We start from the raw sequence: 57,671 nt of genomic DNA, 5'->3' as shown, positions 1-57,671 counted from the left end.
GATTTTATATCAGTTCAAACAACTTGTTTACCCTTACTAAATATTCAGGTATTGATCCTGAGTCTAGTTATGGTGGTTATGAGAACTTAGGATTGGATATGTATGATGTTTATCCTAAAACCAAGACTTTCACTTTTGGTATGAAAATAGGTTTTTAAGGAGAATTAATTTACATGAATTAAGAATCGGTAAATAATTCTTAATGAAAGCTTAATAAGAAAAATGAACAGGATGAAACGAGCATGATTAAAGTAATTATTTTGATCATGTGGCTTACATCTGGCAAATGAATGAAAATTATAAGCAGATGAAAATTAAAATATTTGGACTTCTTGCCATTATTGGAATGTTCGCTTCGTGCACAGATTTAAGTGATGAGGTATATAGTGAACTATTGGCAGAAGAATATCCTGAGAATGAAATTCAGGCACAGTTAATCACAAATAATGCATACTCCCAATTACAATCACATATAGATGGTGGTTGGTGGTTTGCTCAGGAAATCACTTCAGATTTAATTGTTGCACCTACACGTGGTTCCGATTGGGATGATGGTGGAAAGTGGAGAGCACTTCATACTCACAGCTGGGATAATAACCATGAATATGTAAATAATATGTGGCGTAATTTCTATAACGGAGTTACCGAATGTAATAAGGCAATTGAATATTTAGGAGATGCAGAAACATCAAAGAATGCAGTTGCTCAAATGAAAGTACTTCGTGCATATTATTACTATTTGTTGATAGACAATTATGGCGATGTACCATATGTAACAAGTTTTGCTGATGCTCCTGAAACTCCTGAAAAAGTAAGTAGAGCAACAGTGTTTAATAATATTATTGCTGATATCGAGAGCGTTATTGATGATTTGGAAGGATCTTCAACAAGTTCTGTAAATCAATACACAGCTTATGCATTATTAGCAAAATTGTATTTAAATGCGGAAGTATTTACAGGTACCCCAATGTGGGAAGAGTGTGAAAACTATTGTGATTTAATTATTGCTGGTCCATATAGTTTGGAGTCAAATAGATTGGGTGCATTTGTAACAGAGAACCAAAATTCTCCTGAAAATATCTTTACTGTACCTTACGATGAAGATAATTACCAAGGATTTATTCTGCACAGAAGAACTTTGCATTACACAAATACTGCAACTTTTAATGCAAGAACAACATTCTGGAATGGGTTCTGTGCGCAGGAAAGATTGGTAGACTTCTTTGAAGACAATGATACTCGTAAAGCAGGATTATTGTTAGGGCAGCAGTTTTCTTCATCAGGCGAGCAATTGTTTGATACAGATGCTGGAAATGCTCCTGTAGTATTCACAAAAGAAGTTCCTGCTCTTAGAATGGATGCTTCATTTACATCAGCTCAAATCAGATTTTCTGGAGCAAGAATGGTTAAGTTTGAAATTAAAAGCGGCGTAAAAGATAACTTAAGTAATGATTTACCAATTTTCCGTTTGGCTGATTTCAAGTTAATGAAAGCAGAATGTCAGTTAAGAAAAACAAGAGGTAATCTGGCAATTGCAAAAACTGAAATTAATGATATTAGAACTGCTGCAGGTGCTACAGCTTGGGATGACGCTGATATTACACTAGATAATCTATTGGATGAAAGAGGTAGAGAAATGTGGTGTGAGGCACATCGTCGTCAGGATTTGATCCGCTTTGGAAAATTTACAGAGTCTTGGTGGGAGAAATCAACTGACACTGAAGCAAATCATTTGTTTCCAATACCTCAATGGGCAATTGATAGTAACCCTAACTTGAATTAATCAAATGTTGTATTAGAAGCAATTTTGTCCTAAAAAATAGTAGATCATGAAGAAAAATATATATCTAATCATAAGCATTCTGACAATCTTATTTTCAGCATGTGATAAGGATATTGATAATCCTGAAGTAATTGAGTTTTATGAACCAGATTACACGGCTCTTTGGTTAGTGGGGAGCTCTGTTCCTGCGGGTTGGGATATTGGAAACCCAACTCCAATGATTGTTGATTCGAAAGACCCATTTGTTTTTATCTGGGAAGGTGAATTGAAACCTGGAGAGTTTAAAATTCCAACAAAAGTAGGTGACTGGGGATGTGACTTTTTTATGCCTGTCGAAAATCATCAGGATATTAATAGTAATGCTGTTGAATTGGTAGTAGGAGGAAATCCTGATAAAAAATGGGAAATTACTGCTGAAACAACGGGTAATTATCAAATTCGTTTAAATACAAAACCACCTATTTCTATTCATATTGAAAAACTGAATTAGGAGTTAAGAAATTTCACCGAATTAGCCTTAGGTGAGATAAATTAGAAATTTAGTTCGGGATGTTCGTCTTTTTGAGGCGAACATCCTAAATTTATATTCCGGTGAGATATAATCATCTGGATTTTTTTCAATTTTATTAATGTATCATTCTGTTATGAATTTTAGATCAATTCAAAGTTTGTTAATTGGTTGCTTGATGATTTTTGCATCATGTACCAATGGGAAAATGACAACCAAGGTATCATCACCAGATGGTAAAATTGGTGTTGAAGTGAGTATGGTAGAAGGTCAGGCTACTTACCAGGTTTCGTTTAATGGTAAGCCCATAATTGAACCTTCATCAATGGGATTTGACTTGAAGAACATGCCAGCCATTGAAAAAGGTTGGAAAATTGTAGATTCTGAAAGTTCATCTAGCGATTCAAGCTGGGAAATGCAATGGGGGGAGAAACGAGTTGTAATTGATCAGTTTAATCAATTAAAACTAAGTTTGGAGGAACAACAAGCTCCAAACAGAAAAATGAATATCATTTTCAAAGTGTATAACGATGGTTTAGGATTTCGTTATGAATTCCCTGAACAAGACGCGATGAATGAGGTATTGATTACAGAGGAAAATACTCAATTTAATTTGGCTGGAGACCATAAAACATGGTGGATTCCTGGTGATTGGGATATTTACGAGCATTTGTACCATACCACAATGTTCTCGGAAATTGATGCTACAAAATTGAGAAATCATGCAAGTTTAGCGCAAACATCTATTCCAAATAATGCGGTGAACACACCGGTTACAATGAAAACGGATGAAGGCATTTATCTAAGTTTCCACGAAGCAAATTTGACAGATTACTCTGGAATGACCCTAAAAGTAAACAAGAAAGACATGATGTGGGAATCCTGCTTGGTTGGTTCATTGAATAATGATTACAAAGTAAAGCGTAGTGTACCATTTAATACACCTTGGAGAACCATTCAAATTGCTGATAAAGCGGGGGATTTAATTGAATCAGATTTGATTGTAAATTTGAATGAACCAAATAAAATTGGTAAGGTAGACTACTTTAAGCCAATGAAGTATGTAGGTATCTGGTGGGATATGCACTTGGGAACCAGAACATGGGACTATGGTGCTACTCAAGATATGAATTCAGCAACAGGTTTAAAACCGCATGGTCGTCATGGTGCTACTACAGAGTATGCAAAAGAATTAATTGATTTTGCATCAGAAAATAATTTAGGTGGTATTTTGGTTGAAGGTTGGAATACCGGATGGGAACATTGGATTGGTTTTGAAGATCGTGAAGGTGTTTTTGATTTCGTAACTCCTTATCCTGATTACGATTTAGCTGAAGTTGTTCGTTATGGAAAATCAAAAGGTGTTGAGCTAATCATGCATCATGAAACATCGGCTGCACCACGTACTTACGACCAGCAGATGGATTCAGCATATCATTTAATGAACTCATTGGGAATTCATTCAGTGAAAACTGGTTATGTGGGTAAATTAATTCCTAAAGGAGAATTCCATCACGGACAATGGATGGTGAACCACTACAGAAGAGCTTTGGTTAAAGGAGCAGAGAACAAGATTGCTATTAATGCTCACGAACCAATTAAAGCGACAGGATTACGTCGTACTTACCCGAATGCAATTGCAAGAGAAGGGCTTCGTGGACAAGAGTTTAATGCGTGGTCTTCTGATGGAGGAAATCCTGCAGAACATTTGCCGATCGTTGCATTTACACGTATGTTATCTGGTCCTATTGATTACACTCCGGGTATTTTCAATATCAAATTGGAACCATATAAGAAGAATAACCAGGTAAACACAACCTTGGCTCATCAATTGGCATTGTACGTTGTAATCAATAGTCCAATTCAGATGGTGCCTGACTTGATTGAGAGTTATAAAGGAAACGATGCTTTTCAATTTATCCGTGATGTTGCTGTAAATTGGGAACAAACAAAAGTATTGAATGGTGAGATTGGTGACTTTGTTACCATTGCTCGTCAAGATCGTGAATCAAATAACTGGTTTTTAGGTGCAATTACCGACGAAAATGCTCGTGATATGAAAGTAGCACTAGACTTCTTGCCAGCAGGTAAGAAATACATGGCTACTCTATACCTAGATGGAGATAATGCACATTGGGATAAAAATCCTACTGAATACAAGATTGAAAAAATGGAAGTAGATAACAATTCTGAATTAAATCTAAAATTAGCTGCAGGTGGTGGAGCTGCAGTTAGTTTGATTGAAATGAAGTAGTTGATACTTTAACAATATTTTAAGTGGCATTCTTCTAGAAGGATGCCACTTTTTTTGTAGTTTCACTACATCAATTTTAAAATTGAGATCCTTAATTCACAAATACTAGTAACATGCTAAAAATCAGATTAAGAATTGGTGTATTATTCACCGTTCTTATGAGCATTGTTGGAAGTGCTCATGCAAAAGAGGATGTTCGTTTATTGCGATATCCTGATATTAATAACAATTTAATCGCATTTGTATATGCTGGCGATATTTGGACAGTTGATTCAAATGGAGGCGATGCAAAACGTTTAACTTCTCATATGGGAATGGAATTGTTCCCAAAAATTTCTCCGGATGGTAAGTGGATTGCCTTTTCGGGTGAATATTCTGGAAGTCGTCAGGTATATGTAATGCCTGCAACGGGTGGAACTCCAAAACAATTGACTTACTACAACTCTGTGGGATTAATGCCTCCTCGTGGTGGGTTCGATAATGTTGTTCTAGACTGGACGCCTGATAGTAAATCCATCTTAGTTCGTATGAATCGTACTGCTTTTGGTGAAAGAAATGGTAAATACTTTAAAGTAGGTATAGATGGTGGAATGGAAGAGGAGCTTCAAATCCCGGAAGGTGGATTTGGTGTATTCTCACCTGATGCTACTAAAATGTGTTTTGCTCCAATTAGTAGAGAATTCCGTACTTGGAAGAGATATAAAGGAGGACGTGCAGCTGATCTTTGGATTTATGATTTAGAGAATGATCAATCGGAAAGAATTACGAAATTCGTTGGTTCCGATCAAATTCCTTCATGGTACAAGAATTCCATCTATTTTGCTTCTGATCGTGATTTAAAATTGAACATTTATAAGTATGATGTAGAGAGCAAAAACTTGACTCAAATGACACATCACAAAAACTTTGATGTGATGTGGCCATCGGGTGAGAATGGACAAATTGCTTATGAAAATGGAGGACATATTTACAAGTTAAATCTGGAAACTGGAAAAGAGGAACGAGTAATTGTAAATATCAATTTTGACAATCCAAACACATTGCCATTCTATAAAAATGTGAAAGGTTTTATTGAGAATTGGGCTGTTTCTCCTTCAGGAAAGCGTGCTTTGTTTGATGCTCGTGGTGATATTTTCTCTGTTCCAGCTAAAAATGGATCAACCATTAATTTAACGCAAACACAAGGTGTTAGAGAAATGTCTCCAACATGGTCGCCAAACGGAAAATACATTTCTTATTATTCTGATGCTACTGGAGAATATGAAATCTATTTGCTGGAAAACAAGAAGGGAGCTAAGGCAAAACAAATTACCAAAGGGTCTTCTTCTTGGATGTATCAACCAAAATGGACTCCAGATAGCAAATACATGGTTTTCTTCGATCGCAGCTTAAAATTGAAGTTGGTGAATGTTGAAACAGGAGCTTTAAAAGTGATCGATCAAGCTGAAAGAAATGAAATTAGAGATTTTTCTGTTTCACCAGATTCTGATTGGATTACTTACGTTAAAGACAGCTCTAACGGACAAGGTGCAATTTGGGTTTACCAAGTTTCAACAGGTAAGAAACATGCTTTAACTAACGATACATTTGGTGATTCTTCTCCAGTATTCTCTAAAGATGGAAACTTCATGTATTTCCTATCGAATAGAGATTTTAACCTTGATTTTTCAAGCTTTGAGTTCAATTACCTGTATAATAATGCAACTCGCATTTATGCAATGGCTTTAAAAGCTGATGGCCCCAAATTATTCCCTCTAAAAAATGATGTAGAGGAATATAAGGAAGAGCTGAAAGAAGAACCTTCAAAGTCAAAGAAAAAAGCCAAAGGTGATGCTGCAAAAGACCAGAAACTGAAGGTGAAAATTGATTTGGATGGCATTAACAATCGCATCGTTGCATTCCCTGTATCATCAGGAAATTACAGCGGATTACAGGCTGTTGAAGACGGAATTTTATACAGAACCAATGGTAGCTTGCATCATTATATCATAAAGAAAGAAAGTGATGAGGTAATTTTAAAGTCTGTATCTTCTTATGAATTGACAGCAGATGGTAACAAGGTCATGTACCGTTCTGGTTCAACTTATGGAATTACAAATTTATCAAAAGGTCAAGCACCAAAGGCTGGAGCATTAGATCTTGATGATATGGAAATGAAGATTGATCCGGTTAAGGAGTGGAATCAAATCTATACCGATGGTTGGAGAATCTTTAGAGATTATTTCTATGTAGAAAACATCCATGGTGTTGATTGGGCTAAAATTAAAGCTGATTATGAACCAATGGTGAAAGATCTTGCTCACCGTGCAGATTTGGATTACATTCTAGGTGAAATTATTTCTGAGACCAATACTGGTCACGCTTATGTGAACTATGGCGATTTTGAGAAAGTAAAATCAGTGCAAACAGGATTGCTGGGAGCTAAATTAAAAGCTGATTTAAAGAACAACAGATACATCATCTCGAAAATCTATGATGGTGAAAACTGGAATCCATCTCGTCGTTCTCCATTAACAGAGCAAGGTGTGAATGTAAAAGAAGGGCAGTACCTGATTAGCATTAATGGGCATGATGTTACTACCAAGGTAAATCCTTACATGTATCTTGAGAATATGGTTGGTAAGAGAGTTGAGATTACAGTGAACTCTATTCCAAATGCAACAGGAGCTAAAACTTACACTATTAAGCCGATTGCTAGTGAATTGGAGTTAATTTACTTGGATTGGGTGAACGAACGTCGAGCAATGGTTGAAAAATTATCAGGAGGAAAAATTGGATACATTCATGTTCCAAACACTGCTGTAGAAGGAAATCGTGAATTGCACAGAGGTATGTATGCTTATCACGATAAAGAAGCATTAATTATTGATGATCGCTATAATGGTGGTGGATTTATTCCTGATCATATGGCAGATTTATTGGATCGAGATGTATTATCATACTGGCACTTGCGAGGATTGGAACCGTGGAAAACTCCTGGTGTGGCTCATGATGGACCTAAAGCAATGCTGATCAACCATTACTCTTCATCAGGTGGAGATGCATTCCCATATTTCTTCCGTAAAAAAGGATTGGGTAAACTAATTGGGACCCGCACCTGGGGAGGATTAGTAGGTATGTCAGGTAATGCAGGCCTTGTTGATGGCGGTTATATTGCAGTTCCTCGTTTTGGTATTTTCGATGAAAACCAAAATTGGATTATCGAAGGAGTGGGTGTTTATCCTGATTTCGAAGTTTACGATGAACCACATTTGGTTGCGAAAGGAATTGATCCTTGTGTTAAAAAAGCGGTAGAAGAGTTGTTAAAAGAACTAGAAAACCAGCCAGCTAAGAAAAAAGTTACTCCACCTGCTGATCCTAACCGATCGGAGTGGATTGAAGAAGATATTAAATAGTAAGTATATCGATAATTGTAAAAGGAGCATCATTTGATGCTCCTTTTTTTATAATCAAATTTAGGTTTTGATGTGTAATTTAGATTGTATCTATATTGCAGATTAGCAGCAACTAGATATTTATGAAAATTAATGCGACTTTATTTGAAGAAAAGTGAATGTTCTAGAAGCTTTTGCAGGGAATTTACATTTGAATTTATATTGTAAAAGTTAAACCATCGAATTGTTAAAAATTGCAAATGGAATTGTTAAATAACTATTTCTTTCGTTAATTTATAAAGGACTTACCCTTATGTTGGGTGTGTTAATTAAATCAAATCACCAAAACAGATATCAAATGATTAAAAATTTTATTGGTAAAGTTAGCCTTTGTGGGACTTTACTATTAGCCGGAACAGGAATGTTAACGGCACAAAATCAGATGGATTCCAAACTGCCAATGGATCCAAATGTAAGAACAGGAAAGTTAAAGAATGGATTAACTTATTACGTACGACACAATGAGGAACCTAAGGATCGTGCTAGTTTCTATATTGTTCAGAATGTAGGGGCAATTCTCGAAAATGACAACCAGAACGGATTGGCTCACTTCCTAGAACATATGGCTTTTAATGGAACCGAACATTTTCCAGGTAAAGGTGTGCTAAATTACCTTGAAAAATATGGTGTCGCATTTGGACGTAACATTAATGCTTACACCAATGTGGATGAAACGGTTTACAATTTGAGTAATATTCCTACCTCAAACGAAAACCTATTGGATTCAGCTTTATTGGTTTTACATGATTGGTCGAATTACCTAAGTCTTGAAGGTAAGGAAATTGACAGTGAACGCGGAGTGATTCACGAAGAGTGGAGAACCAGACGATCAGGTGGTATGAGAGCTTACTTAGAAAAGAGTAAAGTAATCTACAAAGGATCTAAGTATGCTGAACGCGATGTTATTGGTAGCTTGGATGTGATTGATAACTTTGATCATCAGGTTATTCGTGATTTTTATCATGACTGGTATCGTACAGACCTACAAGCTATCGTAATTGTAGGTGATATTGATGCAGAAAAATTTGAAAATAAGATTAAGGAAATGTTCGCTCATATTCCTGCAGTTGAAAACCCTAAAGAACGAATTTATTATGATGTTCCAGGTAATAAAGAACCAATTGTTGGTATTATTACAGACCCAGAGGTAAGCAGTTATTCATTTGAAGTTTTTTACAAGCATAAGGCAACTCCTTTTAACGAAAAGAACATGAAATACTATCGCAATTCTCTTATTGAGAATTTACACTCAAGTATTTTAGGAAATCGTCTAAATGAATTGCTTCAAAAAGGGAATGCTCCTTTTATTAATGCATGGGCTGCTTATTACAATAAAGCTCGTAAATTGGATGTTTATCACAACAGTGTAACTCTGAAAGAAGACAATTTACTTGGAGGAGCTGAAACATTCTTAAACGAGATTGAAAGAGCAAACAGACATGGTGTTGTTGCGACAGAATTAGAGAGAGCAAAAACTGAAATGTTGAGCAGTATTGAAAAGCAATACAAAGATCGTAATAAGCAACATAACGATAGATTGGTAAGAGGTTACCAAAGTCACTTTTTGGTAAATGAACCAGTTCCGGGAATTGAATTTGAATACGAAGCAATTAAGAAATTATTGCCAGGTATCTCAGCTGAAGAGGTAAATGCATTTACGAAAAAATGGATGACAAAAGAGAATGTCATTATCACATTTACAGCTCCTGAAAAAGAAAATGTTGAATTGCCAACAGAAAAGCAACTATTAGCTTTAATGGAGAAAGTAAAAAACGCAGAATTGAAACCATATGTAGATAAGGTAATTACTGAACCTTTAATTGCTGAAATGCCAAAAGCAGGAGCGGTAAAGAAAGAGGCAGAACTTAATGGTTTTGGTGCTACAGAATGGACTTTAGCCAATGGAGCAAAAGTAGTAGTGAAGAAGACTGATTTCAAAGAAAATGAAATTCGTTTACAAGCATTTAGTAAAGGTGGAAATTCATTATACGGTGTGGAAGATTTAGCTTCAGCTGAGATGGCGGGTGGATTTATTGCTAATTTCGGTTTAGGTAAGTTTGATCAGACTAGCTTGCAAAAATTATTAACAGGAAAATCTGTTCGCGTTTCACCTTATATTAGTGAATTGTCTGAAGGATTTAGTGGAAATTCATCTGTTAAGGATTTTGAAACCATGTTGCAATTGGTACACATGTATTTTGTTGCTCCACGTTTCGATGAAGAAGCATTTACTGCATTAAAAGGTAGATATATGGCTTATGTAGCCAATATGGGTGCTGATGTTAACAAGGCTTTTAGAGATTCTGTTTCGGTAACAACAACTGATCACAATCCAAGAACAATCTTATTCAACACAGACATGATTGCAAGCTTGGATCTTGGAACAATGAAGCGAGTTTATCAAGAGAGATTCGTGGATGCAAGTGATTTTACTTTTGTATTTGTAGGTAATATCGATGTTGAAAAAGCGAAGCCATTGATCGAAACATATTTGGGAAGTATCAAAGATATTGATCGTGAAGAAACTTGGAAAGATAATGGTGTAGATTATCCTAAAAAGGATACTCACAACCATTTCACAAGAGAGATGGAAACTCCAAAAACTACCATTCATATCGACTTGCATGGAGATATCAAATATTCAAGAGAGAATAAGCTTATGATGAGCTTTGTGTCTAGTCTATTAAATAAGAGATATCTTGAAGTGATTCGTGAAAAAGAAGGTGGATCATATGGTGTTGGAGTTAGAGGATATGTATCTAAATTCCCACGCGAAGAGTACAACTTAGTGATTCGCTTTGATACTGACCCAGCTAAGGCTGACAAGTTGAAAGGTATTGTTTACGATGAAATTCAAGGCTTATTTAAAAACGGAGTAAAAGAAGTTGATTTGGTTGAAACGAAGAAAAACTTCATTAAAGAATATCAGGAAAATCTTCGTAAGAACGGTTATTGGATTAATGCAATTAATCGTTACTATACTTATGGTGAAAGTGTTAAATCATTTGAAGATTATGAAAAAATGATTAATTCGATTACCAAAGAAAATGTAGAGAAATTTGCGAAGAAATACTTTGCCAAAACAGGAAAAGTAGAAGTTGTAATGTCTCCAAAAGAATAATTACAATTCTTACCAATAATACCAGAAGGAGCATCAGGTTTGATGCTCCTTTTTTTTATCTGATAAAAATCAGTCAAAAACATGTGAAATATAGAATACAACTAAAAAGCAAAAAACAGCTAAGCATAATCACTGTTAGGTCAAGAATTCTTACTATTTTAGATCAAATCAAAATCAATAATTATGATACTACAAATTTCTGATTGGTGGAGTGCCATGGATATCGTTGAAAAGATATACTGGGGTATCTCTGTACCATTTTCAGTTCTGTTTCTCATTCAAATGGTAATGACTTTTCTTGGAGGAGATGTAGACGATGTTGCGGCTGATGGAGATGCAGATGTTTCTGGAGATACGGGAATAGATTTTCAGTTTCTTACACTAAAGAATCTGATTGCATTCTTTACCATTTTTGGTTGGACAGGCTTAATCTGTTTACACATGGGATTTGGTCCTGGGTTGGCAACTTTTATAGCAACCATTGCTGGTTTAATCATGATGGTAATCATGGCTTCTATCATGTATTTTATGGGGAAACTAACCGAAGAAGGAACCTTGAATCTGAACAATGCAATAGGCAAAGTTGGTAATGTATACCTTACCATTCCTGGTAACCGAAAAGGCATGGGAAAAGTGCAGATTCAAGTACAAGGCCTACAAACTTTAGATGCCATTACCGATGCTGAAAACGACATTAAAACAGGTGCTGTTGTTGAAGTTGTCGAGATCCTTAACGATCAAATTCTTGTTGTATACCCAATAGGTTAATCAATTAATAATCATTAAAACCATTTAAATAACAAAATCATTATGGGAGAATATATTGTTCTTTTAATTACTGCTGCAGTAATATTCGTATTTGTCCTGATTGTATCCTTCTTTAAAAGGTACAAGCGTTGTCCATCCGACCGAGTTTTGGTTGTGTATGGTAAGGTAGGAAAAGGTAGTGGAGCCGAATCGCGCTCAGCCAAGTGTATTCATGGTGGTGCCGCTTTTGTATGGCCAATCATTCAAGATTATGCGTTTCTTGATCTTACACCAATTTCAATTGAAATTAACCTGACCAATGCCTTAAGTAAGCAGAACATTCGTGTTGACGTACCTTCGAGATTTACTGTTGGGGTATCTACCGAAGCTGGTGTAATGACCAATGCTGCTGAGCGTCTTCTGGGATTATCGCAGGCAGATGTGAGCAATTTGGCAAAGGATATCATCTTTGGTCAGTTGCGTTTGGTTGTCGCTACCATGGATATTGAGGAAATCAATAGCAACCGTGATAAGTTCCTTGCTGCGGTATCATCAAATGTTGAGGCGGAATTGAAAAAGATTGGTTTGAAACTGATCAACGTGAACGTTACGGATATCAACGATGAATCGGGTTATATCGATGCATTGGGTAAGGAAGCAGCTGCGAAAGCGATAAATGATGCGAAGAAGAGTGTAGCTGAGAAGAATCGTGATGGTTCTATTGGTGAGGCCAACGCAATGCAGGAACAACGTGTTCAGGTTGCTGCGGCAGATGCAACAGCTGTTGAAGGGGAGAATACGGCGAAAATTACTGTTGCCAATTCGGATGCTGATAGACGTGAAAAAGAAGCGGAAGCGGAACGTTTGGCTACGGCTGCAGAGAAAGTTGCTACAGCACGTGCATTAGAGGAAGCATATTCGGCAGAGCAGAAAGCAGAAGCTGCCCGTGCGGTTCGTGATAAAGCATCGCAGACTGCAGATATCGTTGTGCCTGCACAAATTGACAAGGAAAAGATTGAGATTGCTGCAGAAGCGATTGCAGAGCAAACCCGTCGTCATGCGAAAGGGGAAGCAGATGCTATTTACATGAAGATGGAAGCGGAAGCGAAAGGGATCTATGAGATTTTGAGTAAGCAAGCTGATGGTTTTGATAAGATTGTAAATGCTGCTGGTAGCGACGCTAAGGATGCTGTAATGTTAATGATTGCAGATAAGTTGCCAGAATTGGTATCTACGCAAGTTGAAGCTATCAAGAACATCAAGATTGATAAGGTTACCGTTTGGGAAAATGGCAATGGCAAGGATGGTAAAACATCTACTGCTAACTTTATGCAAGGCATGATGGGATCGATTCCTCCAATGGAAGAATTGTTCAAAATGGCTGGAATGGAGCTACCAACTTATCTTGGCAAAAAAGTAGAAGCAAATAATGAGACTGTAGACTTCGAAGATGTTTCTGAACAAGAAAACAAAGAAGAGGAATAAGCAGTTGATCGGATAGAAGTGAAAAGGAGCATCGTTTGGTGCTCCTTTTTTGTTTTTAATTAGAACGAGTTATTTAATTATCTCATTCTTGTTTGATTGTAGATCACTGTTATCATTTGATATTTCATTTGGAATAAAAAATAATAATAAACCTATGCTACCAATAATTAATATTCTTGCCATCATCTTTCGAACGAATATATCCTTTGTCTTGTGATACTCAATAAAGGATAGTAAGCAGCTAAGAAAACATGCTGACAACCCAATGTAAAATAAGGTTGTCGCATAAGGATAAGACATTAATTTAAAAAGTATTGAAATTAGTAGAATTGGTAAACCCATTCCACAGATTTTAACTGTAATTGAATTATTAACCTCTTCTTTTATAAATACTTTTCTGATTCTATAGGCAATTGGATCATTACTGCTTAAATAATACAAGAAATAATAAATAGCCAATAAATTAAGACTTATAGTTAGAATTATACCAGAATATGGTAGTTCAAATTGTTTTAAAAGTAATGCAACAATCGTAGCAATAATGGCAATTAGTTCTATTTTTTTCATTTGGAATTTTAAGAATTATGTGATTTAATTTCGGCTTCAAGTGTTGTTAGTTTTTCCTCAATAAAGGAGTAATCTTTTATTAATTTAAAGGTTACAATTGCTGCAGGAACAAAGAAGAATCCTAATATCATTTCGGCCATCGAGTAATCAATTAAACCTTGTAATGTTTCTTCGTCATCAAAGAATTTAGATACGATATTGGTTACAAAGTTGGCAAGAATCCAAAGTGTCCACCAAATCGTGATTAAGCTTGTCATATTAATAAATGAATAATCTTCCGAGAACTCAATTAGTTTCTTTTTAGAATCTTCATACATCTCCTTCATAATTTTATAGGGAATAAAAAGACTGGCAATAGGAACAATCCATCCCCAAATGGCCCAACTTTTTTGATAAGAAGGATGTTTAAATCTGGTATGATAATTCTTGTATCCTCTATAAAACCATATGGCAAATAGTATCGCAGATGTGATAAAGGCTAAATAATGAATTGCCATGATGCAGGTATGTCTAAAATCATTATCTTCTGCCATTTGAGTTGTTACTGTTTCACCATTTAGAGCTAATGTTAATAAGTTATACTGCATGTAATGCGATAACATGCCCAGTAATTGAGTTGAAAGAACCAGCCACATGATCCACATGACAGTATTCGCCAATTTTTTATTAGGAAGGATGTACTTGCTAATTTCAACTTCCTTTTTTATAATTTTTTCATCTTGAATAAAATCTGGACAGAAGTCTTCAAAAGAAGGTTTTGCTTCTGTTAATGAGCATAGAATACCTTGCTGTGAATCAAATTTACGATTGCTACATGATTTACAGGTTTCAATTTGTTTCATAGAAATTTTTATTAGGTTTTATATGGTGAAAGTAGCAATAATCATAAATCAAAACAATAAATAAAAAATGCAAATGTTGAATACAAAAACACCTCAACCTCCCAAAGGGAAGCCAAGGTGCTCAACTATTAACTAATGAAAAACTAGATGTGCTCAATAAAATTGAGCGGTGTTTGTTGTTGTTGTGTTTTAAATTTCGTCTGTTAGTAATAGTAAATAATGTGCTGCCGACCATGAAAAATGATTGGCATTTAATCCTTCACCCGTAATTGGATGATAGTTTTCACGGATAGGAGCATCCTGCAATAAGCCTTCTGCGTTGTTTAGTAATTTTTGAGTCAATGCATCGGCATCTTGCTTGTAGCCATAGTTTTTCAAGGCCTGTACTCCAAAATATGCCTGATCTAACCACACTGGTCCTCGCCAGTATCCTTTTAAAGGATTGAATTTGTGATGATCGGCAACCAGGGTAGGAAAGGGCACTTTGGTTGCGAATTTTGTACTATCTGTTAGTAAGTTTTTAACACCCTTTGCCTGCTCCTGGTTCGCGATATTTGTATACAAAGGAATCCATCCTTCAGGACCTTGCTGAACAGTCAATAATTTTCCTGTTTTAATGGCTCTATCGTAAAAGAATCCCTCTTTAGCATCGTAGAAATCTTTTGATATTCTTTCTTTTAATTCTTTGGCAGCCAGTTGGAATGATTTGGATTCATCGTCTTTGCCTAGTAGTTCAGCCAGTTCGGACAACTGCTCTTTTTCTGCATACAAGTAGGCATTCAAGTCAACTGATTCCTGATCCATAGACCATCCATGATCGTTATTCTTTAGCATTTTTGCATCATCGAAACGTACTGCATTGTCCATTCCGCTTTCCCATTTGGCAGCAATAATGGTTCCATCGGTCGATCCATACTCACACAATCCATTTTGGTCGTGATCGCGATATTGGTACCACCATTTGTGATATTTTACCAATTTAGGATACATTTCACGTACGAAATCCAAGTCGTTGGTACGTTTGTAAATTTCCAATACAGCCCAGGCTGCCAATGGAGCTTTGGTATCGCGCCAGTTGTTTTCTTTCGGATCGAAATACACACAATCAGCTACCATTCCCATCTCATCCTGATACTGGAACATCGATAAGATATTGCTCTTGGCCAATTCTGGATTAAAGCGAACCAATGCTACCGCTTGTTTCCAGCTATCCCACGACCAGAAACCGTAAAAACCCTGGTATGCAGCCGATGGAAATACACCATCGTGTTGCAAATCGCCCGCAGGAGAACGCCAGTTGGTCAGTAAAGTTTGTACACATTTTACAGCAAGCTGTTGGTTTACATCTTTATCTAATAATGGGTTCTTGCTATCCAAAGCTTTGCTTAAATATCCGTTCCAACGCGATTTGTTTTGTGAGAAAACATCTTGAGGATCTTTCAGCCATAGGCTTAGCAATTTTCCTTCTGCCATAGCTTCTTTCTCATTAAAGTAATGGGAGTGAAGCATGCTAATTTCACTTTTCTGACCAGCTTTTACCAATTGATTTTCGCTAAGATTCATTTGGTATGAAAGCTTGTTTTTGGCAACGCTTACTTCATTTGGCAGGTGAGTTTGCATTAAGAAGATTTCATCACTCTTTTTGTAATTTACCTGAACACCATTGGTGCTTTTTGCCAATTGTAATTCTTTCTCGAACAATTCTCCTTTCCAACCCACTTTAAGCTGCATCTCCTTATTGGAATTATTGCTTATGGCTGTTTGGATAAGAGAAGTTCTGTTACTGGCAAATACAAGTTGAATATCGATTGTAATGTCCTGCAATTGCAATTTCTGCTGCAACTTACCTGGTTTGTAATTCATTTCGGCCTTTGCTTTGCTCAAGTCAATTTCTTGATTTGTATTGGCATCGGTCAAAACCAATTGGCATAGGTTTTTACCCAACCATTGTCCCCACATTTTCATGCTCAAAGGTCCGGCAAAACCACCATAATAGGCAGTACTGTCCTGATGAGGCAAAGCATACCCATGCCAGGCTCCCATATCCGAGAATCCAAATGGTTTTAAAGCGTATTGTTTTGCAGGCACTCCTTGTATGTTGAGTACGTTGCTATATTTTTCTTGTAGATCTATTGCTGCATCCTCTTTCTTCTCTTGCTTTTTTTGAGCGCAGGAAGAGAACGAAAGTATTGCTGCAATTAAACTGATGTGTATGAATTTCATAGTACTTAAATAGCTTGCGCCCTTACAGGGCTTTGTTACTTAATTAATTCTTTTTCATAGGCCTTCGACCTATGCTAGTACTCTTTCCCCTTCAGGGAAATATATTTGTTTATTATTTCTGCTAAGCTTGGCCTGAAAGGCCTTTAGCAAAAGCAACGGGCAGAGCCCGTTGTATTGATGTATTTTGTTTTAAGCCCTGAAAGGGCGTAAGCTGTTATTTATTTCACTCTAGTCTTACTCAACTCATTCAAATCCTTTTCTCCATTAATCGGACGAAGGATAAAGCTGTATTGATAAGGCTGAGAAGGAATACAATATTCAGCATGAACAGGAGCACCCCACGAGTTGTCGCCACCAATACCCATTTGCTTGTAGTCAATTTGGAAACTGATTACATCTCCTTGTTTAATTGCATTACCGTGTTTGTTTGGTTTGTCCTTGCCACCATGATACAATTCCTTGTAATCGAAACCAAGAGCCGAACCTGATAGTAATGGTGCTCCAATTGCCATCAAACCTTTACCATCTTTATTGGTAAGTGCTATCCAGCGAAGATCGGTTTTGTTACCTGTTTCCTGAGGACGAACATATGGGTGATATTGCTCCCAAACTGTTCCTTTGTAATGATTAACCATCGCACCTGATTTTCTGTCCCACATACTTTCCTGTGGTCCACGGCCAAACCATTCGATGTTCGAAAACTCTTTTGGCAGCTGCATTTGCATTCCCAAACGTGGCATCATAGGTAGATCATTTGATTGAGGAACGAAAGTGTTTTCGATTTTAACATCGCCATTACCTGATACCAGATATTTCGTTTTGTAGCTGCTAGAGGCTGTTGGTAAATTGTATTTTACGATCACCTCGATTTGTTTTGGTGAAATTTGATTGGTTTCAATGGAAAGCAACTCACGTTTTTCCCCGGCTGTCTTCCAGACCTTACATCTGGCTGGGGTACCATTCCCTAAGTCATTATCGGTAACCGCACGCCAGAAGAAAGGTTCCAAATCTTTTTCAATCAATTCTGTTCCATCTATTTTATAAGAGTTTAAACTTCCGTTTGATTTCGAAATACGAAGTTTAAATCCTTTAGCATCGATCTTAATCTCATTCTGATCTTCGTTCAGTGTAAGTACAGACAATTGATTTGCTTCAATAGCTGTTACCTCCTTATGAATTGGCAGCTGGAATTGTTCCCATGCAATTCTGTGCCCTTTCGGAACCATTGGTTGTTCAACAGTGCTATGCGCTTCGAACAGCAAGAAATATTCCTTACCTGGCTTGGCCTTAATATCAGGCATTCCAACACTAAACCTTCTGCTTTGATGAGCAGACAAGCCTTTAGAGTCAACCGTTCCATTTGCAATTTCTGTGGCATCTTCTTTCAGAGTCCAAGTAATCTCAACATCATCCAAGTTGATAAAATCATATCGGTTGATCAGTTCAAACTGGTTTGCAGAATGATCTATTTTTTGAATTGCAATTGGTTGATATACTTTCTTAACTTCCCAAATGTGAGGATGAAGTTTTCTGTCAGCACTTACCAATCCGTTGGCACAGAAGTTAGAATCGTTTTGGACTTTGTAAACTCCCATGTCGCCACCATAGCCGAAAATGGTATCACCTTTTTCATTGGTTTTTCTGAAAGTCTGGTCTACCCAATCCCAAATGAATCCACCTTGTAACTGTCGGTGTTTGTAAATTAAATCCCAGTAATCTTTCAGGTTCCCAACGCTATTTCCCATGGCATGGGCATACTCACACTGGATTAAAGGTCTTTTCTGTACATATTCCACATATTTCACCATCTCCCACATGCGATCGTACATAGGGCAGAAGATATCAGTATTAAATTCTCTACCTGAATCTTCAGATTGCACAGGACGGCTTTTGTCTCTTTCTTTAATCCACTTGTAAGTGGCATGGAAGTTACGACCTCTTCCTGTTTCATTTCCTAAGGACCAAATGATAATGGATGCATGGTTTTTATCTCGTTCCACCATTGAAACGGTTCTGTCCATGAATGCCTTTTTCCAACGAGGCTTATCCGCTAAAGTTTTTTCTTTGTTGTATGGTTCACAACCGTGAGCCTCAATATTGGCTTCGTCAATCATGTACAATCCATATTCATCACATAGCTCGTACCAACGTTCACGATTTGGATAGTGAGAGTTACGAACAGAGTTGATATTGAATTGTTTCATCAACAGAATGTCCTGAATCATGGATTCTTCAGTAATTACTCTACCATTATCCATATCATGCTCATGGCGATTTACACCACGAACAATAATTGGCACACCATTTATCTGTAGTAATCCGTCTTTGATTTCACTTGTGCGGAATCCAATTTTTCTGCGAATTACCTCAATGGTTTTATTGCCTGATTTCAATTCAATCTGAAGCGTATAGAGATTCGGTGTTTCTGCAGTCCATTTGCGTACATTAGGAATTGTTTTTGAGAAAATAAAATCATTATCACCTTGTACTAACTTGCTGTTTGATTTCAAGCTGACAACTTCTTTTTTTCCATCTAAAACTTTTACCTGTACAGATCTGCTAGCACCTTTATTTGCAACTTGGTTTACTTTAACATTCAAAGAAAACTCCCCATCTGTATAGGTATCATCCAAGCTTGCCTGCACAAAGAAATCTCTGATGTGAGTTTTAGGTCTTGCATACAGATATACATCACGCTCAAAACCACTTACCTTCCAATAATCCTGGTCTTCAAGGTAACTTCCATCGCTAAAGCGATAAATTTCAACAGCCAATTGATTTTTGCCTGGCTTTACGTATTTGGTTAGGTTAAATTCTGCTGGAGTTTTACTTCCTTGAGTATATCCAACTTTCTCTCCATTAACCCATACATATGCAGCAGAGCGAACTCCACCAAAGTGAATATAGATTTCCTGGCCTTTCCAGTTTTTTGGAATGGTAAAGTTTCTCTTGTATGATCCTACCGGGTTGTAATCGTGTGGAATGTATGGTTCGTTGTTTGGAAAAGGATAGGAAACATCAGTGTAGATAGGCACTCCATATCCTTCCAGTTCCCAATGTGCAGGAACTTTAATATCATCCCATTTTGATACGTCGTAGTTGGTTTTGTAAAAATCTACCGGACGATCGGCAGGTTTTCTTACCCAATTAAATTTCCAAGTGCCATTTAAATTGATAAAATAGTTGGAATTGGATTTACTATTTTGAATGGCTTTGTTTTCTGTTCTGTAAGCAAAGAAAGATGCTCTTGCTTGCTCTTTGTTGATACCAACAACCTCTGGATTTTCCCAGTCGTTCTGTTTGCTGTTCTCTTGAGCGTAAATGCTCTGGTAGAAGAGAAGAAGCATTATCGTTAAAAGTGTTCTCATGATTAATGTCAAAAATCAAGTCAAAATTTAGAATTGCTAATTATTTAGTTTAAATGTTCGTGTTTTAGGTCGAAAAGAGAATCCGGCAAACAATCACCACAACCCTGCCGGATTACTCTTTTCTTCCTGTTTGGATCTTTACGATCCTTGTTTGTTGTTTGTGTATTTGGTAATTAATGTATTCCTGATTTCATTGTATACATCCAACACTTTTTGCATGTTTTCATGACACTTTTCAGTCAGGAATTCCTTTGCCTTTTTAGGGCTTTTATCGTATAGTTTTTTTGCTTGCTTGTCGTTTTCTTCAATCTGATTGAAAAAATCGGTTTGCAAAGGCTCTCTCATTGTAAACAGATCTTCAACCGCATCCTGCCATCTTAAATAAAGCAGGTTGTCAACAAAATCGATTGCCCAACGTGCCGATCTTGGATCATACTGATTCGGATCATATATCTTATAAGATTCGTGAATCTCTTGTGTGCCACAGTAAATCGGAATGTATGGTGATGTGTACTGATTATCCTGGAACACCCAGTAAATGCCACCAATAGGATCAGGTAACCATGATCTCAACTGACAAATCATACCATAATTTCCTTTCGAGACATTTCTACGATTTGTAATGTCCAACAGTTCACGCATTGCCTTGGTTGGGAAAGGAGTTGTTAATGGACTTTTAACCAATTTGCCATCCTTGCTTGGAACATACCAATCAGGATCTGAGGTTTTATCGTAAATGGTTCCCTCAAATGTGGAGCGTTGAAATTCCATGATATCCTGAACTGATATTTTATTTTCTGGTTTAACCGAGAATGGATACATGGAAATATCTTCTACATATTGGTGGTAAGCGTCTTGTCCTTTAAATGGATCGCTTAATTTTCTGTCTGGCCATTCTTTATAATTTGGAGCATATTTAGAGTAGAACAACCAAAACCTTCCGCTCGACCATTCACGAAGGGTAGGGCTGTATGCCTCTTGCCAAATAAATGGTTTACCCGATTTTGGATTGTACCAACCATGATCGATGGCAACTTGCTTGTAGTTTTTTGAAGCCATAAACCATTCTGGTTTGCTCAAATCGATTTCCTTAATGATACTCCAATTTGGAACAATGGCAATGTGATTATCCGGAACTCTTTGTGCTGCCCAGATTGCTCCTGATTTACCCGAGTTTGGTTCCCAGTCTTTACCTACAGCAACAATTTCCAATACCCAAACTTCGTTAGGATCGGCAATGCATAATGCTTCTGACTCAGGTCCACAGGATGGTAAGAAACCATATTCCTCCATCAATGAGGTAATCAACTTGATTGCTTCGCGAGCAGTTTTACATCTTTGCAATGCAAAAATCTGAGCTTGCTCAACAGTCATGATTTGCTTCCCGGATTCTCTGTCAACTTGCAACTCTTTTTTCTGACTCAAAGTACTTTCCGCAATGGCCAACTGAAACTCATTCATATGAGAATAAGCAGAATGAAAATAAGTATAGGTCTGTTGAACTTGTGGGATGTAACCTAGTATTTCTCCATACTCTTCCAACCCGCCATTAATTTCCTGCAAACCATAGTACACTGCAGCTTTTGATCCTGCAGGAAACTTTCTTCCATGAACCACTCTAATTCTGGTATCATTTCCACCATAGGTGTGCGATGTGATCACCGAACCATCAACAGTGGCTTTTTTACCAGCAACTATATCTGTACAAGCATGACTTTTGGGTAAAATCAGGCAAGCTAAGATTGTAAGCAAAACTAGTTTTTTCATGATTTCATATTTTTACCTCATCCTCTAACTCCTTCTCCTAAATGAGAAGGAGGATTATTACCGCAAATTTTTGAGGTCATCCCTCTTCTTAAGGAGAGGGACCGAGGGTGAGGTGTTAATTATTTATTATTAATTCTCAATTGGCATTTCCAACCACTCTTCCAAAGTCTTGATGATTTCAGATTTCATCTCAGCAGGAAAATGTCGGATTCTTGTTCCATGAGCACCTTCTGGGTTGACAAACTTTTTACACTTTGTGTTGTCTTTAAGGTCAACTGCTGTTGCCGACCATGTATCCCATTCTCCATAAATGAAAAGCATTTTCTCTGCATCCGTTTGTATCCATTTGTTCACTTTGATCATGGATTCTGGATTGAATTGTCTGATAGGTTCATTGGGAAATACATGATCGAATGTCAAATCATTCTCGTATTGAATGTATGGTTTGAATGGTTCTACCTCATAACTGTACATTCCAATTTCGGTAAGAGCTTGATGATAGAAAGCCAAACTTGGTTTTAAGCTAATCTCGTCGAAGAAATCCATACCAGAAACACGTACCAAATGCTTGAATAAAATCGAAGCTTCGGAGTCTGAAGAAGGGATATCTTCACACTTTGTTCCTCCCCATTGCCAGAAAGCAAAAGAGTATTCCAAAATGGAAAGATCAAGAGCTTTTTCCAGTCCCATTGAGAATGAATATCCTTTCTGTTCAGCATGAGTTTTTGCTAGAGGAAGAAGATCTTTTTTGTTTTTAAAACAAGCCAATTGAAACTGGTAAATCTTATCTCTGCATTCCTTGCTGCCAACTGTTGCCAGGTGTTTGTGTATTCTCTTGTCTTCTCGTACTAAATTTTGAGGAGCTACATAAGGAACACTTACATCCACATCATTTGGGTAGAAAAAGCGGTGGTAAATGGTTGTTTGTCCACCTTTACTAATACCCGTAGTAATCCATTTGTTCTTGTAAATTTTCTTTAATGCTTGTATTACTTTGTGTTGATCTGCTGCGGCTTGCTTGATATTTAAATATTTCCAATCCAGGCTATCAGGCATTGAATTCTTAAAATATCTGTGCTCAATGGTCAATTGATTGGCATTTAAAAGTTTGCTCAATTCACCAGCTTTTTCTGTCCAGATATTATAACCCTGAATCTCAACAGTCATCGGTTTTTCAATGGCATGATGCCCCAGTAGCACTCTTTGTTTAAATGTTCCGGCTTCAGGATTTTCATGATCCAAAGGCTGAGTAAAATACAATTCATAGTATTCGGCATATGTTGTGTCGCTGGTAATTTTTTGAACTGTTACATCAGGAATTTGATTTAGTTTCTCTTCCAATGTTAAAGGTTGAGTACAAGCAGCAAGTCCAATGCTTAGTACAAAAAGAAGAGAGATAATTTTAGAGCTTAGTTTGTTCATGATTAGATTTTGTTTTTATCTGAAAATAAATCCATCCTTTAATGGATCATTTGGATCGAAATAGAATTCATTTTGTCCGGTAATAGAAGCTGTACCACTTACTTCTGGAATGATAGCATTCATGCCTTGATAAACACAGCTATCTACAACTTTAACACTCATGCAGGTGCCAAGAATACTTTCGATGATGATCTCTTCATCTTTTTCCAGTTCACCTTTGGCATAATGTATGGCAGCACGCCCGCTTACACCAGATCCAGTTGAAGAACGATCAACTTCACCTTCAGCGAAAATGCAGACATTTCTAGTGTGGTGATTCAGATCTTTTGCCTCTCCAATAAAAATTGTTCCGTACAAGAAACTCAAATCCTCTTCTACCGGATGCTTGATTTCAAACTGATCCCTTACGGCATATTTGATTTTTCTGCCATAATCAATTAGCTTATTGTAATCTGTTTCATCTAATTTTAGGTCCAATTCATCAGCCTGTACATAAGCATAAAAAGCTCCGCCATAGCCAATGTCAAACTTCACATTTCCGATTTCAGGCACATTTACCACCTGATCTTTCATCGGCATGAAAGAAGGAACATTTTGAAAGCTTACCTTTTCAACCTTTCCATTTTTTCTGAATGCCTTGCAGGTAATTCTTCCGGGAGGGGCATCGATTTTAATTGTTGGATTTTGCTCTTCACGAACAATCATTCCTGTATCTAAAACCAGTGTTACCAAGGCAATCATTGCATGACCGCACATGGTACTGTAGCCTTCGTTGTGAAGGAAGAAAGTACCAAAGTCGCCATCTTCAGTTGTAGCCTCAGTAATAATCGCCCCATACATATCAGCATGTCCGCGAGGTTCCCACATGGTTCCTGTTCTGATATAATCAAAATTATCTCTAAAGTATCTTCTCTTTTCCAGTATGGTATTTCCTTTGATTTCAGGAAGCCCACTAGTATATACCCTTAAAGGTTCACCTCCAGTATGAAGATCAATGGTTTTGATCTTTAACCAGTTCTTAGGAGGGATCCAATTCCAATTGTCGGTAATATTCATAGCTATAGATTAGTTGATTTTGAATTCTTTTGGCGCTTGTTTGTGCATCAAGTAATTTACAAAGAAGTCCCAACGCTTGCGAATAAAATATTTGTCATAGTAGCAAGTACCATGATCTTTGCCTGGAAGCAGAATTAATTCAAAATCTTTATTGGCTTTAATCAATTCGTCAGCCATACGAATTGAAGCTGCTGGATTTACATTATTGTCCATATTGCCATGAACCATCAATAGCTTTCCTTCTAGTTGATCTGCCAAAAAGAAATTCGATTGTTCGTCATAATGCTTTTCTGCCGGGAATCCCATGTACAATTCAGGCCACCATGCTTTTGCACTTCTGTGGTCGTGATTTCCAGCAGAAGATACTCCTACTTTATAGAAATCCGGATGCGTCAACAAAGCATGTGTGGCATCATATCCACCTGCTGAATGTCCGTAAATACCAACATTGTTTGTATCCATATATGGATATTTTTTTGCCAAATCTTTAATTGCCTTGATATGATCCGGAGCACCTATATCACCTAGATTTTTATAGGAAACATCGTGGAATTTTTTCGATCTAAAGGCTGAGCCCAAGCCATCAACTGTAACTACAACAAAACCAATTTGAGCCATTGGAACATCCATGTTCACCAATCCGCCACGGAAAGTTTTTGGAGTTCGAATGGTTTGTGGACCAGAATAGGTGCCGTCAATAACTGGATAAGATTTTGAAGCATCAAAATTGAATGGTCTATAAATTACACCGTAAATATCGGTTTCATTGTCTCTACCTTTTACCTTATACATTTCAGGAGCTTTCCAACCCATTTTAAGGATGTCATCAATGTCTGTTTTGGCAACATCCATTATTGTTTTGCCATTTTTTGCACTTCTAACTACAAATTGATCCGGAAGGTCAATACGAGAGTAGTTGTCGAATACATATTTGCCATTAGGGCTGATTTTACAAGTATGATAGGCATTTTCAGGTGATAACAACTTCATCCCACTGCCATCAAAATTGATAGAGTAGAGGTAAGTATAATAAGGATCTCCCTTTTCATTTCCATTTGCTCTAAAGTAGATTTTTTTCTTTTTGTAGTCTACTTTGCAAATTTCTCTTACAACAAATTCACCTTTGGTAATTTGATTTTTAAATTCACCACTAGCATAGTCATATCGGTAAATATGGTGCCAGCCATCCTTTTCTGATGACCAAATTACATCATCAGCATCCTTGTTTACTTTGTAGATGTGCATATTTGGATCGACATAGGTATCAGCTACCTCAGAAACAATAGGTCTGCTTGTACCAGATTCCACATCTACCTCAATCAATTCTCTTTTTTGATATCCACGATAGTATCTCAAAGTATAGGCTTTTGTGTTCGATTTCCATTGGAATCCATACTCCAGAAAAGTTGCGTTTTCAGGAAGATCACAATCAATTGTTTTACCTGTTTCAGTGTCAAAAATCACATATGATACTCTGGTAAGGTCTTTGTCGCCGGCAATGGGTCTTTCATAAGAATAAACTTCCGCTCTAAATCCATCTTTTGGTTTAGATTGATACATGAAAAGCTTTTGAGTATGCTTGCGATTGTACTTTGCGCATATCAAGTATCTTGAATCAGGAGACCAATAAGCATCAATCTCATATTCCATTTTCTGATTCTTACTTTCATTTCGAACAAAGTACCAGGAGATTGAGGTTCCATAACTCAACTCCTCATTGCCATCATTAGTCAGTTGTTTTTCCTCATTACCATCTTTAAGAAATAGGTTGTAATCCTTAATAAAGGCAACTTTTTTCTTATTTGGCGATACCAATTCCTGATTGGTGTATTTCTTTGGTTGATCTCTTTTCGAAACATTATAGGATACTAAATCAACTGATAGCAAGAAAGTATCCAATCTAAAATCAAGCTCTTTTTGATTTTTGAGTTTGATGCTTTTTAATTTTAAGCCGTAGCTTTTTAATTCTTTACCAGTATATGAGCTAAGGATTTCGCTCATTTTTTGGTGATCGAAAAGTTCTTGTTGTTTCTTGTTTTTAATGTCAACCAAAAAGTATTCAGTACCTTTTCGAGTTTTTGTACTGTACCAAAGGGAATCACCCTTTCCAATCCAATTGGGATATATATTGCTTTTGTAAATTTTACTTTCGATGTTGTTCCAAAGCCATTTTTCAGCTTCCTGATAATCTTTTAGCTCTCCTTGTGCAAATAATCTGCAAGTGCTAAAAATTAGAACAAATATGAGTATGTAAGGAGTTCGTGTCATTTTATAAGTCTGCTTGGGTTCCTATGTTTTCTTTAATTGCTTTTTTGTATAAATATTCAGCTACAACAACATCGAACAATGCCATTCCTACTGATTTAAAAAAGGTAGTTCCTGCTTGGTCATAATGCTTGTTTGCAACCAAAGTACTTATGGTGTTTACCTGATTTTTCTGCAAGAGATTATTCTCTAGTGGTGTTACGATATCGCCACTTTCTTTGGCAGCAAAAGGAGTATCTACCCATACCTTTGTAATTTGAGAAAACAAAGCATCAGGGAATTCTCTCATGTTTGGTTTGTATGATCCTATCCCAATAAAACATTTGTCTTTAAGTAAATTCGGATCATTAGGAATTACAGGGTTTTCTGAGCTTGTCGCACAAACAATGATATCTGATTTTTTGACTAACTCTTCTGATGAATTCATACCATTAAATTCTATTTCAGGTAATTTCTTTTGAAGTTTATTAATGAATTCAGTTAGCTTCTTATCATCCAAATCAAATACATTGATTTTTTTTATGGGACGCACAGTACAAGCAAATAATGCTTGAGTAAATCCTTGAGTTCCTGTTCCAATAATTCCAACACTTTCGGATGATTCTTTGCTGATGTACTTCATGCCAGTTGCGCCAACAGCACCTGTTCTTACAGCAGTTAAAGCTGCACCATTTAATAAAGCCAATGGTTCACCTGTTTCGGAATCATTCAAAATCATGTTTCCATAAATGGAAGGTTTTCCGATAGCTTGATTTTGGGGATTTACACTAACCAGTTTTGTTCCGAAATATTGACTTGTGAAGCACGGCATTAACAATAACGTAATGTTGTTATAGTTGGCGTGCATTCTGTCTGGCATATCAAAGTTGCCTTCTTGAAAAATTGTAAAAGCGTCTTCAATTGCTTCCAGAACCTCACTTCTTGAAAGTAGACTTTCTATTTGTTTTTGGTTGAGAATTAGCATGGATTCAAAAATGGCGGAGGGGAGTTTTTAAGTTCTCACCCTCCTGATGGAAACAAAAACTAACTATGATCTTTGAGATTCTACATCATAAATGGTTTTTGGAATTGGCTTACCTAATAGACGAGCTCCATCATTGGTAATTAAGAAATCTTCCTCATTTCTTAAGCCTCCAAAATCCTTATATTGTTCTACTTTATCGTAGTTGATAAAATCGGTGAATTTCTTTTCAGCCTTCCATCTATCAATCAATTCAGGAATAAAATAGATTCCCGGTTCAATTGTTAAAACGAATCCGGGTTCTAGTTCTCTTCCCAGACGCAATGATTTTAAGCCAAATTGAGTACTTTTGGCCTCTCCATTGTAACCAACATATACTTCACCAAGGTTTTCCATGTCATGAACATCCAAGCCCATCATATGGCCTAGTCCACATTGAAAAAATAGAGCATGTGCACCTTGCTGAACAGCTTCATCCATATCACCTTTCATGAAACCCATTTGTTTCATTCCTTCGGCAATGGTTTTACAAGCTTTCAAGTGTACATCTTTAAATCGAACACCTGGTCTTAGTTCCGCAATAGCAGCTTCATGTGCATTTAATGCGATCTGATAAATTTCTCTTTGTCGCTCTGTGAAAGTTTTGCTTACTGGAAAAGTGCTCGACATGTCTCCTGCGTAGTGCATGCCGTTTTCAGCACCACAATCAATTAAAACCATATCGCCACTTTTAATTGTGTTCCCGTGATAGTGATTGTGAAGGGTTTGTCCATTTATTGTAGCAATGGTTGGAAATGAAAGCTGTCCACCAGCTCTAATTGCAACCTCTTGTACCGCAGCTGCAATTTCCGATTCTTTCATTCCAGGTTTAGCCATTCTCATGGCAGTTAGGTGCATGTCAGCCGTAATGTTTACTGCTTCTTCAATTTGAATAATTTCTTCTTCAGATTTATAATTTCTTTGATTTACTACTGCCTGAACAAATTCTGCCGATGAGTTCTCTACTGCTTGATTTAGATGAATATTCAACCAGTTAAGCAACTTAACTTGATGTTCAGGACGATAAGGAGGCAAGTAATGTATTTTTCTGCCTTGAGAACTAGCCTTGCTTAGATAGTCTTGTAACTCACCAGAAGGAGCTGTTTCGTAAATGCCTACAGCTTCACTTTTCTCTTTGATGGTTGGTTGAGTTCCTATCCAAACGATATGGTCGATACTTAGTTCATCTCCGAAAATAATTTCTCTGTTTTCATCGATATCGATTATTGCATTTAATCCGGCATAATCAGATCCAAAGAAATACAAGAATGTGCTGTCCTGACGGTAATGGTAGGTGTTATCGGCATAATTCATTCCGCATTCATCATTCCCTAAAAATAGAAGAATGCCGGATTTTACCGTTGATTTTAATAATTCTCGACGTTTTTGATAAGTTTCTTTCGTAAACATAAGATTGGGTTTATGGTGCTTTATTAAATTCTAAAGGATATAGCTATTCCAATAGAAGGCATAAATTGTTGATAAAAAATATCTGAAATGTTCTTGTAGAGGGGAGGAATTAACAAATCCAGCATTCGTACAATCCTTTGTACGAATCATTGTAGCGTGTTATGTAGTCGTTGAATAAGAACATACAATTGAATTTGTCTTCGGTAAATTTAGAAAAAAAACGCTAATTATTATTTTAAAAGCGTAAAAACTATACCTGATTAAATAATTATTAATCAGGTAGAATAATTAAAACAAAATAAGGTGCTTGTTTTAAATAGAACTGATTTGGAAAAGGGAATAATTATAACACTTCCAAGATAAAAGGAACAAGGAAAGGAACCAGGATTGTTAATACAATTCCACTAAATATTGCTATGATTGCCCATTCTTTTCCTGTGTATTTTGAGATGATCGGAAGTGTTGTATCCATTGCTGTTGCACCACCAGAAGCAATTCCTGCAAGTTTGCCAAAGTATTTAACAAAAATAGGAACAGCAAGTAAGGTTATTATTTCACGTAAAATATTAGAAAGTAGAGCTATTACACCTAGTGTTTCCCCACTGATTTGGGTAATGAAAATAGAAGATAAACTATAGTATCCGAATCCAGCACCAACGGCTAAGGCTTCTTTTAATTGAATTTCGGGAGTAAATATTGAAATTACTCCAACCCCAACTAATGACCCAATGATAACACAAAGCGGGACTAGTATAATTTTAATATTGGTTTCTTTGATTACTCTCCAGGATGATCGATCAGCACCAATTCCAATACCAACTAGAAACATTAGTAAGTAAAGAGCATATAGCGAAAAATCTGATTCCATAATTACTTCTGGAAGAAATCTTGTTAATCCCAGGATTAATCCCAAGGCAAAAAATCCAAGTATGATAAGGCTGTTCTTCATGGCAAAATTATTCTGTTGTTAGCTTATTTACTTTTAAAAAATAGTTTATAGGTGATGTAGGCGAAAACCAAACTACCCAGTATGGCACCAATTGTTAGAATTAGGGCTTGCAAACCAATAGTATGCAGGTTGTTTATGATTTTCTCATTTAATCCTACCCCTATGCCTAATAGGAACAGAAGTAAATAAATTGACCATGTAGTCATTTTGTCGACCCCTTTAATCACTTTGGGAAACTTCCCTACGAAAAAACCCAATCCTATACCCAAGGTCATTAATACTAAAACTGTAATCATGATAAATAATCTTTTTGTTCTTCGGGGTGAATTTACTTAAATTTTATTGCAATGTTAGATTGGCTAATCAAATGAAGTGCCCTCAATTAATGGAGGGCACTTCAAGCTTAGAATCAATAATAATTAACTAACCTAATCTACTCTAACTTGTTTATAAGTTTATTACCATTGTAGATTTCTATCCAAATTTGGATTTGTCTCATATTCATGATCAGGAATAGGATAGAAGGTATGTTTTGCAGGATCAAAATTCGATGCACCAGGCTTTTTGTTATCAATTAAGGTTTGCTTAAGATCAATCCAACCAGCAGAATCCCATCTAATAAGATCATACCATCTTTTGCTTTCAAAACAAAGTTCTATAGATCGTTCTGTCATGATATCCTTTCTAAATTGGTTTTGATCTCCAGCAGGTAGATCATTCAGATTGTTTCTCAACCTTACCCTATTAATGTAAGTGTATGCTTCCGATATTTTATCAGAACTATTTTCACCTAATGCCTCCGCATAATAAAGTAGAATTTCAGCAAATCTCAATTGTACCAAATTATTAACAGCATATGTTCCTGTTCCATCTTCTACACTGTCATCCATATTCCATTTTTCAAGCCAATTTTCATACCCTGCAAATTGTCCATATAATGCATCCTGAGCTCGTTGATCAATATTATCATCTTTATCTTTGCTATTATTTAATACATCAACCATCCATGGGGTTGCCACACCAACTCCCCACCAAGCAAATGTTGCTTCAAGTGTATGGGTAGTTCTCCACTTTTTAGGACTTACAGCATATTGAATTTCAAACAAAGATTCAATGTTATTTTCATTTGTTCCATTGAAATTCTCTCTGTAAGTAGCTGTTAAATTATATGTGCCATAAGTTCCATCGATGATGTTTTTCAAAACAGGCAACGCATCGGTATAGTTTTGATTGAACATGTAAACACTTGCTAGATAGCCAGCTGCGGACCCACTTGTGGCGCGACCGTCTGTGCGAGTAGTTTTAGACGGTAAGTTGCTTACAGCAAATTTTAAATCGTCAATTACCAACTCCCAAATTTTATTTCTTTCCACTTGAGTAGGATGTAGCATGTCCAAACTAGTAACCTCTTCAACTACGAATGGAGGATTTCTAAAGTTTTTTAACAATCTAAAATAAGCATATGCTCTAAAGAATTTAGCTTCAGCTACATATTCATCAATAAGTTTCTTATTAGCTTCTTCACTGTCCTGAGCCATGTCACATTCTGGAATGTGAGCAATACACTGGTTTGCTTTTGATATAATTGAATAACAATTGCTGTAATAAGAACTAACTTCTCCTACATTTGAATTGTTGGTAAATGTTGATAGAGTTCCCCAACTTGGGTATGCTGCATCTTTGTGAATAAATTCATCAGAACGCCAATTTTCAGGCATGTAGATGTATTCAAATACACCATAATTGTAATTCATGCTTAATGCGCCATAAAGGGAATTAATTCCAGCTCTGGCATGAGCTTCCGTTTGCCAAAATGTTTGGTTGGAAATGTTATTAGGGTCAACTTCCTTTAAAAAATCATCCGAGCATGATTGAGAAAGGCTGCTGATGAAAAGGAATAATATGATATATTTTAATGATTTCATTTGGTTAAAAGTTTAATTGTACACCTACATTATAAGTTTTAGATTGAGGGTAAACTCCATTGTCAACACCTCTCCAGTATAAAGCATTACTGTCACTGTTTGGTGCTTCGCCACCAATTTCAGGATCGTATCCAGTGTAGTCGGTGATGGTAAATAGGTTATTTGCACTTATGTATACTCTACAATGATCTAAACCTAATTTGTTTAGTTGTTTCTTAGGTATTGTATATCCGATTTGCAAGTTTTTCAATCTTAAATAAGAACCATTTTCAAGAAATCTGGTAGATACCCTATTGTTCTTATTAGGATCATTATGAGTTAATCTAGGAACACTTGTGTTTTTATTAGACTCAGACCAAGCATTAAGAACAGATCTAGAGTAATTTCTAGATCCTGTGCTGGTTTCAGTGTTGTATTGAACACCATTAAAAAGCTTATTCCCATTTACACCGTGAAAGTAAAGTGATAAGTCAAAGTTCTTAAATGAAGCATTAAAGTTCAATCCATATTCGAAATCAGGAAGAGATGAACCCGATTTAACTTTATCTTCAGAATCTATAACTCCATCATTGTTTACATCTTTGAAGCGGATATCCCCAGCTTTTGCATCTTTTTGAATTAATTGACCATCCTTATTGTGAGCTTGTACTTCAGCATCGCTTTGGAATATGCCATCAGCTTGGTAAAGATAAAAGTCAGCAATGCTACCTCCTACAAGTGTTTTTGTTGTATAATCTGAATTGTATCCAACTTTTCCTCCAGGAATTGCTTCATCTGACTCACCTAAACTAACTACCTTGTTCTTAAATGTACTCAAGTTACCAGTAATTGAGAATGTAAAATCACCTTCATTTTTTCTATAGGTTAGAGAGAAATCTAATCCTTTATTGTCAATTTCACCTGCATTTTTTAGAATAGAGCCTGCACCGCCAAAAGTCATAGGTATTGGAACATACACTAACATGTCTTTTGTTTTATTGTTGAAGTATTCCGCAGTTAATGATATCTTATTGTTTAGCATTTGAAGGTCAATACCAACGTTTCTGGAAACTGTTGTTTCCCATTTTACATCTGTATTAGGGAAAGAAGTACTAATAACCCCGAAACTTGGCTCTGAACTTCCATTGAATACGTATGGATAACCTTTGCTAAGAGTTGCCTGATATTGATAGTTACCAATTTCCTGGTTACCTAATTCTCCCCAACTTGCTCTGATTTTCATATCATCAACAATATCCTTAAAAGGGAAGAATTCTTCTTTACTGATTCTATATCCAGCTGAGATTGAAGGGAAGTTACCATACCTGTGGGATGAACCAAATCTGGTAGATCCATCTCTTCTGATTGTACCACTCAAATAGTACATGTTATCAAAGTTATAAGTAAATCGTCCAAGATAAGATTGAAGACCACTTGTAACATTATAACCTCCAACATTGTATTCTGATTGCGCTTGATCTAAAACTGGAGTTAAATCAGAAGTGAACTCTTTTCCAGATGCATAAAAGCGTCTGTATTTGGTTTTTTCAGATGTATATCCAACTAATGCAGTTACATTGTGTTTGTCAATAGAATAGTTGTAGTTTAAAGTGTGCTCTAATACCCATTTTTTAGTTCGGCTATGAGTTTCAGAAAGTGAAGACTTATCCAAAAAATCTTGACTAGACATTGTGTATTTAGGAGTAAAGCTATTGTAGTAATAGTTTGTTGTATGTAGGCCTCCATTCATTCTGTAAGTAAGGCCTTTAAATAGTTCTACTTCCACATATCCGTCAATGGTTACGTAATCTTCAGTATATTCGGTTTGCGGGATTTTTGCCGAACCAACAGGGTTCTTAAAATTACCCATTTCATCTTTTGAACCACCGTAACCACCTAAGTTGCTCTCATCATATACAGAAATTAGAGGCAAACAATACAGCATGTCATAATTGGTTCCATAACCAGTTGTATTAACAGAATTACCTACTTTTCGGTTAATAGATACAGATTCTCCAATTTTAATACGACCTTTTTTATAGTCTGAATTTAAACGTAAGCCATATCTTTCTAAATCAGATTGAATCATGATTCCTTCTTGATCTTGGTAAGTTCCAGAAAGGTTAAAGTTCGCATTTTCGTTACCTCCGCTTACTTGTAGGTTGTATTTTTGTGAAACAGCGGTACGGAACATTTCATCTTGCCAGTCGGTATTTGCATATGTGTTTGTACCATCTTTGTAATTTTTATAGAATAAACCATAGTCTATACTACCACTTTCATCAGCATCAATTTCCATTTGCTTGATTTTTTCGTAGATGGCAATATATTCCTCAGTGTTAGTCATATCCCATTTGTCAGCAACTTCTGACAAAGAGTAGTCTGCAGAAAAAGAAATTACCGGAGCTTTATTTTTAGATCCACGTTTGGTTTTTACGATTACTACACCATTAGCTGCTCGAGTACCGTAAATGGCTGCAGCAGCACCATCTTTTAAAACAGAAATTGATTCAATGTCATCAGCATTCAGATAGCTCATTCTACCAGGAACTCCATCGATAATATACAAAGGATCATTGTTATTAAGTGTTCCAATACCTCTAATTTGAACCACAATGCTGGCATCAGGAGCTCCACTTGCTGTAAGTACATTTACCCCAGCAACTTGTCCCTGCAAAGACTGTATTGCGTTAGGAGCTTTAACTTTTTGAATGTCATTAACATCAACTGTGGATACAGAACCAGTCAAATCAGATTTTTTCTGAGTTCCATAACCTACAACAACTACCTCGTTTAAGCCCTGAACATCTTCCTTAAGCACAATGTTTAGGGTAGTTTCATTGCCAATTGTAATTTCTTGATCAAGATATCCAATGAATGAGAATTTGATAACACCATTCGCAGGAACATCAAGTTGAAAATTACCATCAAAGTCAGTTACTGTACCAATAGTGGTACCTTTTACAAGAATGTTAACACCAATTAACGGTAGATTTTGCTCATCAACAACCTTACCTGTAATGGTTTTTTGGTTTTGTTGAATTGCATTGGTTTTCATAGATCCAGCTGCATGAAGCGGTTGAGGACCAACTAAAACAGCTAGGATGCAAAGTTTCATTATCCATGAAACCAAGCCCTTTTGCACAGACGTATTCCGCGCAACAGTTTTTGCATTTTTTTTCATAAATTTAGATGCGTTAAAAGTTAGTTTCGTTGTTCTTTATTTTTTATGCGTGCAGAACAACAAACGATTAATATTTGATAACAGGGATTGTTGGTAGCTTTCCCTGTTTTCTTTATTTCTTCGTTTGGCAAAAACTTATTGGTGCACAATTTTAATTCTAATGCATAACACTAGATACTACCATGGTAGTATTACTCCAATAGTTCTCTAAAATAAATTAATTGGCTTAATTTGAGGTGGTATTGAAATAGTTGGTAGCTATTTCAATAATATGATGAGATATCAACAAATAAGACATTCGAATAATCCGCGATGAGAATGTCTGTATACTAGTCTAACGGTTGTTGTTTGCATGGGAATGAATGTTAACGTGTGAACAATTAAAATTCTACTTCATTTATCCAATCTCCAGGTTTAATTGAAAACCTTTGCAGCAAATATATAAAAAAACACTACCAGTACATACTAGTATGTGAAAAAATAATAAGATTTTTATTTGGTTGTATTGTTTTTTATTTCTGAATGGCTTGTTTTTATTGGTGTTTTGAAGGTTGGTAGAGAATTGAAAAAAAAGTAAAAAAAAGCCCTTCTGTAAGTTTATCTTGAAACCGAACATTTTAAAGCCGTAATATCATTCACAAAAGAGCACAAAAAAAGCCGATTTTAGATCAGCTTATATTTCTCTCAATCATGGACGTTATATTATAATGCCATAATTCCTCGAATGCCTTGTGCTCGTGAATAGATTTCAACTACATCTTCAGCAGAGTCCATCATTATTTTTACTGTTACCCCAATAAATCGGATGTCTCTTGATGTTTTGTAGGAGAATTCTGTTTCTTTTGGAAACAAATTTCTTACAGCATTTAATTTTTCATCGTTATTAGGTACTATGAATTTAAACATGTACAACGAAGGCCATTTTGTTGAATCCAGCAACTGTTGTTTGATTCTGTTATATTTTTCTTGATCCATTTTGCAAAGATAAGTTTAGGTGGCATAAAAATGGAAATATTTTTGGTATTTCGTGTAATCTTATCAGTATTTAACGAGAAACAAAAGTAAAGAAGTTTTGGCTATGCTTTAAATGAAAATTAACGCTTCATTAAGAATTTTGTTTTCCAATTACAAAGATTGTTTTGCCTATAAATCTTATATTTATAGCTTTATAAAGCTCCGGTAAAACAAACCACATACTAAACCTATAAGTTATATGAATCGCAAAATCGTAATTGTCATTCTTGTACTAGCCACATTAGGCATAGCAATGTTTTTGGCAATGTTTTTGAAAGGCATGAAGGAAGATCCTGCCAAAAATTTAGATAATAACAAGCTGCCTACTGTAAGGATTCAGAAAGTTAAGTACTCCTATATTGAATCTCCTATTGTTGAAAAAGGAAGGTTAGCTTCTAATTTGGAAGTGAATTTAAGTTCTGAAGTAGCTGGTAGAATAGTTGAAGCTGGAGTACCATTGAAAGTGGGACAGAAATTTAAGAAGGGCGATTTACTGATTAAGATATATGACAAGGATGCCAAAATGGATTTGCGGGCGCAAAAAAGTCGTTTCTTAAATAAGTTGGCTGAAAATCTACCAGACATTAAGGTAGATTACGCCGATAACTTCGAAAATTGGATGAGTTTCTTCAATACGATTGATTTGGATGATAATGTTCCTGAATTGCCTAAAGTTAAAACTACACAGGAAAAAGTATTTATGGCCAGTCGAAATATTTTGGGAGATTACTATGCCATTAAAAGTGCTGAAGTAAAATTGGAAAAGAGAAACATTTACGCACCTTTTAATGGATCCTTTGTAGAGGTGAATACGCAGGTTGGGTCGGTAGCAGGAATGGGCTCAAAATTGGCTGGTATCATTGAATCCAACAAGTTAGAACTGCAAGTACCAATTGAATCGGAAGACATAAAATGGTTACAACTGAATGATGAGGTAGAAATTTTGGATTCTAAAGGAGAATTACTTTGTATGGGCAAGTTGATTCGTATATCTGAGTTTGTAGATCAAGGAACTCAATCCGTTTCGGTCTTTGTTAAGCTATATAAGAGAGGTGATGTAGAATTGTATCAAGGACAATTTTTAACTGCTCGATTCAAAGGTAAAAAGATTGCACAGGCTATGGAAATTCCTCGAACTGCAGTTTTCAGTTCCAATAAGGTATATGTTTTGGAAAATGAGTTAATGAAATCGAGGAGAATTAATGTTTTAAAAAGAAATGAAAATTCATTGATTTTTAACGGACTGAAAGAAGGTGAATTACTTGTAGTTGAGCCACCAGTAAAAGCTACTGAGAATATGAAGGTTCAGGTACAATAGTTTGGTAATTAATCAGATATTACGAGATGGAAAGAATTGTTACAAGATTTGTAAAGTATCCGTTTTACGGAAAGATGATTATTGCCTTATTGCTTATTGCAGGAATTACCTCTTTGGTATTCATGAAAAAATCATTCTTTCCTCAAACCGAATCCAAAACCATTACAGTTTCAATGGTTTATCCTGGAGCGAGTCCGAAGGAGGTAGAAGAAGGGATAACTTCAAGAATTGAAGATGCGATTCGTGGAATTGTTGGAATCAAGGAAATGAATTCGGTTTCATCAGAAGGTTTTTCCAGGGTAACTATTACTACTACAGGTGAATACGATTTGGATGAAACATTAGCCGACATTAAAAATGCGGTGGATGGAATTCCAAGTTTTCCAACTGGAGCGGAGAAAGCAGTAATTGCAAAACGAAGGTCGACAACCCCAGCTATTAATATGGTTGTTACTGGTAATGTAGAATTGCTCACCTTAAAGAGATATGCCGATGAGATATATGATGATTTGCTGCGATCTAAAAAAATGTCGCAGATTAGTCTTTCGGGTTTTCCGAGGTTAGAATTATCGGTAGAAGTTAAAGAAGAAAATTTAAGAAGGTACAACCTTACTTTCAGTGAAATATCACGCGCCATTGCAAGTAATAATATTGATATTTCAGGGGGAACCATTAAAAATGAGGTTGAGGAGATTTTAATAAGAAGTAGAAACCGTTCCGTAGATCCTGATAAGATTGGAGAAATCATTTTAAAGGCAAATCCTGATGGGAGTTACCTTAGAATTAGAGATGTAGCGAGTACTCACTTTCAATTTCAGGATGTTCCAAATTCTACCTATGTAAATCAAAATCCAGCGGTTTACATTGTTGTAAACAAGCTAAATAATGAAGATTTAAAAGAGATATCAGAATTTTGTAACCAGTATGTGGAAGAATTCAATGCCAGTCATGATGATGCACAAATGATTGTGACTTTCGACTTTGTTGACATGCTAAAATCCAGATTGGATCTACTATATAAAAATGGTGGCTATGGACTGGGCTTGGTGGTAATTGCTCTTGCATTATTCTTAAGTTTCCGATTGGCCTTATGGGTTGCCTGGGGTATTCCAGCATCTTTTCTTGGTATGTTTATTATTGCCAACCTAATGGGCGTTACCATTAATATGATTTCTCTTTTCGGGATGATATTAATTATTGGTATTCTGGTGGATGATGGGATTGTGATTGGAGAGAATATCTACTCTCATTTTGAGAAAGGAAAAAGTCCGAGGAGAGCTGCCATTGATGGAACTTTGGAAGTAATACCGGCAGTATTAACTTCCATTACAACCACTATGGTGGCATTTTCGCCATTGTTATTGGTAACGGGAAATATGGAATTTCTTTACGAGATGGCATTCGTTGTTTGTGGTTGCCTTTTCTTATCACTCTTCGAAAGTTTCTTTGTTTTACCAAGCCATGTTGGGAATGATGTGGTTTTAAATGTGAAGAAAAAAAAGAATGCATTTAATCGATTCAGAGATAAAATTGAAAAAGGCATCATATTCATGCGTGACAAGGTTTATGCTGATGTTTTAAATTGGGTAGTTGAATGGCGATGGTTTGTTGTGTTTACACCTCTTGCTCTCATATTAATAACCTATGGTTTGTTTAGTGGAGGATTGATTAAGAGTACATTCTTTCCGAATATGCCTTTCGATTCGTTCAATATCAATGTAGCCTTTAAGCCAGGAAGCAATAAAGATATTACAACTGCCTACCTTAAAGATTTTGAGAAAGCAGTCTGGGAAGTGAATGATGATATCATGAATGAATACAATGATACAACCAGCTATATTCAATATACAGGTGTGTCAACCGGTTCATCATTTAGTGGACAGGAAAATGGTCCACATGCAGGAAATATGTGGGTTATGCTTCGCGATATGGAAGGAGCTCCGATTTCTAGTTTTGAGATTACAAACCGGGTAAAAGCAAAAATTGGTGAAGTACCCGAAGCTGAAAAGTTCACCATTGGAGCTTTTAATAGATGGGGAGCACCCGTTTCGGTAAGTTTATTGGGAAGCGATTTGGATGAGCTAAATCGTGCCAATCAATTTTTTCAGGATGAACTTCGAAAAATGGCATCGCTTTATAACATTAGTGACAATAATCCACTTGGAAGTAGAGAGGTGAGGCTTAGGTTAAAACCAAAAGCTTATTATCTGGGTATGGACATTAGAACCATTACATCTCAGATAAGACAAGGTTTTTTTGGAGGTCAAGCTCAGCGTTTGCAGGAAGGAAAAGATGAAATAAAGGTTTGGGTTCGATATCCTAAAAGTGATAGAGTATTTATCGGACAAATGGAGGATATGAGGATTAGAACACCCAAGGGCGCCTTTCCTTTGTCAGAACTGATTGAATATGATATACAGCGCGGACCTGTAAGTATACAACGCTATAACGGATCTCGTGAGATTAGGGTTGAGGCAGAACTTTTGGATCCAAACGAACCTGTTCCTCCGATATTAGAATATGTAGAGGCGAATATTTTCCCAGAACTGGATAATAGATTTCCAGGCGTGAGAACCGAATATCAAGGGCAGCAAAAACGTTCGAAGGAGGATGCTGAGGAATTGATGCTTTATTTCTCAATTGCATTCATGATTATCATTTTTATTGTGATGATTCACTTTAGAAGTTTTACTCAAGGTATCATTGTTTTAATGATGGTTCCATTAGGATTTTTAGGATCTGCATGGGGACATGGAGTGGAAGGGTTTCCTGTTTCGATGCTAAGTGTTTGGGGAATGGTTGCTTTATCGGGTGTAATTATTAACGATGCTGTGGTATTCCTATCCAAATACAATTCCTTGATTCAAGAAGGAATGCTTCCGGTTTCGGCGGTTAAAGAGGCAGGAAAAGCAAGATTTAGAGCCATTGTTTTGACAACTATTACAACATCAGTTGGTCTTTATCCGCTGATCCTTGAAAATTCATTCCAGGCAAAATTCCTAATTCCAATGGCTATTGCTTTGGCATATGGAGTACTGATTGGAACGATGTTTATTTTGCTGTTTTTCCCTGTTTTAATCATGATATTGAATGATTTGAAACGATATTCAAAACAAATTTGGGAAGGCTATAAAATTGATCCAAGGGATGTAGAGCCTAAAGTCAAAGAATCAAAAGTAAATTTAGATTAATCATCGGAGAGATACTTACTCCGAACCATTATACAAAGACAAGAAATGATAAAAAAGATATCATTAAGCCTATTGTTGAGTTGCTTCTTGATGAGCTTGATGGCTCAAGAGGAGTTAAGTTTGTCAAAAGCAATTCAGGTTGGCTTGGAAAACAATTATGAATTAAAAATCATTCGTAAATCGGAACGGATTTCAGAATTAAATAATTCGTGGGGAAATGTTGGAAGATATCCTCGAATTCAGTTTAACCTTCAGGGAAGAGGGATAAAAGACTATAATGAAAGCAATGACTTTACTCGCTTGAGTGTAATTCCATCATTAGATATGAATTGGACACTTTTTGAGGGTTTTGCTGTGCAAATCAGAAAGGATAAATTCGATGATTTGGAGCAACTCTCAAAGGGAAATACGCTGATAGCAGTTGAAAATAGAATTGAGTTGATTATACTGGCTTATTATAAAATCTTACTCGAAAAGGAGAGATTGAAAGTAAGTGAGAAGATTATGAATTTGTCTTCGGACAGGTATGAAAGAAGTAAGGTTGGTAAAGAATTGGGTAGTGCTGTAACTTACGATGTTTTACAATCGAAAAATGCCTGGCTCGAAGATCGCTCTTCCTATTTATTGCAAGAAGTTAATTTTAACAATGCTGTACGCGATTTGAATTTTCTATTGGGCGTTAAAGAGAGTAAAACCTACAAGTTTTCGGATGAGTTTTTGCCAGTAAGCGATGAATACCAATTGGCCAGTTTATTGGATAAAATGCTAAATAATAACAGCAACTTAAAGAATCGTTACATTCAGGAAATGATTCTGAGAAGAGATGTGGAGCTGGCAAGGAGCAATTTTTTTCCTAAACTGAATTTTGGAGCAGGTATTCAGGGCAATAGAATTAGAACAAAGCCGGATGGTATGTCGTCCAATACAATAGATTCTCATAATCTGTATGCCAACCTTAGTTTGAGTTATATGATATTTAATGGGAATTCGAATCGAAGGGCACTACAAATTGCAAGAATCCAGGAAGAAATTGGAAAAATTGAAACAGAGGATTTAAAGCATACGCTTACGAATGCTTTAGCTCAAAGTTGTGAGCTGTACCAAGTCAGGAGGGAGTTGTATTTGTTGGCTGAAGAGAATTTGGAAGCGGCAGAACTGAATTTATCTATATCCAAAGACAAATACGAATCGGGTAGTATTAACTCCTTTAACTATCGCGATGTTCAAATCAATTATCAAAATGTGGCTTTGGCTCGATTAAATGCTATTTTCAATTTGATTCAATCTAGAACCTCATTGGTTCGACTAACCGGAGGAATTTTAAACGAATAAGTAATCTCGAAAATTTTAAAAAAGGCTATTCAACTGATGTGGATAGCCTTTTGTTTTGCATTTATTCTCCAAAATTATCAGGTACTAAAACTGCAACAATTTCACCTGTTACACAGAGATTACCACCAGCATAAAGTTCTGCAACAATAGTTGCCTTACGCTCGTTGATTTTAGCTATTGTACCTTTTATTTCAATCTCCCCATCAATGGGTGTTGGTTTTAAATATTTTACTTGCAATGAAGCAGTAACACATCTTGGAGCATTGTGTTCGCACAATTCAATATTTTGTTGTTTGGCAAAAGCCAATGCTGCCGAACCAGTTCCATGACAATCAATCACCGAAGCCAACATGCCACCATATACAAATCCCGGAATTGCCGTGTGATATTCTTTCGGGATAAATTTGGTAATGGTATGTTCTCCATCCCAATAAGTTTTCAAGTGATGACCATGTTCATTTAATCTTCCACATCCGTAGCATTGTGCAAAATGGTCGTGATAGTAATCTTGTATTCCTTTCATGTTTGTTGTGAATCGTATTTATAATGATAGAATTCTTAGGAACTGTTTAAATTTGTTTTTAGAATTTTTTATCGATGAAAAATGAAGCGTAACAAGGCAAATTTTATGCGAATAGTGGTTCTATTTAAATGGAATTTAACGCAGTTAGGCTTCATGTCTTCATATAAAAAAGCTGAAGGATAAATTTTAAACAGTTTCTTACATCCGTAAAAGTAATTCAATATCTTTCGAATTAGATAATTTTCTAAAGATATGACCAAAATAATCATAGCTCCCGATAAATTTAAAGGATCCCTAACCGGACTTCAGTTTTGTGATGCCATTGAAAAAGGAATCAGAAAACATGTGCCGGATATTGAAATTGAGAAATTACCTTTGGCAGATGGAGGGGATGGAACCGTTGAGGTGTTGCAGTACTATCTTGATGGGGAAATGATTTCGTTGAAGGTGAATGATCCATTAGGCAGGAAAGTAAAAGCTTCTTACTTGTACTCCAAAGCCAAGAAGACTGCTTTTATTGAAATGGCTGAAGCTTCAGGAATTCGCTTGCTTAGCAATGAAGAAGCAAACCCGTTAAAAACTAGTACATACGGAACGGGTGAGCTCATAAAAGATGCCCTTGATAAAGGGGTAGAACACATCATATTGGGAATAGGTGGAAGTGCTACCAATGATGCGGGTATGGGCATGGCCAGGGCCTTGGGCTATCGATTTTTTAGTAAAGACAAAAAGGAGCTCTCAGGAGTTGGTAAGGATTTGCAGGAAATAGAGACCATTGATATTTCCGGTGCACACCCGCAAATCAAGGATGTAAAATTCGAAGTAGCTTGTGATGTAGATAATCCACTATATGGACCCAATGGCGCTGCTTACGTGTATTCGCCTCAAAAAGGGGCATCCTCAAAAATGGTAATGGAACTTGATAATGGTCTTATCATTTTTAATGAGGTGGTGAAGTCTCAGTTTCATTTAGATCTGCAAAATATAAAAGGAGCAGGGGCAGCAGGTGGTCTTGGTGCAGGATGCATACTATTCCTTGGAGCAAACTTGAGTTCTGGAATTGAACTCATCAAAAATGAAGCAGGCTTTGATCAAAAAATTAAAGGTGCCGACTGGATCATTACAGGAGAGGGAAAATTGGATTCTCAAACCTTCTCGGGTAAAGTAATTAGAGGTGTATTGGATTCATTGGAAGATCAGAAACTGGCGCTCTTCTGTGCTTTGGTAGACCTATCAGAAACAGAAAGGGAGAAGCTAAAAGTAGATTACATCTCCGAAACTTCGGGTTATGCCAAAGACTTGCAGGACTCCATGCAAAATGCAGGGAAATACCTAGAGATGGCTGCTGAAAGCTTTGGTGAGATATTGAAAGTTAAAGGTTAAATAAAATAGGTTTCCTTAGACTTTAGAAAGACTCTTTTCCATGATTTGGAGGAGAGTTTTTTGTGCTTTGAATAGATATCTTCATGAAGAATAATTAGAGCAAATTTCAATTTTCAATCAATTCTTTTACATTTGTGGCCTGAACCACATGACTAAATAACCCAAAAAACCTAAATGACCGCAGAGTCCAAATTAAAAATACGCGAGATTGAATTCAAGAAGGTATTTGAATCCTACTTTCCTTCTTTGTGCGTATTTGCCAATAAATTTGTGCGGGATGAGGATTTAGCCAAAGATTTGGTACAAGACGTTTTTGTGAAGATTTGGAACAATGAAACCGAATTCGATTCGGAAAGATCCATGAAGGTGTATTTTTACCTGGCTACCAAAAACACTTGTTTCGATTATTTAAAAAAGCAAAAGCGAAGAGGCTTTACCGAAGAATTAAACGAAGAAGTTCAAATTGAGGATGATTATGTGGTGAATGAAATTGTTCGAGAAGAAACCTATCGACAATTGGAAGGAGCCATTGAGCTTTTACCGGAAAAGGCTCGTGAAATTCTTCGTTTGAACCTGCAAGGCCTGAGCAACCCCGAAATAGCTGAAGAGCTGAATGTGAGCATCAATACGGTAAAAACACACAAGCTTCATGCCTTTAGAAAACTACGTGAGTTGTTCGGAGAACAATATGTGATCTTCCTATTGGTAGAATTCTATCATTTTCTGTAGGCAAACATTTTCGAATTGATTTAGAATCCTTCCTGAATACTCTTATTAATAGCTCAATAATGGGCTTGTTCGATTAAATTCATATTTTTTTTGTGAAAATTTTCTTTTTACTTCACCCCGATTTCAAAAAAGAAGTCTGTAAGATGAAAGGCAATAGGAGTGCACACCTAAATTGTTAGAATCAAATGGAAGAAAGAATTAATAAAAATATTGATATCAGTAAATTACTTGCTTTGTATCTGAATGGGAATTTGGATGAAAAGGAAAGTGAGCAATTGGAAGAATGGTTGAAAGAAAAAGAATCGAACCGAAAATTGCTTGACGAATTGGAAAATGGAAGCAGTACACAGGAGCGTAAGGATATTATCAATAGAATTAATCTTGAGCAGGAGTGGAGTCGTTTTCAGGCATCCATTCAAAAAGAAACCAAAGTAAGAAAAATGCTTTGGAAAGAGATGTTGAAATATGCAGCTATTATTGCTTTGCCTATTTTGGCAGCTACTTACCTGTTAATGCAGGATTATAGCTATGAAGATTACGTATCGGATATTCCTGTAGAAATTGCACCAGGAATAAAATCTGCTGAGTTGGTATTGAGTACCGGAGAAAGAGTACAACTGGGTGAAGAAGATCAAGTGTTAGAGAGAAATGAGCAGCATGTGACTATCGAAAACAAAGATCGTTCATTGAGTTACACTTCATCCGCAAATAAAACTGCCAAATTAAGATACAATCATTTGATTATTGGTAGAGGAGAGGAATACCAGTTAACCCTTGCTGATGGAACCAAGGTATGGCTGAATTCAGAATCGACATTAAAATACCCGACTCAGTTTGCAGATAACATTAGGGAGGTAGAGCTGGATGGTGAAGCCTATTTTGAAGTGACAAAGAATAAAAATGCACCCTTTATTGTAAATACCAAACAATTGAATGTTGAAGTATTGGGTACTGCTTTTAATCTTTCGGCCTACGGAGATGAAGAAAGTATAAAAACTGCCTTGGTAGAAGGTAGTGTGAAAATCTCTCCAAAGTACGAAGACTTGGAAGACATTATCATTAAGCCTGATGAAATGGCAGTTTTAAATAAAGATGAGCATAAATTGAATGTAGAACAGGTTGATGCAAAAAGATATGGGCAATGGAGAGAAGGATTGTTTACATTCAACGAAGAATCATTGGAAGACATTCTGAGAAAACTTTCTCGTTGGTATGATATCTCTGTATTTTATGAGGACGATGGAGCCCGGTATCAATACTTCTCAGGAAAACTGCCTCGATTCAACAATTGTAACGACTTGTTGGACATGATAGAAAAAACAACCAATGTTGAATTTGAAATTAAAAGCGAAAGGACTGTAATTGTAAGAACCAAATAATACTGATGCTTGAGAAAAAGTATCGGCACTATACCAAATAGGAATAGTTTAAATACCAAAAAAATACCGGAACATACTGGTACTATGTCCCGGCTATTTAGAATTAATCATCCCAATGGGATGTACGTGTAACTCTAAACATTACAAATTTATGGAAAAATTTGAATTGTTTCGAATATCTAAGTTATTAGGTGTTCGGAAGAAATGGCTTATTGCTATGAAAACATTTGTATTATTATTTTTTGCATTTAGTTTACAGCTGAATGCCAGTGTGTTCTCGCAGAGGGTGAGTTTGAACCTGAAGGATGTGAGCGCAAAAGATTTAATTCGAGAAATTGAATCTCAAACCAATTTGGGTTTCATCTACAATCTTGACGAGATTGAGAAGTTGGATGGCATTTCGATTGATGCCAAGGAAGAAACCGTGAAAGAGGTGTTAGATGAAGTATTGAAAGGTACTGATTTGACCTATGAGATCGATAAAGAGGTAATTGTGATAAAGCCTCGTCCAGCTGTAGTAGAGGAACAAGAACAACAAAAACCAACAGTAATCAAAGGAAAGGTAACCGATAAAAGCGGAACTCCCATACCAGGTGTAACGGTAATGATTGAAGGAACTTACAATGGTACAGCTACCAATGCTGATGGAATGTTTTCTTTAAATTCTCCGAAACGAAAAGGAGTGTTAATGGTTTCATCTGTAGGTTTTAAAGCTAAAAAAGTAGTATTTGATGGAGGTAAACCGTTGATGATTGCATTAGAAGAAGATGTTTCAAAGTTAGATGAAGTTTCGGTAGTGGCATATGGTACCACAACCAAAAGGGAAATGGTTGGTTCTGTTGCTTCTGTAAAAGGAGAAGCATTAAAAAATGTTCCTGTTTCCAATATTGCAACTGCACTTCAAGGACGTATAGCAGGTATGGATATTCAGAATATGTCTGGTGCACCAGGTGGTGGTGGTGTTTCCACAGTTGTACGTGGATATAACTCACTGGATTCTGAAACAAGAAACTTTTCTGCTCCTTTATGGGTGATTGATGGTATACCTGTTTCGAATATGCAATCTGGTATGACAGGAACTAATGCACTGGCAGAGATTGATCCATCAATGATTGAATCGATTGAAGTGTTAAAAGATGCTTCTGCTGCTTCTTTATATGGTTCCCGTGCAGCTAATGGTGTGATCTTGGTAACAACTAAAAAAGGTAGACCTGGTAAGACAAAGTTTAGTGCTAATGTGTCTACTTCTTATTCATTTGTGCCTAAATTCCCAACTGTAACAGCTGGAGTGGAAGCAAGAAGATTTAAGGAGGAAGCCTTAAGAAAAGCTCGTAATGCAGGTTTTGATGACGACAAAAATGTAGCCATTTATCCAGACTCACATTATGAAGCTTGGAAGATGAGACAGGATGGAATGTATAATTCTGGTTATGATTTCTATTGGGGAAATGGAAGTGTCTGGGGTGTGCCTGACGTTGTTAGATTACAGCAGGACAGTCTTAATTCTTTTTACAATAATTCTACCAATTGGTTTGATATCATGTTCCAAGCGGGTAAGGTCGTTGATGCTAATGTTCAAGCAAGAGGTGGTAATGAAAACATGAATTTTAATATCGGTATTGGATATTATTCCGAAGACGGTATCATGAAAAATTCTGGTTTCGATAGAGGAACAATGCTTGCGAGTTTAAATTTTAAGCCTACAAAAAGAGCAACAATAGATTTCAGAGTTTTTAGTTCTATTAGCTCAAGGAAAAAGACCAGTAATGGGACAACAATTGAGACAGTACCAACAGCTCCTTTTGAATACTCGCCATTTCTTCCAGGAAAAGGTTCTGTGGTCGAAAGTACTCTTTTGCAGAGTATTACAGGTGTAAAGCAAAAAAATCATGATTTTCGTTTACGTGCAAACTTCTCTGTTCTTTATAATCTAACGAAAGGGTTGGATTTTAAGTCCATGAATTCAATCGATTATTCGGTCTCTAAGTTTAATAGGTTTACCCCGTCTTTTTTGAATACGGAAGGATTTTCCAGTAGTTATGGTGGTATGAGTGATTTTACGAATATGCTATCAGAAAACATACTAACCTATAATACATCAATAAATGAATTGCATAATATTGATATACTTGCTGGTTTTTCTTATCAAACTGACAAACAAACTTCTTATAATGGTTATGGCAATAACTCACCAAGTGACTATATAAACTATGTTACTGGCGGATTTCCATATGTAGATGTTAGTCAGGGATATAATCGACAGATGATGCAATATCAATCTGATTTTTCCGAGTCGATATTGGTAAGTGGATTAGCAAGGGTTAAGTATAATTATAACAAAAAGTATCTATTCGAGGCGTCTATAAGACGAGATGGTAGTTCTAAATTTGGTAAGGCAATTCCTTGGGGAACATTTCCATCTGCCAGTGCAGGTTGGGTTTTTAGTGAAGAAAACTTCATGAATTTTTTGCCAAAGATGGATTTCGGTAAAATAAGAGCCAGTTGGGGTGTTTCTGGTATGCAGTTTGACCAGGCATATCTTGCTTATGGTTTATTATCGACAGGTACGGTGCCATTTAGGGGCAATAGTATTTTATCGGCTGATGAACGATATGGTTTGTTGAATGATAAACTTAGCTGGGAAGAAACTACGCAATACAACTTGGGGCTTGATTTAGATTTTTTTAATTACAAGTTAGGTGTCATTTTCGATTATTATTATCGATATACTGATAAACTTTTATATAACGTAGATTTACCTGGTAACTACTCATATTTTAGTGGGCAGGCGATGAATGCCGCAGCAATTTCGAATGAAGGTATGGAATTAACCATTAAATGGGATGTTATTCGAAATGATGAGCTTACTTGGAAAATGAACTTTAATATTGCGAGAAACTGGAATCAATTTAGGGCATCTTATGATGACAGGGATATTTCAAGAAGATATACCATAGGAAAACCAGTTAATGGAATATATGCTCTTCGAACTGACGGTATTATATCCGATGCAAGTAATTTGCCATATAGATATTCGACAGATGGTACGAAGTATTTTTTCAATGCAGGGAATAAATCACAGGTATATACTGTAGGTGATACTCGTTATCTTGATTTTAATGGAGATGCAGAAATCGATCACCAAGACGAGGTATATCTTGGTTCTCCTCTACCAAAAGCGTTTGGAGGTTTACTAAACGAGATAAAATGGAAAAACTTTGATGTTAATTTCCTTTTGAGTTATTCTTTAGGTCGTACGATTATAAATGGCACTCTTCCTACCACTTTAAGTGTGACACAAGACAATATTTCTTTTCCTATCTTGGCAGATTTGAATGATTATACTTTCTGGGAAAAACCAGGAGATGAAACGGATTATCCACGCAACGAGCTAGATACGAGAGGTAATAATATAGTAGTTTCTGATAGATTTGTAGAGCAAAACGTGCATTATGTGAAGCTGAAGAATTTAATCGTTGGATATAAACTACCGAAACACATTACAAATAAAATAGGTATTAGTGGTGCCAGGGTATTTGTAAGTGGAGAGAATTTATTCACAATCACAAATTATACAGGAGCAGATCCTGAAACTGTTAATGTTACAACTGGTATTGATTTAGGAAATAACTACCCACTAACAAGAAAATTTACTGCTGGTCTTACTGTAAACTTTTAAGCAATGAAAAAACTTACATTATTTTTTATAATTACCTCAGTTTTGTTCTGCTCATGTACAGATATGCTAGAGTTAGAACCAGAGAATTCAGTAACCTTTTACAATTATTTCAAGACTGAAAAGGATATTGAAACTACAGTCTTTAGTATGCATGCTATACTAAGGTCAGAATACTTAGGGAATAAGAATTATCCGATGCTATTGGGTAATAAGACAGATAAACTGTCGGACTTTTACGAGAGATTGAGAGCGCATGATCCAAGTATTTTCACATCTACCACCGGTATTCATTGGGAAGGCATGTATGATGTTATTACTTGGGCTAATATGGTAATAGACAATATAGACAAGGCTGAAGATCTGCCTCAGGACAGATACGATTTTTATAAAGGTCAAGCCTATTTTGTCAGGGCATTCATGTATTTCAGAATTATTCAAATCTTTGGAGATGCACCATTAGTTGTAGGTATTCAAGACAATGGTCAAAAGGTCAGAACTCCGTGGAAAGAAGTTTTGCAATTTGCTATAGAAGATGCAAATAAGGCGGCAAAAATGCTTAAGCCATGGGCTGAGCAACGAAATGCTGACAAGTCTTCAGTAGTAAGTAAACAAATACCTGGTAAGGGTACTGCTTATGCACTGCTCGCACATATGCATGCTTGGATGGGTGAATTTGGTAATGAACCAACACACTTAGACTTAGCTGTCAAGGCGGCAAGTAACGTGATTGATGGAAACGCGGAAGAAAATTATGCACCCGAATTTAATTTGGCATCCGATCCAGAAGAGGTTGTAACTGGTGTAATGATCGGCAACCATATCGAATCAATTTTTGAAGGGGATTATGAACTTTCTGAAATGGCTCAAATTAGTCATTCCCAAGTATTATTAGAAGATGATTACCAGTCATGGCCGCATAGACCTGATGCGAGTAAAGGCCGTTACAAAAATTTACCTTTTGGCTTACTGAATGCAACTGTAAGACTAATGTACGGTGATAACGATAAAAGAAGGGATTCCTATTTCTATCAGTTTGAGGAGTTAGAAAATGATCCAGTGCTTGATGGTTGGGCAGTTTTCCAAAAAAGAAGAACCGCGATAATGAATAATTCAAGTGGGTGGGAAGAATTCGAAGCTTGGAAAGGTAATGGTATTATATTTAGGTTAGCTGGAATCATTCTTTTACGCGCTGAGTGTTATGCGAAGAAAGGTGAGAATGATTTAGCGATAGCAGATTTAAATACAATTAGAAACAGAGCTGGAGCTGGTTTATACTCTGCTAATGAGGGAGAATTGTATAAAATCATATTCAAAGAAAGAGAAAAAGAACTTTTAATTGAAGACCACAGATATTTTGATTGTGTAAGAACTGGCATGTGGAAATATGAATTGTCTGAAACTATAAGGAATTTAACAGATCAGGAAATAGCAGATGGAGCATTATTTATGCCAATCAGTAGTCGTGCTTTTAATAATAATCCAGGAATGCGTCAAAACAAATACTGGTTAGGTAAATGGTAAAATTTTAAAAAAACAGAAAAATGAAATATATATTTTTATTAACTCTAGTTGGCATCATGTGTTTTTCCTGTCAAAAACAGGATTTCATAGACACAGGTAAGGCTAACGGTGTAACAGGTGTTAGTATTCTAGAGTATATGAAGACAGATTCTTATAATTGGGATACAACACGGCTTGTAATTGAAAGAGCAGGGTTAACAGAATTGTTCGACGGTAATGATCCTGATCATGAGCAGATAGTGTTTTTAGGTCCAACTAACTTATCAATTTTAAGATGGATGTTGGATATGGATTACATGAAAGTCAGTGATATACCTGTAGAGGAGTGTAAGTCCATGATTTTAAAGCATGTAATAGATGGTAGGTTTTTGAAAGATGATATACCCAAAGGTGTAAAGTATCCTAAGGAAGGAGGAGAGGATTTTGATACGCTAGGGGATAATAAACTGTGGTTATATACATTTACATTGCCATATGGTGGTATACCTGACGCAGGACCTACCTTTTTATATGTAGGTTCTTACAACCTGGTAGATGGTACCATAAATGTGGTAGTAGATATTGCATCACATGATATCCAATGTACAAATGGAGTAGTTCATTCGCTTCATTACAACTATACTTTTGGTGATATTTAAGTTTCTAGATTAAAAACGATGAAAATGAGAAAGATATTTATTATAGCTATGCTTCTAGGTATATTAACAGCATGTGAAAATGTACCTGTTGGATATTTAATAACGGACAATGCTGAGTTCGATCCTGATTTTATGACTATTGATCTTGATTTGGATTTAAGAGAGCCATATATTGACGAAGTTCCGAATCCAGAGTATGAAATGTACATAGGATGGGGTTTTACTCATGATCAACTTGTTAGTTGGGGTATAATGCCAACGATAGAGAAGGAAGTCGCCGGTGAACATTATTACCGTAGTATTCAAAAGATTCCATGGGTGTCTTATCCATTGCAGGGAGTTGATGGTACTAGACCATTATTTTATCGAGTAATCGGAGCCACAAAAGTTGGTGGGGGAGATGTGACTGAACTTCTTAGTAAGTGTAGTATGAGAGGTGACGGTGCTGTTGAGATAGAGTTTGAAAACAATATTACTGCTGGAGAGTATCTATTAGATATTGAGGTTAGTAATGAAGGATATGCGCATGAGCTTCCAAATATGTTAAGGGTAATAGTAGAATAAATATTATTTTGGAGATAGTCACAAGAGGACTATCTCCATCCCTTTAGTTTACAGTTAAATTTTACGAAAGATTTTGAGAATGAATAGGATATGTATAGCATTGCTGCTGCTGCTATTTAGTATTGGCAGTGCCATAGGTCAAGGCAATTTAAATGCCCCTGTGCCGATGAATAAGGCAGTTAGATATGGAAAGCTAGCGAATGGGATCACTTATTATTTGTATCATAATGAGTTGCCGAAGGATAGAGCAAGTTTCTACATAGTACAAAATGTAGGTGCTTTGATGGAAGAAGATAATCAAAATGGTCTTGCTCACTTTCTTGAGCATATGGCTTTTAATGGTACAAAGCATTTCCCTGGCAAAGGTGTAATTAACACATTGGAAAAGCACGGAGTGACCTTTGGAGGTAACATAAATGCATATACAGCAAAAAACGAAACGGTATACAATATAAGCAATGTGCCGACTGATATTAATGGTCTGGTGGATACATGTCTTTTAGTGCTGCATGATTGGGCCAATGGCCTAAGTTTGGAGACGGAAGAAATTAATGCAGAGCGCGGAGTTATAACAGAAGAATATAGACAACGAAGGAATGCCGGTTTCCGTATAATGAATAAAATTGCACCAACGCTGTATAACAACTCAAAACATGCAAAACGCGATGTGATTGGAAGCCTTGATGTAATACAGAATTTCGACCCAGCAACAATCAAGAAATTTTACCATGACTGGTACCGAAGCGACTTACAGTGTATCATCGTATGCGGTGATATTGATGTTAAGCGCACAGAAAAAAAGATTCAGGAATTATTCTCCCAGATTCCTGCCGTGACTGATGGCAAGCCACGTGAATTTTACAGTATAGAAGATAACGCAGAACCAATGTATTGTGTTGCTACTGATAAAGAAATACAACATACTAATATTTCATTATATATCAGACACAAAGCAACGCCAAAAGAAGAAGTCAATCACAAGACTTTAAGGGATTCATACGTGAACAACCTTTACAATATGATGGTTGGCGAAAGAATAGGTGAACTGATGAGAAATGGAGAAACACCATTCTTAAATGCCAATATTAACTATGGTGGTCTAGTTAGGGGTTATGAAGCTCTTACTCTATCTGTCACACCGAAGGAAGGTAAAGACAAAGAAAGCGTTCAAAAGCTTTTTGAAATCAACCAGGACATATTAAAGAATGGATTCACTGCTAATGAGTTTTTGATGGCCAAGACCAACATGATCATGTTCATGGAAAACTACTACAAGCAAAAGGATAAGATTGATACTGAAACTTACGTTAAGGAGTGCCAAAGCCATTATTTGGATAACATTCCAATGGCAGATATTGACTACATATATGAGTTCTTTAACAAGCAGATAAATACCATTACAGAGAAAGAAGTCAAAGCTAAGGCGAACGAGTTATATGCTGATAAAAACAGAGCGATCATTATAACCGGCCCTGAGAAAGAGGGTAAAACTTATTTATCGAAAGAGGAGGTTCTGGATATCATTGCAGCAGTAGAAAGTGGCAAAGTTGAAAAGCAAAGCAGCGAAGCAGTTACAGCTAAACTTTTGGATGTTGATATTACTGGCGGTGAAATTGTTGAAACAGTAAAACTAAAAAGATTTGGTGCAGAGCAATGGACGCTTTCAAACGGCGCAAAAGTCATTTACAGATACTGTAGTTACAATCCAGGGCAGGTTGCGTTTCAGGCTAGAAGTATTGGAGGAAAATCATTACTAGACGTTGAAGATTTGCCGTCTGCCAGTGTGGTAAACAATATAATGAACTATGGATTAGGTCAACACGACCTGAGTACTTTGAAAAAAATATTACTTGGTAAGCAGGCATCTGTAGGAGTAAACTTTTCGGAGTTAAGTGAAAATATTGACGGTGCATGTAAGAATACTGATTTTGAAAGTATGATTCAAATGGTGTATATGTTGTTCGAGCAACCACGTTTTGATCAGCAAATGCATGACCTGATGATTAATCGTACACTGGAGTCGATCAAAGGCGTAGAAAAGACCTATGGTCAGATTCTGAACGATTCCATAAAGATGATATTAAGTTCATACGACCCACGGGTTAGGATAGTTGATGAAGATTACATCAATGAAATTACCATGGCGAAAATGGAAGAAATATACAAGGAACGATATAAAGGAGCAGATGACTTTACTTTCTATATTGTAGGTGATATCAATAAGAAAGAAGTAAAAAAGCTTGTTTCCAAGTATATTGGTGCAATACCTGCTGCTAACAGAAAAGAGAGCTTTAAAGTTCACCCTTATAATTTTCCAAAAGGCAAGACAGAAAAGGTTCTTGAGTTAGAAATGGCAGAACCTAAAGCCGGTACTATACTAACCTATAATATGCTTTCACCTTATTCATACAAAAATATTTATTGTTTGGATATTATGTGTCAGTCTTTGCAACTGAGATTTACTGAGGAGATTAGGGAAAAAGAAGGAGGAACCTATGGAGTACACATCAAAGGTTCAGCCAAAAAGTATCCTGAGAGCAGTGTTGGTGTAAACATTCAGTTTCAGTGTGAACCTGCAAGGGTAGAGGAGCTGAAAGGCAAGGTATATGATGAAATCAATAAGGTTGTGCAGAATGGCGTACGAGAAGACGATTTCAAAAAAGCAATCAGTACTATACGTAAGGTACAGTCTCAAAAAACCAAGAATAATGCATATTGGATGAATATTCTGGATACATACATTTTAGAAGGAGAGGATCATACTACTAAGAAATACTCTCTGGATGTAATCAATAACATTACAATTGAAGATGTTAATGATTTTGCGAGAATGTATTTTGGTAATGCTAATCTGGTTGATATAATTTATAAGCCAAAAGAATAGTACTTATTTTTTAATCTAGAATATTATATCTTTTGTGATAACTCGATTTAAATTTTTACCTTATCTTTTCATAGAAAATTATTACAAGAGATCTGAGACTAAAAATAATATTGAACTTGTATTGGTAAATTTCTGAATATAACGGGTGTGTTCTTTGTAAAAAGGTGCAAAAAACTGTATATATTAGCTTAAAATCCTGTATTGACAAGTGGAAGGGCTGGCGATAGTCGGCTCTTTTTTACATCCTTAATATCTAATTGCCGTATTAGCTACATTCAAATACCAAACAAATTAAGCCATAGTATTCTGTGCAGCTAAACTCGTAGCCCTGAATCTGGTAGACAAAAACCTTTTAAATCATATATCCAAACAGGGCAATTGCTTTTAATATTCTTGATTTCTTATGACTATGTCATAGAAACCTTATCAACTATAAAGATGCAGAAAGCAAAACAATAACTTTACTTGCGCTACAAAAAGTAATTAGTATACAATGATAAGTAAAGAAAATTTTAGCGCATTTAAATAGGGTAATCATTTAATTTTTAAACAGGTTTTTGATAACTATTACAAAGGCCTTAATTATTTGCACGAAAGTACTTGGACAACAAAGCTGCCATTGAAGACCTTTTGCATGAGGTTTTTACAATGCTCTGGGAAAAGAAAGACCCTCGCAGAATGCAATGGACGTTAAAGCTTTTCTTTATGTAAGAACATGCAATAAAGAAGTTAACTATTCACGTCATCGAAAAATTGTTAAAAGATGGCCCTATTGTTGAAGATTTGAAAAATATCAAATAATCCAATATCAAAAGCAGAAAAGAGATCGAAGAGAAAAATAATTTTTAGCTTAGAGTTATTTCATCAACCTTAATGCATGAAGTTGATTTTGTTCCAAACAAAAAATATGTGAAACAGATTGAGGGGATAACTTCAGATGTTATACATGATTTTGTAAAAGAGCTATTAAAAAAAATGTTAACACCGCAGAAGTAGTAGTGAATCCAAAATTTAAATAAATAGAGATTAGTTAGTGGTGAAAGAGAGCAGAGTAAAAATCTATTCCCAATTGATATGCTAAATATTCTCTGCTCTCGCTCTTTTTTGATGGAAGAATATAAAGGAATTGTTCTTATGTATCTTGTAATGTAGAATTTTGTGTCATGCCAATTGAAAAGGTAAGGTTTACAATTGGTATAGTAGTGTGTAGCTATTGTCGTAAGGCAATCGCTTATTCCAATTCCAACACTTATTTTACCATCGGATTGTATTTAGTAACTATTAGCCAAGTTTTAATCCATAAGATAAATGTCTTTACAGATTTAGTTTATCGCTGCCAGGAGTAGTCATATTTTAATATGTGGCTACTCCTTTTTATAAGAGCTACATTAAAATATTGACAGATTGAAAGGGATATAGCTAGAATTTAGATTTATACACTGTATTGAAATATGAAAATAAAAAGTTTACAACGTATATATGGTATTCTTTATGATTGCCCTTTTAGTGATAGATTAGCGGCTTGTCCTTTATTTTGTATTGATGAGTTAAGCTTTAAGCAGAAGGTTAATTTTATAGATGAACTTTCTGTTGAGGAGGTAGATAGAATATTAGTTAATCATAAGCAATGTTCTTGGAAAAGGGAAAATGAGCCTTCAAAATTAGTATTTAGGGAATATAATTATCTGTAACAGATTTCGTGACGTATTATACTATTTTTTTTATTTCAGCTTGCGTCTAAAATAAATCTACAAAAAGTATTTAATCTTCTTGAAGCAGCTGCTTATTTCCTTTTGCAGTTTTAAATTCCAAATTACTCTAAGTTCATTAAAGCTACACTTAAAAATAAGTGCAGCTTTAATTTATACAAGTCAATTTACCTCAAAGCCTCCAGGGTAATACTATCTACATTTGATTTCTGACCAACAATTTGTCCTTTGTAAAGGAAATAGGCATAGTAGGTTCTGGTCTCAGGTTTTAAAGGATCCATTCTTGCTTTGGTATCTTTCCAGAATGGTCGGGTTATGGTCTCTTCGTATTCCATTTCCTGTTCGCCATAGCTAATTCTGCAAAACAAACGAATGCCGTCAAAAATAGATTTTGTGTACTTAATTCGAGGAGCACCAGAAACCAACTCTACATGAATTTCAGGCCTTTGAGTATCCGTGTCGATTACACGATGAGTAGAACTCAGTCCAAAATCCTCTAAGATTGCAGGAGTACAGTT

37 protein-coding genes (1 of these 37 running past the window's edge) are annotated in these 57,671 nt (G+C 36.1%); 20 read left to right on the top strand and 17 right to left on the bottom strand.

Annotation, left to right across the window (positions count from 1 at the left end):
• The 8 genes from DF185_RS22125 to DF185_RS22090 all read left to right on the top strand — a co-directional run.
• Positions 1–158, top strand: partial view of a SusC/RagA family TonB-linked outer membrane protein gene (locus DF185_RS22125; RefSeq protein WP_110363797.1) — the 3' end only. Its footprint begins 2,770 nt before the window's first position; only the last 158 of its 2,928 coding nucleotides appear in the window; its start codon lies beyond the left edge, outside the window; its stop codon occupies positions 156–158.
• A 149-nt stretch (positions 159–307) separates the two neighbouring features.
• The gene (locus tag DF185_RS22120) at positions 308–1,783 is read left to right on the top strand and encodes a RagB/SusD family nutrient uptake outer membrane protein (protein WP_165836102.1); all 1,476 of its coding nucleotides are present in this window, start codon (positions 308–310) and stop codon (positions 1,781–1,783) included.
• A 46-nt stretch (positions 1,784–1,829) separates the two neighbouring features.
• On the top strand, positions 1,830–2,273 hold the full coding sequence (locus DF185_RS22115) for a SusF/SusE family carbohydrate-binding protein (protein ID WP_110363793.1): 444 nt from the start codon (positions 1,830–1,832) through the stop codon (positions 2,271–2,273).
• A 154-nt stretch (positions 2,274–2,427) separates the two neighbouring features.
• The gene (locus DF185_RS22110) at positions 2,428–4,545 is read left to right on the top strand and encodes a glycoside hydrolase family 97 protein (RefSeq protein ID WP_110363791.1); all 2,118 of its coding nucleotides are present in this window, start codon (positions 2,428–2,430) and stop codon (positions 4,543–4,545) included.
• A gap of 113 nt (positions 4,546–4,658) precedes the next feature.
• Entirely contained in the window at positions 4,659–7,940 is a 3,282-nt protein-coding gene (locus DF185_RS22105) for a S41 family peptidase (RefSeq protein ID WP_207784727.1), read from the top strand.
• 337 nt (positions 7,941–8,277) lie between these two features.
• Positions 8,278–11,100, top strand: coding sequence for a M16 family metallopeptidase (locus DF185_RS22100; RefSeq protein WP_165836101.1), 2,823 nt, complete (start codon positions 8,278–8,280; stop codon positions 11,098–11,100).
• A 183-nt stretch (positions 11,101–11,283) separates the two neighbouring features.
• Positions 11,284–11,868 (top strand): hypothetical protein, encoded by a 585-nt coding sequence (locus DF185_RS22095; protein WP_110363787.1) that lies wholly within the window; start codon positions 11,284–11,286, stop codon positions 11,866–11,868.
• 42 nt (positions 11,869–11,910) lie between these two features.
• Positions 11,911–13,332 carry a flotillin family protein gene (locus DF185_RS22090; protein ID WP_110363785.1) on the top strand — a complete coding sequence of 474 codons (1,422 nt, stop codon included), beginning with the start codon at positions 11,911–11,913 and terminating at the stop codon, positions 13,330–13,332.
• Positions 13,333–13,401: 69 nt separating this feature from the next.
• On the opposite strand, the gene DF185_RS22085 is transcribed toward DF185_RS22090, so the two are convergent.
• The 15 genes from DF185_RS22085 to DF185_RS22010 form a co-directional block, all read right to left on the bottom strand.
• A complete protein-coding gene (locus DF185_RS22085) occupies positions 13,402–13,899 on the bottom strand; it encodes a hypothetical protein (RefSeq protein WP_110363783.1) in 498 nt (165 codons plus the stop codon).
• An 8-nt stretch (positions 13,900–13,907) separates the two neighbouring features.
• Entirely contained in the window at positions 13,908–14,741 is an 834-nt protein-coding gene (locus DF185_RS22080; protein WP_110363781.1) for a DUF4328 domain-containing protein, read from the bottom strand.
• Between the two features lie 189 nt (positions 14,742–14,930).
• The gene (locus tag DF185_RS22075) at positions 14,931–16,964 is read right to left on the bottom strand and encodes an MGH1-like glycoside hydrolase domain-containing protein (protein WP_110363779.1); all 2,034 of its coding nucleotides are present in this window, start codon (positions 16,962–16,964) and stop codon (positions 14,931–14,933) included.
• 218 nt (positions 16,965–17,182) lie between these two features.
• Entirely contained in the window at positions 17,183–20,332 is a 3,150-nt protein-coding gene (lacZ, locus tag DF185_RS22070; RefSeq protein WP_110363777.1) for a beta-galactosidase, LacZ type, read from the bottom strand.
• Between the two features lie 138 nt (positions 20,333–20,470).
• Complete coding sequence (locus DF185_RS22065) at positions 20,471–22,099, bottom strand: dipeptidase (protein ID WP_110363775.1); 1,629 nt, start codon at positions 22,097–22,099, stop codon at positions 20,471–20,473.
• Positions 22,100–22,228: 129 nt separating this feature from the next.
• A complete protein-coding gene (locus tag DF185_RS22060) occupies positions 22,229–23,521 on the bottom strand; it encodes a S28 family serine protease (RefSeq protein ID WP_110363773.1) in 1,293 nt (430 codons plus the stop codon).
• Between the two features lie 15 nt (positions 23,522–23,536).
• Positions 23,537–24,577 (bottom strand): proline racemase family protein, encoded by a 1,041-nt coding sequence (locus DF185_RS22055; RefSeq protein WP_110363771.1) that lies wholly within the window; start codon positions 24,575–24,577, stop codon positions 23,537–23,539.
• A 9-nt stretch (positions 24,578–24,586) separates the two neighbouring features.
• On the bottom strand, positions 24,587–26,845 hold the full coding sequence (locus DF185_RS22050) for a S9 family peptidase (protein ID WP_110363769.1): 2,259 nt from the start codon (positions 26,843–26,845) through the stop codon (positions 24,587–24,589).
• Between the two features lies 1 nt (position 26,846).
• A complete protein-coding gene (locus DF185_RS22045; RefSeq protein WP_110363767.1) occupies positions 26,847–27,806 on the bottom strand; it encodes an ornithine cyclodeaminase family protein in 960 nt (319 codons plus the stop codon).
• A gap of 63 nt (positions 27,807–27,869) precedes the next feature.
• Positions 27,870–29,252, bottom strand: coding sequence for an aminopeptidase P family protein (locus DF185_RS22040; RefSeq protein ID WP_110363765.1), 1,383 nt, complete (start codon positions 29,250–29,252; stop codon positions 27,870–27,872).
• Between the two features lie 343 nt (positions 29,253–29,595).
• Entirely contained in the window at positions 29,596–30,201 is a 606-nt protein-coding gene (locus DF185_RS22035; protein ID WP_110363763.1) for a LysO family transporter, read from the bottom strand.
• 23 nt (positions 30,202–30,224) lie between these two features.
• A complete protein-coding gene (locus DF185_RS22030) occupies positions 30,225–30,497 on the bottom strand; it encodes a LysO family transporter (protein ID WP_110363761.1) in 273 nt (90 codons plus the stop codon).
• Between the two features lie 162 nt (positions 30,498–30,659).
• The gene (locus DF185_RS22025) at positions 30,660–32,126 is read right to left on the bottom strand and encodes a RagB/SusD family nutrient uptake outer membrane protein (protein WP_110363759.1); all 1,467 of its coding nucleotides are present in this window, start codon (positions 32,124–32,126) and stop codon (positions 30,660–30,662) included.
• 4 nt (positions 32,127–32,130) lie between these two features.
• Positions 32,131–35,289: a SusC/RagA family TonB-linked outer membrane protein gene (locus DF185_RS22020; protein WP_110363757.1), complete on the bottom strand. Its 3,159-nt coding sequence runs from the start codon at positions 35,287–35,289 to the stop codon at positions 32,131–32,133.
• Positions 35,290–35,991: 702 nt separating this feature from the next.
• Positions 35,992–36,264, bottom strand: a complete 273-nt coding sequence (locus DF185_RS22010) for a DUF493 family protein (RefSeq protein WP_110363753.1) — start codon at positions 36,262–36,264, stop codon at positions 35,992–35,994.
• A 238-nt stretch (positions 36,265–36,502) separates the two neighbouring features.
• On the opposite strand from DF185_RS22010, the gene DF185_RS22005 reads away from it, so the two are divergent.
• From DF185_RS22005 to DF185_RS21995, 3 genes are read left to right on the top strand one after another with little or no spacing between them, the layout of a single operon-like run.
• Entirely contained in the window at positions 36,503–37,621 is a 1,119-nt protein-coding gene (locus DF185_RS22005; RefSeq protein ID WP_110363751.1) for an efflux RND transporter periplasmic adaptor subunit, read from the top strand.
• Positions 37,622–37,647: 26 nt separating this feature from the next.
• Complete coding sequence (locus DF185_RS22000; protein ID WP_110363749.1) at positions 37,648–40,812, top strand: efflux RND transporter permease subunit; 3,165 nt, start codon at positions 37,648–37,650, stop codon at positions 40,810–40,812.
• 45 nt (positions 40,813–40,857) lie between these two features.
• Positions 40,858–42,144 (top strand): TolC family protein, encoded by a 1,287-nt coding sequence (locus DF185_RS21995; RefSeq protein WP_110363747.1) that lies wholly within the window; start codon positions 40,858–40,860, stop codon positions 42,142–42,144.
• Between the two features lie 61 nt (positions 42,145–42,205).
• On the opposite strand, the gene DF185_RS21990 is transcribed toward DF185_RS21995, so the two are convergent.
• On the bottom strand, positions 42,206–42,667 hold the full coding sequence (locus DF185_RS21990) for a PaaI family thioesterase (protein ID WP_110363745.1): 462 nt from the start codon (positions 42,665–42,667) through the stop codon (positions 42,206–42,208).
• A 252-nt stretch (positions 42,668–42,919) separates the two neighbouring features.
• Between DF185_RS21990 and DF185_RS21985 the strand changes: the two genes are divergently transcribed.
• From DF185_RS21985 to DF185_RS21945, 9 genes are all read left to right on the top strand, one after another.
• Positions 42,920–44,050: a glycerate kinase gene (locus DF185_RS21985; protein ID WP_110363743.1), complete on the top strand. Its 1,131-nt coding sequence runs from the start codon at positions 42,920–42,922 to the stop codon at positions 44,048–44,050.
• A 174-nt stretch (positions 44,051–44,224) separates the two neighbouring features.
• On the top strand, positions 44,225–44,779 hold the full coding sequence (locus DF185_RS21980; RefSeq protein WP_110363741.1) for an RNA polymerase sigma factor: 555 nt from the start codon (positions 44,225–44,227) through the stop codon (positions 44,777–44,779).
• Positions 44,780–44,964: 185 nt separating this feature from the next.
• The gene (locus DF185_RS21975; RefSeq protein WP_110363739.1) at positions 44,965–46,158 is read left to right on the top strand and encodes a FecR family protein; all 1,194 of its coding nucleotides are present in this window, start codon (positions 44,965–44,967) and stop codon (positions 46,156–46,158) included.
• 151 nt (positions 46,159–46,309) lie between these two features.
• Entirely contained in the window at positions 46,310–49,837 is a 3,528-nt protein-coding gene (locus DF185_RS21970; protein WP_165836100.1) for a SusC/RagA family TonB-linked outer membrane protein, read from the top strand.
• A gap of 3 nt (positions 49,838–49,840) precedes the next feature.
• Positions 49,841–51,358: a RagB/SusD family nutrient uptake outer membrane protein gene (locus DF185_RS21965; RefSeq protein ID WP_110363735.1), complete on the top strand. Its 1,518-nt coding sequence runs from the start codon at positions 49,841–49,843 to the stop codon at positions 51,356–51,358.
• Between the two features lie 20 nt (positions 51,359–51,378).
• On the top strand, positions 51,379–51,996 hold the full coding sequence (locus DF185_RS21960) for a fasciclin domain-containing protein (protein WP_110363733.1): 618 nt from the start codon (positions 51,379–51,381) through the stop codon (positions 51,994–51,996).
• A 24-nt stretch (positions 51,997–52,020) separates the two neighbouring features.
• Entirely contained in the window at positions 52,021–52,560 is a 540-nt protein-coding gene (locus tag DF185_RS21955) for a hypothetical protein (RefSeq protein WP_133250126.1), read from the top strand.
• Between the two features lie 79 nt (positions 52,561–52,639).
• Positions 52,640–55,444 carry a M16 family metallopeptidase gene (locus DF185_RS21950; protein ID WP_110363729.1) on the top strand — a complete coding sequence of 935 codons (2,805 nt, stop codon included), beginning with the start codon at positions 52,640–52,642 and terminating at the stop codon, positions 55,442–55,444.
• Positions 55,445–56,895: 1,451 nt separating this feature from the next.
• Positions 56,896–57,135: a hypothetical protein gene (locus tag DF185_RS21945; RefSeq protein WP_110363727.1), complete on the top strand. Its 240-nt coding sequence runs from the start codon at positions 56,896–56,898 to the stop codon at positions 57,133–57,135.
• A 185-nt stretch (positions 57,136–57,320) separates the two neighbouring features.
• On the opposite strand, the gene DF185_RS23655 is transcribed toward DF185_RS21945, so the two are convergent.
• Positions 57,321–57,671 (bottom strand): hypothetical protein (locus tag DF185_RS23655; protein WP_165836099.1); only part of this gene is annotated, 351 nt, incomplete at its 5' end.

It is taken from the genome of Marinifilum breve (assembly GCF_003202155.1).
Taxonomy (GTDB): Bacteria; Bacteroidota; Bacteroidia; order Bacteroidales; family Marinifilaceae; genus Marinifilum; species Marinifilum breve.
This window is presented reverse-complemented; position numbering and strand designations above follow the sequence as displayed.

What these genes read in the sequence shown, in the direction of transcription:
- lacZ (WP_110363777.1), bottom strand. Translation starts at nt 20,332, where the DNA reads ATGAGAACACTTTTAACGATAATGCTTCTTCTCTTCTACCAGAGCATT.
- DF185_RS22050 (WP_110363769.1), bottom strand. Translation starts at nt 26,845, where the DNA reads ATGACACGAACTCCTTACATACTCATATTTGTTCTAATTTTTAGCACT.
- DF185_RS22025 (WP_110363759.1), bottom strand. Translation starts at nt 32,126, where the DNA reads ATGAAATCATTAAAATATATCATATTATTCCTTTTCATCAGCAGCCTT.
- DF185_RS22020 (WP_110363757.1), bottom strand. Translation starts at nt 35,289, where the DNA reads ATGAAAAAAAATGCAAAAACTGTTGCGCGGAATACGTCTGTGCAAAAG.
- DF185_RS21980 (WP_110363741.1), top strand. Translation starts at nt 44,225, where the DNA reads ATGACCGCAGAGTCCAAATTAAAAATACGCGAGATTGAATTCAAGAAG.
- DF185_RS22085 (WP_110363783.1), bottom strand. Translation starts at nt 13,899, where the DNA reads ATGAAAAAAATAGAACTAATTGCCATTATTGCTACGATTGTTGCATTA.
- DF185_RS22065 (WP_110363775.1), bottom strand. Translation starts at nt 22,099, where the DNA reads ATGAAAAAACTAGTTTTGCTTACAATCTTAGCTTGCCTGATTTTACCC.
- DF185_RS21995 (WP_110363747.1), top strand. Translation starts at nt 40,858, where the DNA reads ATGATAAAAAAGATATCATTAAGCCTATTGTTGAGTTGCTTCTTGATG.
- DF185_RS22000 (WP_110363749.1), top strand. Translation starts at nt 37,648, where the DNA reads ATGGAAAGAATTGTTACAAGATTTGTAAAGTATCCGTTTTACGGAAAG.
- DF185_RS21945 (WP_110363727.1), top strand. Translation starts at nt 56,896, where the DNA reads ATGAAAATAAAAAGTTTACAACGTATATATGGTATTCTTTATGATTGC.
- DF185_RS22040 (WP_110363765.1), bottom strand. Translation starts at nt 29,252, where the DNA reads ATGTTTACGAAAGAAACTTATCAAAAACGTCGAGAATTATTAAAATCA.
- DF185_RS22045 (WP_110363767.1), bottom strand. Translation starts at nt 27,806, where the DNA reads ATGCTAATTCTCAACCAAAAACAAATAGAAAGTCTACTTTCAAGAAGT.
- DF185_RS22090 (WP_110363785.1), top strand. Translation starts at nt 11,911, where the DNA reads ATGGGAGAATATATTGTTCTTTTAATTACTGCTGCAGTAATATTCGTA.
- DF185_RS22115 (WP_110363793.1), top strand. Translation starts at nt 1,830, where the DNA reads ATGAAGAAAAATATATATCTAATCATAAGCATTCTGACAATCTTATTT.
- DF185_RS22100 (WP_165836101.1), top strand. Translation starts at nt 8,278, where the DNA reads ATGATTAAAAATTTTATTGGTAAAGTTAGCCTTTGTGGGACTTTACTA.
- DF185_RS22010 (WP_110363753.1), bottom strand. Translation starts at nt 36,264, where the DNA reads ATGGATCAAGAAAAATATAACAGAATCAAACAACAGTTGCTGGATTCA.
- DF185_RS22120 (WP_165836102.1), top strand. Translation starts at nt 308, where the DNA reads ATGAAAATTAAAATATTTGGACTTCTTGCCATTATTGGAATGTTCGCT.
- DF185_RS21985 (WP_110363743.1), top strand. Translation starts at nt 42,920, where the DNA reads ATGACCAAAATAATCATAGCTCCCGATAAATTTAAAGGATCCCTAACC.
- DF185_RS22095 (WP_110363787.1), top strand. Translation starts at nt 11,284, where the DNA reads ATGATACTACAAATTTCTGATTGGTGGAGTGCCATGGATATCGTTGAA.
- DF185_RS22030 (WP_110363761.1), bottom strand. Translation starts at nt 30,497, where the DNA reads ATGATTACAGTTTTAGTATTAATGACCTTGGGTATAGGATTGGGTTTT.
- DF185_RS21975 (WP_110363739.1), top strand. Translation starts at nt 44,965, where the DNA reads ATGGAAGAAAGAATTAATAAAAATATTGATATCAGTAAATTACTTGCT.
- DF185_RS22060 (WP_110363773.1), bottom strand. Translation starts at nt 23,521, where the DNA reads ATGAACAAACTAAGCTCTAAAATTATCTCTCTTCTTTTTGTACTAAGC.
- DF185_RS22110 (WP_110363791.1), top strand. Translation starts at nt 2,428, where the DNA reads ATGAATTTTAGATCAATTCAAAGTTTGTTAATTGGTTGCTTGATGATT.
- DF185_RS21970 (WP_165836100.1), top strand. Translation starts at nt 46,310, where the DNA reads ATGGAAAAATTTGAATTGTTTCGAATATCTAAGTTATTAGGTGTTCGG.
- DF185_RS21950 (WP_110363729.1), top strand. Translation starts at nt 52,640, where the DNA reads ATGAATAGGATATGTATAGCATTGCTGCTGCTGCTATTTAGTATTGGC.
- DF185_RS21990 (WP_110363745.1), bottom strand. Translation starts at nt 42,667, where the DNA reads ATGAAAGGAATACAAGATTACTATCACGACCATTTTGCACAATGCTAC.
- DF185_RS22080 (WP_110363781.1), bottom strand. Translation starts at nt 14,741, where the DNA reads ATGAAACAAATTGAAACCTGTAAATCATGTAGCAATCGTAAATTTGAT.
- DF185_RS22075 (WP_110363779.1), bottom strand. Translation starts at nt 16,964, where the DNA reads ATGAAATTCATACACATCAGTTTAATTGCAGCAATACTTTCGTTCTCT.
- DF185_RS22055 (WP_110363771.1), bottom strand. Translation starts at nt 24,577, where the DNA reads ATGAATATTACCGACAATTGGAATTGGATCCCTCCTAAGAACTGGTTA.
- DF185_RS21955 (WP_133250126.1), top strand. Translation starts at nt 52,021, where the DNA reads ATGAGAAAGATATTTATTATAGCTATGCTTCTAGGTATATTAACAGCA.
- DF185_RS22105 (WP_207784727.1), top strand. Translation starts at nt 4,659, where the DNA reads ATGCTAAAAATCAGATTAAGAATTGGTGTATTATTCACCGTTCTTATG.
- DF185_RS22005 (WP_110363751.1), top strand. Translation starts at nt 36,503, where the DNA reads ATGAATCGCAAAATCGTAATTGTCATTCTTGTACTAGCCACATTAGGC.
- DF185_RS21960 (WP_110363733.1), top strand. Translation starts at nt 51,379, where the DNA reads ATGAAATATATATTTTTATTAACTCTAGTTGGCATCATGTGTTTTTCC.
- DF185_RS22035 (WP_110363763.1), bottom strand. Translation starts at nt 30,201, where the DNA reads ATGAAGAACAGCCTTATCATACTTGGATTTTTTGCCTTGGGATTAATC.
- DF185_RS21965 (WP_110363735.1), top strand. Translation starts at nt 49,841, where the DNA reads ATGAAAAAACTTACATTATTTTTTATAATTACCTCAGTTTTGTTCTGC.